This is a genomic window from Peribacillus sp. N1 (assembly GCF_054600815.1).
The window spans coordinates 1-57,671 of sequence record NZ_BAAHZO010000001.1 but is presented as its reverse complement, the minus strand read 5'-3'; the positions used below and the strand labels follow the sequence as shown (position 1 = coordinate 57,671).

Here is a 57,671-nt window from a genome sequence, read left to right as displayed (position 1 = left end):
ATCTCTAAATGACTTTGCATCTCTTTCAAAAACTTTTTCAAAGCTTTTTTCATACTCTTCGTAGGTTATCTGACCTTTTTCAATCAGTAATTCTACTATAGCTTTAACCCTTACTCTATTCGACACTAATTCATTCGTCATATTGGACAATAAAATACCGATTTTCTCATAATCATCATTCATTTTGTCATCCCCTTCGTTTAACCAATACGACAAAAGGAGAAGTTTTCCTGCAAATAATAAGCACTTAAATGTATGAGTGCTCTATTTTAATTAAATTCATAGCGATTATCATATGTTCTTTCTAATTTGCTCAAAACGCAGTATTCCTTTTTTAAAGTTTGCAACTGATTCTCCAACTCTGAATTTATGCCGTTTGCCATTTTCTCTATAATTTCTTTTTGGACTTTTTTATTGTCAAACAACTTTTTTAGCACTTTCGCATGTTCATCAAATATATCCACCTTTTCTCCCCCTTAGTTTTCATACTATTTATATTCAACTAAAAGGCAAGGATTCCTAATTGTTTGTTCTCTCTAAAATAGGTACAAGACATTACTATCACTTTATTTGTTGTAGATCATGTATTTCTGAATGCCTAGTTTACAAGAAACATAAAAAACGCCTACCCGATGGATAGACGGTTATGATATATATTCAACAAAAGAGGGAATACGTAGCAAACATCTTTGAATGAATCATTGACCAGCGCATATTTAACTCGTGTGAAAGAGTCCGCAATCAATAAATCTTCGGTATCCGACTGGATAACCAAACACTCATTGTCATAGATCAGCTTATGGACCAAAATCTGCCAAAATCGGCTGGCTGACATGTTCGGATTCGGTCTGACATTTAATCGGTAATACATTTCGTCCTTCACAATCTTTTTGTCCTTCTTCACATAAAATTCTGATTGGCTGATGGTGCGGCCAATCATATTGATACAGGTCTGTATTGCCAATTGCTTCATGTAAATTTTTTTGGAAGTTTCTTCGATTAAATCAAAATCAATCATGAATTCCAGTTCCTTATTTCTGCTTTTTATCAGATCTAGAAATCCCAAAATCTCACCTCCTTATCTCGCAATTTAATCGGACTGTTGCATAGTATAATATTTACACAAACTATAATTATTGTTAAAATTCGGTAGATACCGATTTTTATAATTTAATTCATAAAGGGGCAAGTGTAGTGCAAAAAACCTTAGGGCTTATATCTATTCTAATTCCAACAGTTTTAACTATATTAATTATTAACTTTTTATTTGATATCGTATCCTTGAAAATTCAAGGGATGCCGCTCGTATTTCCGTTTTTAGTATGCCCAATAGGAGCGATCATTGGTTTTGTAGGATATAAAATGAATCGTAATAAACTTCCGTTAGTTGGACTAGTTTTTAACATTATTTTATTCGTATTCCCAATCTTATATAACATCGTCGTTATTCTTACACAAGGTGCATAACCTGTAGCGCAAAGGGGTTGGATTATTCCAATCCTTTTTATTTATACTTATCTGTTTTATTAGATAAAACACACAGTTTGTGTCTACTCTTAAAAATCTATATCATCCAAGAAAAAGTCCATCTCTTCTTCCAATACATCATCCGCTTTGAACAAGGCATGAATAAATGCCTGGAAGCCATCTGTTTTCCTTCTGAATTCATCCTTTTTCAGATACTCCTTGTTTCCATCCTTTTTAATGTGAACATAGACATTATTCGTATACCAGCGCATTAACGGATTGTCACCAAAAATAATATTGTGGTTTGCAAATGCTGTTTCCACTCTTGGAGCGAGCAATGAATGAATTGCTTTAGGATTGCGAATAAATTCTAGTTCGAACCCCTCAGTTGCTAGAGCTGTTTTAACTAAATTCATCCGAAAGGTATGTTCTACATAACCCAGAAGTTTACGTTACCACATATCGTTTACTCAATTTGTTCAGATTTTCGCAATTTGCATTAATCCATATTCCAGAAAGGAACGTTGACAGAACTGGTTGCTGTTGACCTAGCTCCTTTGGATGTATTGCACTTTTCACAAAGTAACTGAAAATTTGAAGCATCATTGCTGCCGAAAAGCTTCAAGGGAACAATATGGTCAATATGAATTGTGTTTTGAGGTCTAATTAACTTTGTAAGATCACAACGACATTCTGGCTTTGAGCAAGTTCCTTTGTCCCTGTGAAAGACAGCGTCCGTCAGCCATTTGGGGAATCTTTGTCTCTTAATACGGTTCTTTTCCGTCACATAGTCTGGGTGAGATGTTTTTATATCGTCAATGTAGTCCTCAATAAAATCAGCAAGCTCCAAATGAAAATCATGTAAAAACTTTCTATCTAGGAAAATAACTTGAAACGCTGAATGAATAATCAATTCGTCAAACTCACCATTATTTTCGTCAACAAACTTCTCCCACATTTCAACTATTTCATTGCAACTACAATCATTTTCATGCCATTCGTCGGAACAGTTATCAAAGTCTGGTATCGGAAGGTCTGGTTTCAAGTTTACCTGATCCAGTGTTCGAGAGATAAAGTTAAAAAGATATTCTTTTTCGTGAACATTGCCTTTTATTTTAGAAATTTCTTCAGAAATATCTTGGAAGTATGCCAAATACCCATGAACTGCCGTTGTTTTATTTGGTTTGACAATAACGTCAATTAATTCTTCTCTGAAAGTTTCAAAAGCGTTTCGTCCAGCTTCATATAAATAATTGATAGCCAATCCAGCCAAACCCCTGCTTCTTCTCCTGGCGACCAAGGGGCTCGGAGAGTCCCGCAGCGTGAATGCTGTGTTATATGACGTACCCGACTTCTTCGAGTTACTTTCACACTGCTTTTCTGTTTCAATTTTTACTTCAGTAATGTATATTTCAGTAAAGGCTTTTTATAAAACGTCACTTACTTATTTGTTACCGAGTTGTTCCGCCAAACCGATTAGAAGTCCTTCGGTTCCACGAATGTAGCAGAGCCGATACGAGTCCTCGTACTGAACCACTTCGCCAACGAGCTGAGCACCATACTTAGTGAGTCTGGATACCATTTCGTCAATGTCTTCAACGGTGAACATGACGCGTAGATAACCGAGGGCATTTACAGGAGCAGTCCGGTGATCTGATATAGTAGGTGGGGTGAGAAATCGCGAAAGTTCAAGTCGGCTGTGGCCATCTGGGGTAACCATCATAGCAATCTCTACGCACTGAGAACCCAATCCGGTTACGCGACCAGCCCATTCACCTTCGACAGTGGCTCGCCCTTCGAGCTTCAAGCCAATCTCCTCGAAGAAAGAGATTGCGTCATCAAGGGATTCTACAACGATGCCGACATTGTCCATTCTTAGTAATTTGTTTTTTTCCATAGTTTTATCTCCTTATGTGTAAAAATTTATTATCTGATCATCTTCATAATTATTCTATTAAAAAGTTACAAATTCCTTCCAAAAAAAAACACCTTGTCACAGTTCATGATAACAAAGAAAAGTCACAGTATAGGAAAATGTGAAATTAGGTTTTCGGTATGTCATATAACATCTTGTTAACGAACAACACTTCGTAAACCCTCTACTATTGGAATATTCGCGAACCTTATTTCGTAATACCTTTTTTGTATTTTTCATAAGTTAAGTTTACCATAACCTTCTTTCACTAACCTGCCCCTTTAGATTAAGAAAAAGCTGCCCTAAGGCAGCTCCGATTTCAGCTAACGTTAAATTGAATACAAGCTTAAAATCCCAATTATCATAGCGATTATAAGAATTGATACTAAACCAATAAGTATTTTCATCCAAGTTTTCATATAATCACCTACTTGTTGGGTTTTGTGACATAAAAAAGACGGTTTTACCGTCTAATAGATTGCACTAGTTTTCTTAGTAAAAACAAAACTAATATTGCGAAAAGAGAAGATAGAATTAATCCTGGAATATTTATAGTAGTTAACAAATTCACACCGCCAAATTATATAATTAACTAAATTTTAGGTGTTATTACAAAAGTAGTCAATAATCAAGGTTCGAATAAGCTACGCTTCTAGAACTTACCTGCCCCTTTAGTTCCATAAGAAAAGAGCTGCCTTAAAGACAGCTCCAATCTTCAGCTAACGCACCCGTTAGTTAATTAAGAAAAAGGTTGCTTCAGCAACCTCCCTTATTGAAGTATTTAATCCATCAATCTATAAAACAAAAAAGGTTAGCTCATAGCTAATCTTTTTTGTTCTTAATGATAAATTCCCCTAATTTCCCCAATAAATGTAATGTGTAAATAATCATTAAGGCTCTGGCTACTACAAAACCATCTATAGCTAAGTCATATCCGCCTCGTAATAAGGCTGAATCCGAAAACCAAAAATAAATTGATATTGCCAGAGGTATTAAGAGAAAAATCAAAGCTAGTTGAGTTTTTTTATCCATAAGATCCCGCCTTATTATATGTATTTTACAAATAATAGCATTATTTCTTGAAAGAAAAAACTAAAAAGTGGAAATGATTCACTACTTAAATGGCTCTGTAAGGCATTTAAGTAAGAGGTAATATAAATACGTCAGAGGATATAATTCCGTCCACCAATGCACATCGTTTTTGGCATTTTACGATAGGTCTTATAATAGCACTCCTTATGGAAAGTTCCATAAGGAGAAGCTGCCTTAAAGACAGCTCCGATCTTCAGCTAACGCACCCGTTAGTTCTATAAGACTTATCGCAGAGTTGACACAGACTGTGAATAAAAACATTTAAAGAAAACAGGAGAATCAACTGCCATTTTTGAATATAATCTTTGAACTAAAATAAGTAGGGAGACGGTGTAGTGAGCGATATAGACAAACGAAACAGATTAAGTGAAGAACCATTTACTTATCGAATAACGAAAAAAGAAACAGTAGTAATCAATTACAAAGGTAAACAAATTAAATTTTTAAAGGATAGGGAGGCTCTGCGTCTTATAGAAAGAATCAATGAAGTTGAAAATAATATAACAGAACTACAGTTATTGTTAGCTAAAATTACGGGTAACTTTAAACGGGGTAACGAGAAGTTGGGTAAAAATAAATAAACTAAGCCTTCGTAGTTCGAGTACACAACGCTTATGGAACTAACCTGCCCCGATAGTTGCATAAGAAAAAAAGCTGCCTTAAAGACAGCTTTGATCTTCTACTAAGCACCCGTTAGTTCAACAAGGGACCAACCAACATATGTTTTCGCACCTGCATTTATTTTCGAAATTGGAACAAAAAAGCCAAGATCAAGATATGTTGACTTGTACAGTTAATATTTTTGTGTTCTTTGCAAATTGTGATCATAATAACAAAAAATTAATCATCATCCTCAGGATAAGTATGTTTGCTATTAATTAGTGTCTGTAAATCTCCTCTATAGATTGAATCTTTCAATTCCTGTATCCTAAACGGAATCAAAGGCGAAAGATAGGGAACACCTAAAGATTTAAGGCTTACCATATAAATTATTTGAATTGTTGCAGCGATGATTAATCCGTTAAATCCAAAAAAATTAGCAGTAATCAAAAAAAGCAGTCTCAAAGTGCTTTCAGCAGCAAGCATTCCTCTATTAGCGAGTAGAAAACTAGAAATAGTTGTTATACCTACTATTATGAGACTAAGTGGATGAATTAGTTTTGCCGTAACAGCTGTTTCGCCTACTACAATTGTTCCGATTAAGGAAAGCAAAATCACTGAAGTTTTTGGAATACGATATGAAGCATCTAATAATATTCTTATGATAAATAAAAGAAGTGCAATTTCCCAAAAGGTTGGTAATAACTCATTTTTAGATATAAGTGCCTTTGAAATTTTGCTAGTTAAATCTTCTTTATGAAAATTTGCTATCGCAATATAAACACCAGGTAAGTATACAGCTAAGAAAAAGCAAATCATTCTTATTATTCGATTTGAAAACCGCCCCATTTTTAAGTGATATTCATCTGGTGCCTGTAATAAATCCATAAAAAGTGTGGGTGTAATGATAGCAGTAGGGAAACCATCTACTATTATTATTACTTTTCCTTCATATAATGAGGATACAACTCCATCAATTCGTCCTGAAGTTCTTGCTAAATTGAAAATTGATCTTGGTTTTCCTTCCAATACATCTTCCACAACTTTTGAATTTAGTACATACTTTATTTTTAGACTTTTTAGCCTCTTTCGTACTTCTATTAAAATTCCTTTATCAACAATACCTTCTATAAATAATATTGAAACTGCTGTTTTGGAGATTGTCCCAAATTCCATTGCTTCTACACAGAAATCGGGAGTTTTTATTGTATTTCTTAACAAATTAATATTTGTTTTCATTTGTTCTGTTAGCCCAATAGCTGGTCCCATTGGTGACCGTTCTCCTAGTGATTCTTCAAGGCTTCTTTCCTTCCAATTGGCTGATGGTATGATAATTCCTTTTCTATAGCCATTAATCAATATAATGGTATTTCCTTGTACGATAGCTTCTATTAACTCTTTGTACTGAGTCGAGTTTTTCACATCAGCTGTTTCAATCATTCTCTCGATAATTTGATCAATAAGTGATTCATTAAACTTTACAGTCTTGAACGGCTCTAATAATGGTTTGACAACATATTCCTGTATGCGGTCTGTATCAATAATTCCATCCAAATAGACAATATTGATTTCAAAAGAACCTTTGAAGCCTGTTTTTATTTTTCTAACAATAAGGTCAGATGTATGATGAAATGTATTCTTTATATTGCTAATATTTTCTTGAGAACATTCCTGCAATTCTTTTTTAATCATTCTATTTCACCCTTAAAGTGTATTCACTTTAGTTTGAGGAAATATCTAAAATTTTATCCGTATTCAACTATCCTGCCCCGTAAGTTCCATAAGAAAAAGCTGCCTTAAAGACAGCTCCGTTCTACAGCTAACGCACCCGTTAGTTGATTAAGGATATTTTATTTTTTTAACTGTTTATTTAAAAATTCAAGACATACTCTTTGAGATTTTTCCCTTTTTATAATTCTTTTTACACGCATTGTACTTTGTAAATACTGCCTAACATTTCTATTTACAAAAAACAATCGATGATATTTTTCATCTTCGTATATACCTTTAAACCAAGTATGATTCTTCTTCTTAGCTTAATGGTGATGGGATTACAACAGAATTTAGCGGATAACATGCGTTAATCATGAAAGTCACCACGCCCGACTTCTATTGATTTTATTCCTTTACTAAATGTTCTATTATCGCTTGACAAGCATTTGTCTCCTTTGAACTAGGAGACAGATAAGAAGATAATTTTACAATCACTGTATCAGCTTTTGGTGCAATGCATATTCGCTGATCAAACTTCCCACGGGCTGAATATCCACCGAATTGATCATGGCTAACCCACCATTTATTATGATAAGAGAATCCTGATAGATGACTATGATTACTTTCCGCAAGATATTTTCGGTTACCACCTTTTTTAATTTCCCTTATAATATGTTCCGGAATAATTTGTTGGCCATTATAGTAACCATCGTTAAACATCATTTCACCAAATCGTGCCAAATCACGCAACGTAGCCCGCATACCGCCGCTGGCCATATCTGTACCAATTAGATCCAGTTGCATTAATGCGTTTTCTTCTGCCCCAAGTTTAGACCATATTATTTCTTGGATTAATTCTGCTATGTTTTTCCCTGTCAAGCGTTTGACAATCCATCCCAATGTTTCTGTTTGTCCGTTTTCATAATAAAATGCAGTACCAGGTATTTTATCTTTTTTGCTCGACAACATAAAATCATAAAGATTTTCTGGTCCATTGTAGTTTTCTGGTTTTGGCATTGAACCTGTTGCAATAAAAATGGGTGTCCCCCGACCTATTCCAAATGGCGTGTCGGCTTTCAGATATTTCACAGGAACTTGCATATCAAGCAATTGCTGAACTGTTCCATCACCAAGTCCTGTTCCTTCTAACTCAGGAATATAGAAGGAAGATTTTTTATTAATATCTAATAATCCTTCATCAGCAAGAACACTAACTATCAAGCCTACAAAAGATTTTGTAGCAGAGTTCAGTGCATGAGTCTCATAAGATCTATATCCATTAAAATACTTCTCATACACAACTTTTCCTTTATGCATCACTAAAAAAGCATCTGTGTCAGTTCTCTCAAGATAGGCTAAAACACTTTCACCATTCTTATCGTTTATTTTTTCTAGATCTAATTGGTCTTTTGCATATGATAATTGGGTAGGCTTTTGGTTTCCTCTCCATATAATACGACTGGGGCTCAGTTCACCACTATGACAATAGCGTTGCAAATTTTTTTGTGAAGTAAACCAATTATCCTTCGTAACAATATCTTCTTTAAACGGCGGAAAAATCTTCATTTCATTCTTTGTAATAGACTGCATTACAATCCCTCCTATTTTTTATTTTAGTTTAAAAAGCTCGTTATTTATTTGCATATTTTTTTCCGGAGATTATAGATAGACCCAAAATGCACATACTATCCCTATAATACTAATGCTGAAAAACATCCATCTCCACCCAAGGGAAACACCAATACCCCCTATTGTGATTGAACCCAGCGCACCACCAAACGTTTGTTCAGAAAGAAAGAACTTGCTCTACCCCTTTAAGAAAATACTTATTATAAAGCCTGATTAAAAGAGTTAAACTGTAGGTCTTTTAATCGGAATAATAGCTACTTTCATCGCCTTCCCTTAAACTTTCTTCATTCTAGATTTGTACTATATTCTGCATACTTTACTCCTTTCATGGAGTCGAAAACGCTTACACCTGTTTTTTTAAGTGATTGCAACAATTATTCTATTTATAGATTAAATAATTTTAATATTCTAAATACATTTTATATATAGTTATAAGTAATGTAAAATAGCTATATATCATATTTGTTTGAATGAAATTCATATAAAGGAGTAAAAGTTATGCATATTGAACAATTAAAATATATTGTTGAAGTGACTAAAACACGTTCTATTTCCATCGCTGCACAAAACCTTCATGTATCTCAGTCTACAATAAGTAAGGCTATTACCAATTTAGAAAAAGAATTAGGAATTAATTTGTTTACACGTTCACGTTTAGGCGCCATACCGACGGCTGAAGGCAAAAACATCATTAAAAAAGCGTATGAAATTGTTGTTAAACTTCATGAAATACAAGAAGAAGCGCAAGAACAAACTTCCTTAATAAATGGAGAAATAAATCTATCAGCCAGCGCCAGCTTCTTCACGCCAATTTTACTCAAATCATTATCAAACTTCAAAAAAGACTATCCCAACTTCCGTATTGTCATGACGGAAAAAAAATCACCAAATATTATTGAAGCTGTTTTACAAGGTAAGATTGACTTTGGATTAGCCATGATCGATGAAATTGATTGGGATGCTCATGAAGAGTTAGTTTTCGAAACACTATTAGATGGGGAAATAATGGTATGTGTTAATAAACATTCTCCATTGGCATTCAGTGACTATTTAACTCCTGAGGAATTAATCAACGAAACAGTAGTGATGTATGATGGGGAAATGTGGAAAGATTCAATTTCTCTATTTATGAATAGATACGGCCCCATGAATATTTTATTTACTTCGAACAATACTGAAGTCATCAAACAATCTGTTTCAGAAGGATTGGCGATTAGCTTTTTGATGGATATAGCACTAAAAGATGATCATTATGTAAAAAGTGGAGAAATTATCCCATTACCCTTAATAAATTTCGAATCCAACCACTCCTACCACCGATCCTTCGGATTGGTACGTTCAAAGAAAAAACATTTTTCTTTTGCAACCAGAGAGTTTTTAAAATGCATTAAATTACATTTCTCCAAATTAGAATGAGGTACCAGCCACAGATCGTTAATCGCCTGTTTAAATTGCATTAAAATTCCAAGAACAACAATCTTCTGCGAACCTTTCCTCTAGGAGACGAAAAATGGAATTCAACAAAAAGCCCTTGAGTTGCCATAAAGCAACTGCAAGGACAACACTTTTTTAACAGGCTTTAGGGAGCTATTGGCTACTCATGGCAGGCTTGACTCTCTGTGGGATTGGACAGACGTAACTAGCGCCATCTAATCTTTCCTTTAGTTCGGCTTTTGCTTGGTCAATCACTTCCGGGCGAAGCAACAATTCGACAGCGGTAGCTGCCATCACTTTGCCGGCATGAAGCATACCTTTGTGCCCAATGGATGTTCCTCCCTGCGCCACAATCTGCCAAGTATGAGGCTGCGTCCCCATTGCAAAGCAATTAGTCGCGCATTGCACAGTGGGTACAATCCAACTGACGTCTCCCACATCGGTTGAACCAGACATGTTAAATGTTTTGTTAACGAAAGGCAGGAGAACGGTGGAAAGTTCTTGTTCTTTCATCTGCTGTACTAAATCCTTGTCTGTATTAAGCTGTAGCTTATCCAGCATATGCAAAATACTTTGCTTCTCCGATTCCGGTAATGTGGTGCGTATATGACGAGCAAATTCTTTTTCTTCCTCGTCAAATTCTGGGACACCCAGCTGGCGGAAATTATTGTACATGACAGGTAGCAGAGTTTGGTTGGAAATCACATTGGAGCATCCCTTGTCAAAAATGATGTCAACTTCCGTTTCCGTCATCAAGGCTGCACCGCGGGCAATCTTGCATACCCGCTGATAAATCTCTTCCACCTGCGGCGTTTTTGGAGCACGAACCATATAGAGTACTTCCGCTTCCGCCTGCACGACATTGGGGGAAAAACCACCTGGATTAGTAATTGCGTAATGGATACGAGCTTCCGGAATGATGTGTTCACGGAGGAAGTTGGCCCCGATGTTCATCATTTCTACAGCATCTAGTGCGCTACGTCCAAGGTGAGGAGTGGAAGAGGCATGGGCTGCTTTTCCCTTAAACTTGAAATAAACCTGATAGTTGGCAAGATTAGTTGTTGCTGCGACTGCATTAAAGGGGTACGGATGCCAGCAGATGGCGGTGTCTACATCATCGAACAAGCCTTCGCGGACCATGATCGTTTTTCCTGAACCCCCTTCTTCGGCTGGACAGCCGTAGTAGCGGACCGTTCCTTTGATATGGTTTTCTTCCATATAGTGACGAACGGCGACTGCAGCAGCCAATGAACCCGTACCCAGCAAATTATGCCCGCAGCCATGACCATTGCCGACCTGCTGAATCGGCTGATGCATAGCTATTCCTCGTTCTTGGCTTAATCCAGAAAGAGCATCATATTCCCCAAGGATGGCAATGATGGGGCCGCCGCTTCCATAACTACCAATGAATGCAGTTTCCAGGCCGCCCACTCCTCGTTCTACTCTAAATCCTTCTTCTTCCAGTGTCTTGCAAAGCAAATCTGCAGAACGGAACTCTTCAAACCGGGTTTCGGCATAGTCCCAGATACAGTCACTCACATGGATAAATGTTTCCCTTTTTTGTTCAATGATTTCTGCAATTCTTTGACGGTTAAACATGAAGAACACCTCTTTTTTTTAATGGATGGAAAACCAGCTACTCCGCTTTGGAGTTTAGCTTTATATCTAGCTCATTTATTACGTCAGAATGGGTTCGTAGCGTCATCCCAACCAAAAGTGAAATGCCAAGCGCGGCGATTAAAAACCAAAACCCTGCACCATAGGAACCGTTAAACTGTTGTATCATGAATCCCATCGCGGTTGGGGCGATGACACCAGCTACTTGCCCACCCAAATACACCATTCCGGTAGCCGTTCCCATTGAAGATGAAGCTATATATTTCAGCGGCATCGTAAGCGTTGCGGTCAAGGCGAAGCAAACACCGATGTTGGCCAATGTCCCAAACAGTACAACGTAAGTAATGGAAGGAGCTTGAATAAAGAAATACAGTGAGATAATCCCAATTACAGAACCAATAACGATTAAATATTTTTCGCGTCCAACCATGTATTTGTCCAATAGCCAACCGCTGACTAGAATAGCAATAAGGCCGAAAACTTTCGGAATAACTTCCAAAGCACCCATCGAAAGTAAGTCTAGGTGGCGTACTTTAACCAAATAGGATGGCATCCATGACTGCGAGCCCCAACTCACGATAGAAATACCGAAATAGATCACGGTAAGCTGCCATAACATTGGAATCTTAAGGGCCTGTTTAAACGATATTTTTTCTCTATGTTCCTTTTTTGGAACCATTTGTTTTCCCGCAGGATGGAAATATTTCCAGTAAAAGATTGCAAGGATCAAACCGGCAAAGCCAAGGATGACAAACATGAGGTGCCAATTAAATTGACTGATTAAGGTGGCAATAACCAGTGTACCTAACACGCCTCCTACCTTCCCGGCAGCAAGAAGAAGTGATTTAGCACGTGCGCGCTCTTTCTGTGGAAAGGTTTCCGCGAGTGAGACTTGGCTTGCGGCAGGAAAACTTCCTTCTCCAATACCGAATATAAAACGGAAGGTAATTAGAGAAAGAAATGACCAGGCCATCCCAGTTATGATGGTAAAGATCGACCAAGCAATTATGGAAAATAAGATTACTTTCCGTGAACCAAACCTGTCTGCCAGACTGCCTCCAATCGGCTGCATGATAGCATAGCTTAGAAAAAAACTGCTAATTATAAGACCTACCTGTGTTTCCGTTAATCCGAACTCTTTAGAGATCGGAATGACAGCTATGTTGATGGCTATCCTGTCAAAAGTGTTGATAAACCAACCAAAACAGAGAAGTACAAGTATCAAGGTTTTGTGTTTACGGTATGCAGCAGGTGTGTCCATCAATCAACCCCCTTTTTGAAACCGTTTTCATTTAAGTTGAGAAAATCTTGAAGAAAGACATCCTTAGTTATTAAAACAAATACTCCTTTTTAGCTTCCAAATAGTATTTTTAGTTATTTGTAGACATTATGAGGACAATGATCAGACATATGAGGCAAGTGTCTTGACTTAAATTCATCTAGACCGAATAAATGCAATCTCCCTCATATTCTCTTTCAAAAATCCTAGCCCCACCAGAAGTTTAAAAGAAGTTTTTGAAGGTTGGTTTCGACTTCAACTGACTTTCTACAAATTGATAAAAAACTTCGACAGCTAATTCCTTATGAAAATCTAACGTAATACATTTTTTATTTGGATTTTCACGTGTTAGTTTCCCAGTTATGGATTTTATTTCCTTTTTCAGGTTGTTCAATATTAGTCACTTATGTTCCTAAGTAACCTAATAGATTTGAAACAAGCGTTGCTGCTTAATACAGATGATACATTTAACTCTGTTTCCCTTCTAAAATCGAATTCAAGTCATGTAGCTTCACCCTTTCAAAAGAAAATTGTTAGAAAATAATTAATTTTCATAATTTATTTTATAATTGATTTTAAAGCATGTAAAATGTCTTTTTTTCATATCTACTTGAATGAAATTCATATAAAAGAACTTTCAATGAAAATGAGCAATTAGAACATGTTATAAAAATTGTGAAAATGAAGAGCGTGTTTTGAAAAAAAGATTGATCAAAACACGCTCTTAATATATTCGGTTGAATCATTCTTTTAGGGTACCGCCACATACCCATCAAGCGAAGTTAAAAGCATACCCTCAAAATGAAAAAACACTTTGCTTATCGTAAGAAGTTTACGAGAAGGAATGGCGTTTTTGGCGAATCCAATCATTTCAAATGAACTAAATTTTCTCGACCAAGAGATACATTATCTCCGGTAGTCTTACAAGACATGTCTAAACAAGTTAGCTTTATACAGCGATTTATTGCTAGCGATTTCCTGACTGAACCATACGCAAAGGGCAATGAGTTCGTTTGCTTGATACTTAGCTTTCTTGAAGAAGCGCTTTGCAGCCTTTTTGTCTCTTGTTTTACTGAAATGTTCAAGAAGAAGAGCGAACTTGTATATAGACTTTCCAAAAACTAACCGATAGTGGATTCCAAAGGAAACACGATTGATTAACCTGCCCCGATAGTTTATTAAGAACACAAAATAAAAAGGACCCTTGGTCCCTTAAAAATCCTTTCTATACAAGTCTCTCCGCATTGCACCACTTAGATTTGCATAAATTTTGTGGTTTCACTTTTTTCATGACCCATTAAATTTTGAATCACTTCTAAAGACGCTCCATTATTCAATAAATTTGTGGCGTAACTATGTCTAAGCTGGTGGGGATGAATGCTCTTTTTAATGTCCGTTCTCTTTGCTACAAGATTTATAATGTTTCTCGCATGAGAAATACTCATTCGATGGGGTGCACGCGTTGTCACAAATAGTGCTTCCTCATGATCTTTTCGCTCACTTAAATATAGCTTCAACCATATTTCACAACGAGTATTGAAATATACTTCTCGTTCTTTATGTCCTTTACCTAATAAGATTGCTGATTGATTAGATAAATTGATTGAGGTCCTATCTAGAGTTATTGCTTCACCAATTCTGCATCCAGTTGAATACATAAACTCAAATAAAGCATTTTCGAATGTTGTTTGACAAGCTTCCCGCAAATGTTCAATTTCCTCTTCAGACAAGTATTTTGGAACCCTTAATTCTAATTTTGATTCCTTGATTTTGGAAGCAGGATTTCCATTAATTAAATTTTCATCCTGAGCCCCTCTAAATAAAGATTTAATAAATCGAATTCTGTGACCCAGACTGGATGGCTTAAGCTTTTCCCAGATAAACTTTAGGAGAATTAGTTGAAAGTTCTTGAATGGATATATTTCCAAAACTATTCACCAACAAGTTAAATTGGACATAATGGGCTTTTAATGTTTGTTGAGAATATCCTTGGATTTGCTTATCTGCCTTATATAAACCCCACACATCAGTTAAGATCATATTTAAGCAAAAGTTGCAGTACCAAAATACTTGCTTTATTATTTAGGGTATAGTATATTAATTGATGCATCAACTATTGAGCTATCAATTATTTTGTCTAACGTATGAAAAGAGGGTGTTTCTTGACGAATTCATGGTCTAATGAATCTTTTATTTTATATAAAATGAACTGCCTTAACAAACAGATAAGTTCAAAATTTGAAAGTTGTATGGGCATTAGTCAATCAAGACATGATATCTTATATCAGCTTTATCAAGTTGATGAAATTAGTCAAACAGCACTTCAAAAAGAGGTTAACATTGACAGTGCAGCGATTACCCGGCATTTAAAACAACTTGAAGCGGCTGGGATGATTTTAAGACGCAAAGATCCGGAGGATAATCGATTTACTCTTGTCTGTCTTTCAGATTATGGTCGCAAACAGATTATTCTCTACCAAGCTGAAAAGGCTCGTTTTGTCACTTTAATGCTTAAAGATTTTAAAGAAGAAGAACGTCAAGAGTTAACAGATATGCTGACACGCATTCAAAAAAATATAAGCCAAGTCTAACACTTGCTTAAATTAAACTACTAAAGTTAAAAAGAGGAGACTATCAACTATGACTACTACAGCACAATTAACAAATGATTTCAAAGAAATTGTCACAGGACGCCGCTCCATAAAGAATTACGACAAATCCGTAAAAATCAGTAGGGAAGAAATGGAGGAAATACTTACCTTAGCGACACTTGCTCCTTCTTCAGTTAATATGCAACCATGGCGCTTCCTTGTAATTGATAGTCCTGAGGGAAAAGCAACACTTGCACCTCTTGCTCGCTTTAACCAAAATCAAGTCGAAACATCTTCCGCAGTAATTGCCGTATTTGGTGATATGAACAATTTTGATAACGGCGAAGAAATCTACGGTAAAGCTGTAGATTTAGGGCTTATGCCTTTAGAAGTAAAAGAAAACATATTAGCCTCATTTGCTGGATATTTCGAAAAAATCACTAGTGAAGAGATGAAAGAGGTCGTTCTAGTTGATGGTGGTCTTGTATCCATGCAACTAATGCTTGCGGCTCGTGCTTATGGCTATGATACAAATCCAATCGGTGGCTATGAAAAAGACCAGATTGCAGAAGCTTTTGGATTAGATAAAGATCGATACGTACCAGTTATGCTAATTTCAATCGGTAAAGCAGCAGATAATGGCCATCAATCAGTTCGTCTTCCAATTGATAAAGTCGCACAATGGAAGTAATGTAATAAAGAATCCATTCATTAAATTTTTTATGCTTAACAAAAGAGAGGATGACGTTTAATGATTATCATTCATGCCGTATTCAATATTAAACCAGCAAAACAAGATGCATTTCTAGAGGAGATTCAACCGCTAATCGCAGCTTCAAGAGCGGAAAGTGGAAATGTTTCTTACAATCTTCACAAAGCTACAGAAAAAGACAATGAATTTACAATGGTTGAAGTTTGGCAAGACCATCTAGCGGTTGCAAGCCATAATTCAAGTGAGCACTTCACTTCGTTTGTTGGTAAAGCTAAAGAATTCCTCTCTTCACCTTTAAATGTTAACGCATTTGAAGGACAACCATTAAAATAATGAGTTAAAATGTATGGGATTTCCTATATCCCATCTTATAAAACAAAGAGTTGCTGCTTCGGTAAAACAAGCTGCAACTCTTGTTTATTTCTATTCTATTTTCTCAAACATCACGCGCTTATTTGGCGTACATAATCTGTGTGACAATTTCTATGGAAAGAGGAATGCAAATAGTTCCATTTATTTATCGAATTTCATTTTTACCTTTACGCTAATGTATGCGAAACACTAAATGAATTAAAAGATTTAGGCCATGATTTATTTATCGCAAGTAACGGCTAAATGCATTATTTAGAAGCCATATGTGAATATTTTAATATTACTCATCTTTTCAAAGATATATATGATGCAGATAAATTTAGTGTTACATCAAAAACAGAACTAGTTACTAAGCTAATTCAAGATCATAATATAAAAGATGGATATTTGGCCGGCGACAGAAAATCTGATTTTATTGCTGGAACAAATAATAACCTATTTACCATTGCGTGTACATACGGATATGGGACGTCCGATGAATATTCACTTGCAAATAATAGTATTAATAACATAAACGAAATAGTTTCTATAGTAATTTAGTTGATTTTCTATAGTGGCTTTAGCCACTTTTTTTATTAATCATACCGTAACAGTTTGTGTCTACACTTCCTAAGGTTTTATGAAAGAATGCCCGAAATAAAAAACCCCTGACACCAGAGGTGTCAGGGGTTTGAGTTATTAATACATTGACATATATTGTTCGCGTTCCCATGGGTGAACTTGTGTACGGAGCATACTTCTTAGCATAATCAGACATCATAAAACATCACAAATGCCTGTTTAATAGCATTTCCAAAAATACATTTTGCATTAGAAAGAATAAAATATCATGAGTTGGTGGGCAAATTGGTGGGCAAAATAAACGCACTTATTTTGAGCAACTTGATATAAAATATATGTATAAATTACTAAGATAAACCGAAAAGAGCAAAAAGGATGAACATTAATATCAAAGTCTACTTACATTCAAAAGGTACTAATTTCATGCAGAGTGGAAGCTTCCCCGTCTTAGCGTCTGACTTAAAAAAAGACCCAGATTGGACAGCTGCAGTAACAGCATATGAATGGATTCAGCAGATTAAATCTAATTTTGCAGCTAGCAAGGATTTTCGAATAGATCAAGTGGTTTATAATGATGATATTGATATAACTGAGTTAGTTAACAAGGTCTAGAATCTCTTTCTAAACAAAAACATGCCCCACTCTATTAAGAGAAGGGCTTTTCTTCATGGAACAAAAAAATTGTGTAAGAAGAAATCAGGTTGTCCAGGAACTTTACCCAAATAGTTATGCATATAACTCATAGGAGCTTCTGAGAAAAAAATGACTGATATTGTTTCCTTGGATGACGATACCCCATTTATGCATCCATGCAGGTTGCCATTTTAACTTTCCACGATCCTTAAGTATACAGAGTATCCTCTCCCTCTATAAGTTTACCTCAGTATCGAATATTTTTAGCCTTCCACTTTACGAATATTAACCACCCTTCACAAAATGAAAATCTTGAGGTTTTATTAATCTTCTTAAAATCCTCTTTGATTTTACATAAGAAATCATTTACTTTTTTCAAACAAAAGGATTTCACATATGCAAACTTAATCAATAGTACAAAACTATTAATTATATACCATTTTTTTGTTTATTTTGCATATTATTCTTCAATTATTAAAATTATTACAACTTTGTTAAAAAATGTTGCTTATTTTTTTAATATAGCGATAATAGAAAAGGTTGGATGAAAATGTCATAAGGAGGAGTAATATTGAGGAAGTTTACAAGTTTATTAATTGCTTTAGTTTTACTATTTACAACTTTTCCATACCATGTTTTTGGAGAGGAAAATGTACATCAAAATCAACCAAGTAATGATGAAGGTATCGCAATTGGATCAGAAATTAAAGAGGAAAGAACAGAGTATTCAAAAACTTATGTTGCAGATGATGGACAATATGAGAAGAAACTTTACATTGAGCCGATTCATGTAGAAGAAGATGGACAATGGAAAGAAATCTCAACTGAGTTAATATCTAAAGATGATAAAGTTACTACAGAAAGAACAAAATTAAAAACCACGTTTTCTGATATGGCAAATGAAAAACCATTCGCAACTTATGAAACAGAAAATGATACAATTAATTTTACAATTTTAGGAGCAGTGGGGATTTCAGAAGAAATAGCACCAACAAATTCAACTTCAAAAGTTGAAGGAAACCAAATTATTTATCCCAATGTATTTCCTAATGTGGATTTACGTCACATTTCCTTGAATAATGAGGTTAAAGAAGATTGGATCTTACAGGAATATACGGGAGTAAATACATTTAAATATAAAATAAACACTACTTTAAACCCTGTTTTAGAGGATAATGGTTCACTTAGTTTCTATAAAGATGGAAATGATAAACCATTAATGTCACTCCCTAAGCCAAGTATGATGGATTCTAATATTGATGAACACTCAGGCTTATCTGAACGTTCTGATGATATAGAATATAAAATTACAAAAGTTGATGAAAATACCTATGATTTTGAACTTGTTGCTAGTATCGAATGGCTAAAATCACCAGAAAGAGTATATCCGGTTTACATTGATCCATCTGTTACAATTCCAGCCCTAGGTGACACATATGCTTCTAGTGCGACTCCTACTAGTAATTTAAATAAGGAATGGAATTCAACCCTTGGTGAATATGTTCTACGAGTAGGGGAATATGATGATTCAACAGGAACAAATGAAGCCTTTTTAAAATTTTCTGTAGTTGGAGATTTTAAAGGAGCAATAATAGATAAGGCAGTGTTATCTACGTATGTAACTCATGCTTATTATGTATCTGAAAAAACAGGATTATGGGTAGATAGAGTTGATGATAAATGGTATGCTGATGAATTGACATGGAATAACAAACCCAAGTCAAGTCCTATTACAAGTACATCCGTAGCAAGGGATGAATGGGCAAAGTTTGATGTAAAAAACACTATCCAATCATGGGTAAATGGATCCAAGGATAACTTTGGTTTCAAATTACATGCTAACGGAAATGGGAAAACCCATTGGAAAAAGATTACTGCTGCAGAGAGCGCCAATGAGGCAAATCTCTCAATTACATATCACTACCCTGATTTAGAAGCTCCAAAAGTAACAGCACATTCACTTGAAACGAATATCGGGTATTTAGATGTATCATGGGAACCAGTATATGGAGCAAACGGGTATAAAGTTGCTATATTTAATGGATTCGAATATGAAACCTTCGATGTAGGTAATGTGACTAAATGGTCTACAAAAGGAAAAGGTATTTGGCCTAACGATAATCAAATAGAAAATGAAGATTACACCCTAAAACATAACGAGACAGGTGGAACAGAACTTGCCTGGGATCCAACGCCAGTTTACAAAAGAGCTTATGAAGAAGATAGTGAATATAGCGACTATGGTAATAACTATTCATACTATGTCCGTATAATAGCTGATTTTCCAAAAGGAAGTAGTCCGTTATCGAAACATGCAAGAGCAACATTTCCTATTCAGCAACCTGGTTCTGCCTTAGCAACCGCTCATACGCTAACCTCTTCAAGTGGATTCGTTGAACTAGATTGGGAACCTGTACCTTTTGCAGATGGGTATAAAGTTAGTATATTTAATGGTAAGGACTATCAAGAGTTTGATGTAGGGGCTGATACTGCTTGGTCGACTAAAGAAAAAGGAATTTGGCCAACTGTTGAAGAAATAGAAGCAGGAAAATTTCAATTACACAATGATGGATTGGGAACAGAATTAGCAAATGATCCTACTCCTGTTTATAAAAATGCTAATAAAAGTAATACTGAATCAAATTATTCTTTTAAAGTTAGCGCATATAATAAACTAGGTAGTTCTTCATCTTATTCAGATAAAACTAATATTCAAATTCCTAAAGATCAAATGTATAAAGAAGATATAGAGAAAAGTGTAGATGAAATTCCAGTTGATCACCCTGAACTAACTGATAATGATGTTTCAGGGTTAGAGAAAATTGAAACTGATGGTGAAAATACTAATGGTGGATATCAACAGCTGGGAAAAGTGAAGATATTAATAAATGCTACCAGAGTTATATGGAAAGGTGTTAAATCTTATACAAAGAAAAAAGAAGTAGAAGTAGAAAATGCTATTGAAAAAAAGTATGGAGTATCCCTAAGTAAAAATTCAGATCTTCGTAAATTCAAACTGGAAGGATACAAGAGAAAGCTTGTTTTAGAACACGGTACTCAATCTTGGGGCATGGAACATATTCTTTCAAAACATCACCCGAAATACTATACTGGAATAGGGTATGCTAGTAAATCCTATAATACTATGCTTCCACGTGAATTTACAATGAGTGATATAGAGAATATTATTATTACAATAGCTAATTACAAGGGGAATGAAAAAAAGATCATTGATAAATATAATAAGAACGAAAATGTTGTATTAGACGGTTATTATTTAAATAAAAAATATCGGTTAGTTGTAAAGAAAGGGTCCGTTACTACTCTATATCCAAAAGGATGGAATTCAGTTGATTATGACTAATTTCTTAAAAAAGGATGAACTAATTTAATGTTAAAAATTGAGACTTATATACCAAAACCTGAAGTCTTGGTTCAAAATTATTTAATAGAAAAATTAAAGTCTGGTTATTCCGGCAATATTTATAAAGATTATCCTGAATTATGTTATATCCCATTGGACGATTCAGAAAAAATAAAAGAGTTAATACAAAATGATGAAATAGAATCTTCATATATTCAAACTTGTATTGTGATAAAAAAAGGAAATGATATTCTACTTGGTTTTGAATTAAACGGATTAAATTTGTGGGATGAAATTATATTTTCGCTTAGAAATCTTGTTGAAGAGGCTGAAAGTGAACGTTTATTAGGAATTGACCCAATAATATTAAAAATGAAAATCAATAATGAGCATATAGAATGGAAAATATACGATGAAGAGCCTCCTTATAAAGTATATTATCAATCAAAAGTAAATCGCATTGAATTTATCGAAGAAATAATGGATGCAGGAAAAAACTATTATGAAACAATGACAAAATATTTCCCTAAAGAAAAAAGCTTTAAAGAACACAAGAAAATGCTTAGTAAAATTGGAAAAAAGCTTTTGAAGCTAGGAAGTAAATAGGAGCTCCAATATAACAATTATCGTTTTGTTAATAGTTTTTTACTTTATTAGAAAAACGAAAAGCCCCTCTCATTACGAGAAGGGCTTTTAATAAATATGGAGGAATCACCACTTGGGAGAATTTAAATAGTATAGTATTAGTCTCCACGTAATTTCTTTTTATTCATCCTCTTGTTATGCAGTAAACAATTCATTGAAAGTATCTTTACCTGCTTTCTTATCCGCAGATATCCCCCGTGCCTTTTGGAGCTTATATAAAGCTGATTCGGTACTTTTTCCAAAGATAGAATCAAGTGAACCAGGGCTAAAACCTTCCATATAAAGTACACTCTTTAGAATCCATGTAATATGCCCTTTTGCGCCTTTTTTAATAGTAACGGCTGCAGCCTTAGACTTTGGTCCCCACATACCGTCAACAACTAACTTTTTATTAAATTGCTTATTAAGTTCTATTTGCAAAGCTTTGATAAGAGCTGATTTAGTCTTAGGGCCTGGAATTCCGTCCACGATTAGATTAAATCCATATCTGTTTTTCAATGTCTTTTGAATAGAAACGACAATACTATCTCCTTTGTTCTTGGATGGATCCTTACTAACATTGAGAGCACCCTCTTTTTTAGGTGGCTCAGTAACAAAACCTTCAGAATCCAGTTTAAATTTCAGGCTAAGAGTAGGTTTTTTGCCTGCATGTAACTGTGAATAGGATAAGCCACCTGTCATCTCCAAGTGAGGATAGTCCTTAAAACCTGACCAATCTCCACCCCATTTAAATCCTAGTTCTTTCCCGATTGCAGCTACACGGTTCCATTTTGTATTTACCGTCCATAATGCTGTTTTTCCATCATCACTCACAAGGAAATAATCAATGGCATATCCATAATTGTGAATAGATTGTCCTGGCTTAGCATTTGTCACTTTTGGCTTGGCTAAATTGCTATAATCCCTTCCTTTATAACTATAAAAACGGCTTTGACCATATAGTGCTGCTTGTTCTTCCATGGAACGATAACCTGCGCTTATTTGGACTTAAATCCCTTCATTGTATGCCCTTCTAATCATCTCAAATGCCGAGGCCTTCACAACAGGATTAATCCCTACTCCCATTTTTTCCACTGATCTATCCCACAATAACTCTCGAGGATTTTTGACTTTTCCTAAACCACTAGAGAATACCCGCACCACTTCATTTGTTTCGTATTGATGTATTTCATCATAAATGACGCAGCCATCACGCAAACCATCCTTAGTTGATGCGTTGGACGTACGATATTTTACAATGCTTTTTGTTGCATTATTTTTGATTTCCACTTTTGTTTTATAGAACATTCCTTCTAAAACCTTATGTTCTTCAATGGTTTCGTACATTTCCATAAAGGAGGTTTTTGCCTGGTCTTCCGAGTTTGCAACAATGGAAACATTGTACTTTGGGATACCATGCAATTCACTTATGAAAAAATTTGTTAATACAGTGATTAAACCGTTCTTACCACCACCCCGACCCATCATTATCAGGAATTCACGAAAGTAATTTCTCCCTTTATCTTTGTAAAACAAAAAAACAAATGCTGCTATGAACATTTGAAAAGGTTCTAAGGGGAAATACCATTTCTCGGTAAAACTCTTAAAATTATTTATTTGTTCTTCATCGAAATATAGATCATCTCGGGATAAAACATGTTTTTTCAAATACCCTATCAGCAGGACACGTTCTTTATTAAACTTTATGTTTCCTGATTCATACAACTTAATATATTCATCAACGTATTTATTAGAAATCATATAAGGTCACTAGCGCTATGCTTGGGCTCCTTTTCATCCTCAAAACCGAATGACTTTTCTATACTCAATAAAGAAGCATTAATCTTATTCCGTTCACCAATTAGGGGGTGGGCTTTAGTAAAAGTCTGGGATCCATTTTTCGTTGTAACGGATTCGCCCTCTTTATTGATGATCTTATTAACTCTTCTAAAAGACTTGATCAAATCAATATATCTTTCCACTTTCTCAACCTGAATCAAATCATCCAAATTTATTTTGTTCATTAGCTGTTCTTTAAGTTCCGTGATCTTTACCGCCATGTACCCACCCCCTAACGTGAAAAACTGTTGATAAATCTGGAGAATCGAGCCCCCACCCGGTCCCCGTTTTTTTCAAAATTGATCAAAGTTAATGACCGGGGGTACTACCATTTCTCATCGTCCCATTTTTTCTGCTTTGTCACTCCAAATACTCTGTTGTGTAGCTTATTGTGGCAGTTTAAGCAAACCATTACGAGGTTATCTAATACCAAAGCTAATTTTGGATAGTGTTCTATCTCATACTTATGATGGACATTGAGCTCTACACTCTTACGTTCTCCTTCGACCTTATTGGAGTCTACATGCACTTTACCCTCAAGCTTACACTGTTGGCACTCATAGTTGTCTCTTTCCAATGCTTCGAGCCTTAACTTGCTCCATTCACCAGTCCTATAGAACTTCTTCTTTTGTCCCTCTGTCTTGTACTCTATCAATGTTAGCAACTCCTTAAACAATCACCTACCATAACAGCTGCTCTTTATCAAGACTAATAAGTTACTTTACATCGTAATCAATATAACTAACATCCCATTGTATTTCAGGGTTCCAACAATAAAAAAAGCCTTACACTAAGTAAGGCTTAAAAATAGGATTTAGATAGGTTAACTTCGATATGACCAACCTTAAAATTTTTAAAATTTTTCTTTAAGTATTTCTCTATGTCCATTACAGTATCTAACAAATTCTCATTATTAGTTGCATCACTAAGTTTATAACTAAAATGTCTTACTTGGCCCTCCATTAAAAGATCATCACCACTCCAGTTTGCTGCGTCGACATTCAATCCAAAATCTCTTATAACAGATGATATATCATTATTTATTTTCATTGAATTAATTTCATTAATGGCTTCTACATCTACAGTTATATCAACCCTTGAGCCTACCTTTATATTATTTTTATTTTTATATCTCGTAGGTGTACTATTTAGATTGCTTACAACTTGTTCAATTGAATCTAAACGCTCAATAAGATATTTATTAACATCTATTTCAGTTGGGGAACTTTGCTGAATAATCATCTGGGATTCTATTGCCCTATATATCGGGTTATCTGGTGTATCATCCTTCAGTGATTCCACTATATATTTTTTTAGCCCTTCACCTAAATCTATTACACCTTGCATATCATTGGAATAAAAAATAGTTCTTTCATCAACAATGTCAAATGGAAGCTTCGTACCATTTTCACATATTTGTATAACTGGTTTTCTAATAGCATGTCTTATTGCTAATTCATACATTACATTTGGATTAAGGTTAGTTAAATTAGCTATTACCAAATCATCCTCAATAATTCTTGTAATCAACTGTTTATTAATCGATCCCGCTGTAGATATCCGGTGGGCGACCGAGATATTTTTCTCATTAAAACCTGATTCTTTTAATCTTGGAATAATTACAGCATCAATTACACCTTCTGCAGCTCTTCGAATATCTGTATTATCTCCACCGATTGGTGTAACGATAAAAACTTTTTTTTCGCTATTATCCATTTCCATTTGATGATCTCCTATCAGAAGTAAATTATTCACTTTAAAGTATATGTTAATAATACTTTTATTTGCAATCTTTTCCTTACTTAGTAAAAAACAGATTGTACTTTATTATCTTTATTTCTTCCTCCTTATAGGACCACTAACTCTTTTGTTAGTATCACGATGCACACCCATAATATGTTCCCAATCTTGATTGCTAATATTTTCTTTCCTTTTAGGCTTGAATTGAGGTTTACTCTGCTTGCTGCCTCTTCTAAGTTGATTGAATTTCTGAATATCCGATTTAGATAAATGGTCAGCAAACTTCACTTCCTCACCTTCCTTCTCCAATAGAAAAAGACACCCTAATTGAGTGTCTTGTTTAAATCCTCTTTAATTCCATCTATAAATAAAACAGCTATATCGATTACTTTTTCGTTTATATCATTATTTAAATCTTTCCATGTTTCATGATTAGTGTCACGATCATGAATAATCTTACTTACTGTATATTTCCAACCTGTTTTTTCCTTTAAGAAAGACATTAAAATGTCATACAAATTTCCTCCCTCTACTGTACGACACCTTGTTCCATAAATTACAAAGAAGTCTCCTTCATTATCATAAATTAAGTAACATTTCTCTCTATATCGATTTTTAACTATATCACTTATTATTTTTTTAATAGTTAACACTTCCTCTCATGTTAATTATCGGTTAAAAAGAGGTTAATCGACAATCCCTATCGTTCACCAAATTATGACATAAAAAGACGACACTCTATTAAGTACCACTCCTTTTATCTCTATGTTATAAACTTAAATGATTCCTTCAGAGGGTTTTCTTTATATATTTTCTTTAAAGATTTTCTTTAGGATTTCTGCTCTAATGAAGGAAAAAAATTTAGAGTACTGCGATTCAAGTACGCTAATCACCGTACTGCAATCCGAGTACAGAACATTTGTTTGTATAATTATTGGCACAACAAAACAGCTAAAGGTGCTTAGACAGAAAGCTGTTCAGGCTTCCCCTTTGAACACTTGCCCTTCCGGCTGGGCCAATAACTGCTTTGTTGGAGCAATAAAAAACATAGTGCACACGGAACTTTTTTTACTATTATTAATACTATAATTACGTAGACCCCCATTTTTAGTTGAAATGGGGAATCAAAATGACATTAATAATTGCTAATATTTTTGTATGTGTTGTAATTGAAATAACTGTAAGTCTATTTAATAACTGGCTTAACAAAAGAAATAATAAGTAATTGCGAAGGGGTCTGCTGTTCACCCGAAAGGGTTGATCACACCCCTTGAGTTGTCTTTTTACAACTTTTGTTGTAATTCTTTAATTTTGTTAATTATTGTGTTCATCCCGAAATAAAAGACACCTTACAATTAAGGCGCCTTGGAATATTAATCTATTTGATAAAGCATTTCTTTATGAAGTAAATCTTGGTCAAAGTAAACCCATCTACCTGTAGGTAACTTCAAAAATTCGTCCCCATCTCCGTGCTCTTCTTCCTCTTCAACAAATGTAATCAACTCCCAATCATCCATCGAAAGAGTCATAAGGAAGTGTTCTTCAATTGCATCTATTTCGGAATCAACAAAACCTAAATCTTTTATTTCAAACTCATTCACTGGTATCAGCTCCTTTTTCTAACTCTCATTTGAATGAGTGCTTTAGCCATTTTATTTATTTGTCATATAGCCTTTACAAATTTCAATCATTTCATTATCCAAAACTGTTTCATTTAATAGTATCCACGGGGTTTTTAAATTCCTAGACCGCTCTATGGCCATACCCTTATATACATTTTCATGTTGAGCTATAGATATTTCCCATGACCATATTTCAGTCATTCTACCCATGGTGCCCATAGGTCGTACATCATCAATCTCAACTAAGTATTGACTACAGATATTAAATTTACGCACTGACTCCAAAACTTATCACCACCTTTTGCCCAATATATTCGACAAAAAGAGATAATTACCTTCTATATCCATAAAAAGACGACACTCAATTAAGTACCGCTCCTTTTCTTTTATCTCTATGTTATAAACTTAAATGAATCCTTCAGAGGGTTTTCTTTATATATTTTCTTTAAAGATTTTCTTTAGAATTCTGCTCTAATGAAGAACTTCCGGCTGGGACAGTAGCTGCTTTGTTGAAGTAAAAAAAACACCCTTTTATTCGGATGTCTTACTTTCCCTTCTTAAATTTGCCCAACATTTGAAGTAATCATTTTATATAAATGTTCTTCCATTTTTCATAGGCATCAAAATAATTAGGTATTTCTCAATAATACAAAGCACCTTATAAAGTTTTTCTAAATGGTGCTAAATCAATCATCTGACTTTTTATCATTTTTAAGAATAAAATATTTCAACAATAAAATTCTAATACAAGTTCCTAGGAGCATTATTGAATAAATAATTGAAAATACCACAAAATAACTTAAAACTATAGACCAGGGTATAAACAAATACCATTCAAATGGTATTTGAAGGCTAGTTACTACACTGGTGAGTATAGCTAGTATTACAGTAAGACCTGTAACTGCTCCACTAAAGTAAAAGTTAAAAATTATGCTCATAAGTTCTTTCAATTGATTTTTATCAATTATTTTTGTTAATAGTTCTACACTTATAGTACCAGTGATTATTGCAAGGCCTCCGATTATAAAACCCAAAATCCCAAATAGACCGCCTATTATAATAGGATAGAGAGTGTTTAAAACCGGTATAATAGAGTTCGTCCCTTTCACTGGATTATTTGTAATACCTAAATATGCTAAGAGTAAAGTTAATGTAATACTAAAAAACAAGCTAACGAAAGCTTCTTTACTCCACAATAAATCTTTTAATTTTCCTGTATTAAATAAAAGGTCAAAAAACCTATTATTCCTATAATAATGATCAATATTGTTTGTATCCTCATTTTTTGGGGTTTTCTTCATCCTCAATCTTCCTTAATAATTCTAATTTTAAGTTTTTTTGTTCCTCTATCAATTTCTCTTTAGCGATAGCTTTCATTGAAGCTAAAGATATAATTCCAGCTCTCGTTTTTTCAGCAATTTCCGGAATACTATCTTTGTTAACATCTGCTATTCCCCTTGTATATAAGGCTTGCTCCTGGCTATTTACACTAATTGGTTCTTCAGAAGAATTTTTACCTGACGCTTTCAATTTACCATAACCAATAATTACTCCGTTAACTAAATTTTTAATGTAAGTAGATGCTATATCCAACCCTTTTTTTGTAGTCCCCTTTATACTAAAAGTGAATTTATTTCCTCCTGTTTCGCTTAATTTATCAGAATTTATTCCATAGAGTGCTTCAAAAAGCTTTTTATCATTATTTGGTGGTATCAAATCTATAGTGATTTCGTCAACATGCTTTAATTTATTTAATTTTTCATTCAGTTTTTGTTTATCTGTTTCTAATATAATTTCAACTTCTCCTATTTCCGGGACCAAAGCTTCGACTAAGTCTTTAAAACGATCAACAAATTGTTTTCTTCCAAAATCATTTTTAGGTACAAATCCAACTGTTTCTCTTCTTACATCAAAACTAAATGTCACGTAAGTTGCTTTTTTATTATCTTCTGTTTCAATTACGTCGTCTGTTTCCTCATCATATGAAACATGTACACCAGGAGCATATGCAACTAGCCTACCGTTAACAATAAAATTATCTATATCCTTATTTAAAGTAATAAATTTGTAATTAGTAGTTTTTTTCTTTTTTATTTCTTTCATTTCAATTTCAGTTTTCAGACCTAAAAACACTTTTTCTAACAAATCATCTAAAGATAACTTCCCTTCATATACTTCATATATTTTTTCATTGATATTAAATTTTGCAAAATTAACTGTTGACAATTTCTTCTCCTCCAAATAATGAAAATTGATTAAAATCAACTATATCATTATTAGGCTGTCGAATTTTGTCAATTTATGCACTTTAAATAAGAAAATAACATCATGCCTTATTACCTATGTTTTATTAATTGTAGTTGTAATCTGGTTATATGCGTTTTAAAGTTCTTATATCTCAATTAATTATATCCTTAAATTAGTAAAAGAATTCTATTTTATTTATACAATTTCATTTTCCTTTTCCTTTTCCTAATATTCATTAAAACCTTTCATTTACCTTTCTGATGAAAAATATGATTAAAATACCCCTTTGAATTAGTTATAATCCAGATTGTCTATAATTCACACTTACCCATCTACCCTTACAGTCACAAAGGATTTCATTGTCTTCATAAATGAATTGAACAACCGACAGGTTGAACCGAATTAAAAAGAGCAAAAAAAATAAAAGAACGCACAAAAAGGAAATCACCAATCAATTATCCCCTGCATTTTGTTGAGCTCATCTTGTTTAATTCCAATATAAATTAAGGTTTCCCGTTGGTCTGTATGATTGAGAATCTGTTGAAGGGCTACAAAATCGTTGAATTTTTTGTAATGATTATACCCATAAGTCTTTCGAAGGGAATGAGTCCCGATTCGTTCGAGTCCAAATTCTTCTGCCAACTGGCTCAAAATTACATAGGCCATTCCTCTTGTAACCGGTTTGTTTTTACCATTCCGACTTTTGATTAAAAACTCGCTCTTGGGCTTGTCTTTTACATAGCTCCTAATAGCTCGTTTTAATTCGTTGGACATCTTCACTTCCTTATGTTTACCCGTCCTTTTCTCCTTTAAGACAATGTCCCATCCTAATACATCCCTCACACGCAAACGAAGTATATCAGAGATACGCAATCCAGTATGGATCCCTAGCAGAAATAGGATGTAATTTCTTTCATTATTCTTTTTAAGAAAGTCCTTCATTTCCTGAAGTAAGACCTTATCACGAATGGGTTGTACAATATTCACCTTTCCTCACCTACTCTAATCTTCTTTTGAGAAAAAAGAAAAAGCACTCCTAGGAATGCCCTTAGAATTACCACCTCATTATGCTAATTGCTTAAAAAGATTTTCCCGTTCTAATCAATCTCCCGGGAGAATGGCTGGGATTGCAGTAACGGTCGCTGCACAAAATGACAGTCTGTCTTTACAAAGGAATTTCACACTTTGTAGCCCCGTAGCTATCGTTCGCAATACAGCTAGACTCCAGTTGTTCCCCCTTATTAGCCGGCAACCTTCTCAGTCATTCGATACACTCGAGTACACCATTGATATGGGAAAGATGCGTCTCCCAAGAATTTCTTCTTGAGATAATCTTATTAAAAAGGAATGAAAAAAAAGGCCACAAGTTTAGCAGCCTTTTTCTCCACATTTTATCCCTATTTTTGTCCCTGAATTTTATGCGCGTCTATTTCTAGAAGAATTATTTTGACTGATCTTAATTACTGGTTGTATTGATGAATTTACATATCTTAAAGTGTTAGGACTTAAATCTAAGAGTTCATCAACCTTTTCTTTTGGTAATTCCAACTTATCTAGAATTTCTTTTGGTGTTAATATATTATTAGTTATCAGTAATTTAATAGCTTTTTCTAGAATACTTGGAGTTGGTATACTAATTAAATCATCTAGGGGTTCTGCTTTCCTATAACCCTTAGTACTCATCTGTCTCATTAAGTTTTGGTATTGATTATAATTAATTACCTGTAAGTGATATGCGCGAACAATCATTGCGCCTATGGATACTCTCCACTTCTTCTTAAGCTCAATATAGAAGTCTAATTTATTTGGATAATGTAGATCTGAAGTAAAACTTTGTCTCGGTAATAAAAGTGAGGCTGCAAAATAATCTGCTTGTTTTTCAATCTCACGATATTGCCCCTTTGAAAGTTCCTCTATGTCCGAAATCCACCCATGCATCAACAAATGCCCCAATTCATGAGCTGCATTAAATTGTCTACGTGCTGCGGATTTCTTATCATTTCCTAGCACTATATAATATCGCTCATCACCATTCACAATTTGCTTTTGACTAAAAGCGTCAACCTTTTCTTCCCCTGTAGATAATGAAGTTATGAATATGCCGTTTTTTTCAAGTACATGAACAATGTTCTGGATGGGGCCATCACCTAATTCCCAACATTGACGGCACAAATCGGCTAATTTTTCAATATCACTTTCTTGAAAATTATCTTTATCCATTTCTCTAGTTGGCAAGTTCAAAGGTGGGAAATCTATATATTCCTCTAAGAATGAATGTATTTTAGAAAAGAAAATCATTTTTTGAATTTGTGACAAATAACTTTTTTTATTCGTAGTAGAAGAAGACCTAAAATAGGTACTTCCGATTTCTATGTCATCATCATCCTTTCCAAAAAAATAATCCCTTGGGAAATTTAAAACCCTCATCAAGTCAAATAAGGTCTCTAAACTTGGTTGACTTTTTCCGTGTTCAAACTGTGATATCGCCTGTTTAGAAACACTTGTTAAGTTGGATAAATCCGTAATAGTAAAACCTTCATATAAACGAGCACTTTTTAATCTAGAAGGATTAAAACGATTTATTTTATTCATTATCTAATTACTCCTCCTAAGAGAAGTTATTCGGTTTTACTGTCCATATTTCTTTTGTCTTTTTTTAGTGGCAGTTCAACTGAATCTTTCTCCAAAATATGTTTTTTAATCCCAATTTTGATTTCATTATTTTCGGTATCATCTGTGTTTGAATTTCCACTCTCTGTAAATTCGACCGGAATGTATTTTGTCCAATCTTCAGAATAATAATACGGATCTGCCAATTCCATTCTTGGAATATGAGCTCTAATGTCAACCAGCTTATCTTCTTTGAAGAGTATAGGTATAAGTACAAAACACTCGATATCAATTTGACCAATTAACTTAAAAAGATTTTCTTTTTTTCTATTGTATAGTTCCCCAACAACTTTTAATTCACTCTCTTTATTTGAAAAACCAAAAGGGAAAGACATTTGTTCATATTCATTCTCTTTTAAGATACTAAATACAAGGGATTCTCCAAACTTTTCATTTAATAGGCAGTATGTTTCAAAATAATGCGGACTTTTATCTATCTCATTATTTAAACGGACTGTATTTACTCTTTCATCTTTGGCAATGACGTACAAAGTTTTAGTTTCTGTATCAATAATCTGAAGGTGTTTTTGCCAATTACCAGAGGTGATGGGTCTTGTAATGTGTCTATTGTCTGAAAACGTCTGAATTAAATTTTCATAAACAAAATCCATTCGATTATAAGGACTTCCATTCTTAATGGTAGTCTTTTTAGAATCGATAAATTCTTTATAATCGTAATAACTTCCATAATGCACACTCTGCACTAGTTGCGTTTTAAATTCCTCTGTCGATTGAATAAAAACTGTACTCACTGCCTTCAACTCTCTTTCAGATTATTTGTAAATATTCTTACATTATAATCCAAAAACGTCAAGTAAATTCCAACTAATTTTATTTTTTGTATACTAAAATTACAAATTATATTATACCTAATGTTTTAGCAATCATAAAGATAGCTGTTTTCTTTTTCTCATAATAAGGCTTTTTCTGTAGACCTAATTCCATGTATATGTTAATGTCATTTTGCCTTTCTGAACCTAGATATTTCATTTCTATAATTTTTCGCTCAATACTGTCCAAGCTGTTTTGTAATGCTCTTTCCATATGAATAACCTTGAATTCATTTTCATTTTCATTGTCATTGTCTAAAAGCTTAGGAAATATTGAGAAAGAAATACCATTTTCAGTTAACTCTTGCTTGTTTTGCTGTCTGATTTTAAGAGCCTTGTAATGCTTAAGTTCTCTTGCTATCGTCTTCCGTACTTCTTTTTCATTGACATCTTCAAACAGGGATAATTGTTTTGTTTGTATAAAGGACTCAGTTTTACTTGATAAGCTGGCAGCTTCTTTCATTGAGATTCCTCCTATGCTAAAATAAAGATAAGATCTGCATAGAGAAATCTCGAATCCCCCGTCTGCAAACAGGGATTTTTTTTTTCTATAGTTTTTGCAAAGCAACTAAGATGACAAATTCCTCCTAAAACAACTTATTAGCGTCATTTGTTGCATCGATTTCTCTATATGCAGCTAAAACTAACTCATATTTCAATTCATCATAATCCAGTAATTCAATGGGCTGCCCTTGTTGGGACCGCGCCACTTCAAGTTCTTTTAACCTTCCCAAGACAAAATTCCGTTTCATTTGATTTTGAGATTGTACAGCATCATATAGCCGACCCATAAATCCTCCTCTGATATTCCTTCAACAACTCATTCATTCTCGTCCTATTATTCTCTTTAATGTAGAGATCGAGTACTGATTCATCATCAGTAAAGTTCACAGTGTTTTTCTCGTATACCAAAAACTCAATCAACAACCGGAGTGACGTATGCTTGTGTTTAACGGACTCTTGATAAAGTTCTCTAACCTTCATGTCTGCGCTCCAGATTGAGGAACAACCCATACTCTTTGATGAATGCTAGTGATGTGGTTCCAATGGGGCCATTTCGTTGTTTACCAATGATGATTTCGATAATGTTTTTACGCTCCGATTGCTTATCGTAATAATCATCCCGATAAAGAAATCCAATCACATCAGCGTCTTGTTCTATTTGGCCTGATTCACGTATATCTGACATCATAGGCCGTTTATCTTGCCTTTGTTCAACCGCCCTTGATAGCTGACTTAAGGCAATGACACATACATCCAATTCCCTTGCCATATGTTTTAGCATCCGACTGATTTCACTAATTTCTTGCATCCGATTTCCTTTATGTTTGGCTGATCCTGTAATGAGCTGCAGGTAATCAATAATGACCAGAATGTCTTTGTCTTCGTAATCCCGTTTCATCTTGCGGACCTTCGCCCAGATTTGATTAACAGTAACGCCAGGATTATCAAAGATTCTTAGATTCAGGTTGCTAACATCCCCCATGGCACCTGTTAGCTTTCCCCAATCCTTATCAACAAGGTTGCTTGTTCGGATATGCTGGGCATTAATTCTACCGTTGCTAGATAACATTCTTTTTAATAATTGTTTCCTGCCCATTTCCAGTGAGAAGATTCCCACTGCATATTGCTTCTGTTTGGCAACCCCCTCTGCAATGTTCAATGCAAAAGCTGTTTTCCCTACAGATGGCCGGGTGGCGATGACAATTAGCTCTTGTTTTTGTAAACCTGCTGTCATTCGATCTAATTCTGTAAAACCTGTCGAGATACCGGTAATTTCTCCTTTTGATGTCTCCAAATCATCATATACCTCAACTAAATCATCCTTTATGGATCCATCATCATCGTCTGAAGAGTTATCTTCCAAGCGCATCAAGTCATTAATTCCTGTCTGAATGACCACTGCAGGATCTCCAGTAAGAGCAGATTCCTTAATTTGATTCGCGACTGTGATCGCTTCTCGCCTTTGCCAGTATTCGTGAAGTATTTTCTCGTAGTATGTAAAACTGGCTGTGGATGGTACCGATGCTGCCAAGTCACCTAAATAATCTGGCCCACCAATTTTCTTAATGTTTTTCCTTCCGACTCGTTCCATAACTGAAACCAGATCAATGGGAACCCCTTTCTCGTCTAAATCCTGTAACGTCCATAAGACATTAAAATTCTTCCCTGAAGAGAGTTGATTAGGTTTTATTTTTCCGTCCTTAGGTCCTGAACCACGAACTTCCCTGGATAACTAGATTGGATTGAATCTAGTAATTCTGCAATTTGCCTTCGCTCCATGAGTCACCCTCCCTTTTCTACAAGAGCTAAAAAGCTATTTTGTTTTTTGTGCGCACTTATATTCAATGGCGAAAATGGTTTTGTTAACCTACCCGCTGCCTCTTCTGCTGTCGTGTTTCGAATAATTCCATTGGTGTAATTCTCCTTCTTGGAATGGTATGCAGGATTTTCCGTATGCGTTTTTAAGCCATACTCCACACAAATCGTTGGATGCTTGTCCCATTCTCGATACATTCCTAAAATTACAGAAGGAGAAATCTTCGCACTTACTCTTGTATGCCGTATCATTTCTAGGTAATCATCAATAATCTTTAAGATGATTGGAATACCTGAGACGCAAATTTTCAATTTGTTCGGGAATATTGTTTTTATTACTTTCCTTTACTTTCCTTTCCTTTACTTTCCTTTGGGGATTAATGTCACCATTTACTAGGGTTGATGTAGCCTTAATGCAGACATTTACGTCTTTATTGTCTGCATTAACTAGAGAAATGGAGATTTTACTAGAGCCAATATGTTCTCTATAATCTATAAGCAAAAATTCTTCGTGTAGAGTAACAGACTTCCTGCGAACAATCGCCTCTATATACCGTGATTGTATCCCCTTTGATGTTAAAACCTCATATTTATCAAATATTTCTCGATCAAATAGTCCCCAGTTAATGCAATCAATAACTATCTCTAGAACCGTGTTAATGTTGACATTTATTCGGCTTGAAAAGAGTAATTGTTCTCTTTCAGTCCATCGATAAAAGTACCCCTCTTTATAGATTTTCATGAGAAGTTTCAGTGTAATTCCAAATCCAGTTACACCATGTTTTGCTTCAATCAAAGCGATTTTATCGTCTTGGTCCATATCAACATCCAATGGAAAATAATCTAAACCTTCTTTTTTAGGTCTGGCCATCAACTCGCCTCCTATTTCAAAAATTGTTGTTGATAACGATTTTAAATTGCTAAATAAAGAACGAATGTTTGCGGCTCCATTTATAATCTGTTAAAATAAAAATATCGAAATATTGAGTAGTTGAGTCGGTAGCTCACTGCTCTTTTTTTATGTGGTTTTTTAATAGATCTTGTTTCTGGATTAGAGACAATTTCAACCATACTCCTGCGATAATCTTCATTTTACTTCCTCCAATCATTTTTCATAAAACATGGATAGTTATTTAAAAAATCAATCCCCCGATCATCGGTAATAGTTGATGAATGATATTTATGCCGTCCATACCATAAAGGAAAGCTACTGCCACTTCAGGGGCATTAGTTATTTGAACCCATTGCATGAACGTCCCTATGTCAGGAACTTTTCGGTCTTTCTCAAATTTTGAAATACAGGACTGGGACCTGCTCAGTTGGTGAGCTAACTCTTCTTGTGATAGGCCGGCCCGCTCCCTACATGCTTGCAGAACAGATCCGAACTTCATTATTTTCACCACCTTTATATGCCAAATTGGAATACTCCGCCTTGGCCATACTTGTTAAGATGAAGGTGAACAGTAATACAAAATGCGCCAAACTGGTTTTTGTCGATACAGTTTTTTAAATAGCTCGGCAGCTTCTTTCATATCATCTTTGATTTCATAGACTAGGCATGTTTCACTTTTTTTGATGTCGCCTTAGTGCACCAGAGTCATTAAACAATTGATTTTGTTGAATCACATCAGCCAAAGCATTTTTGATTTCTTGCCTTAACATTTCTCGAAAATTATCATCGGCAAAATCAAGATTTACTTGTATCATATTAGTGCTCCCTTCTTTAAAGTTTGTCGATGTTCTTATTGATCATAGTTGAATTTAGGTTCTGCAATGGATTCCTTATGCAGAATTTACATTAGTTCTCGTTATGTGAACTACTTGAGTAAAAAAAAGCGAATTTATATCTACTCCTAAAACATTGGCAACTAAAGGTAACTTATTAGCACTTAACCCTTTCTTACCAGACTCAATCTCACTGATGATTGAAGGATGTTTGTAACCAATCCTCTTAGCAAAATCAACTTGCGTCAGGCCCTGTTTAATACGCAATTCTTTAATACGAATACCTAGATCTTCTTTCAATTTGTTTCACCGCCTAACTTCTCATTTCGTGAACCTTATATATTTTAAAGTATATAATCTCGTATTGTGAATGTAAAGTAATTAATTCTCAATTCGTGAATATATTTTCTCAAATAGAGAAATGGTGATAAAATGGTTATAGTAAAAAAGGAAGTAGGGTTACTCATGGACTTTGGCGATAGATTGAAATGGTTGCGTGAAAGGTCTGGACTTACTCAAAAATTTGCAGCAGAAAAAATTGGGGTTAAAAATAATACTCTATCCAGCTATGAGTCAGCTAAAAGGCAACCAGATTATACGACTTTAAAAAAACTTGCGGATTTATATGACGTTACAATCGACTACATTATCACAGGAAATGAAAATAGCAATTCACCTGATGAAATGTGGAAGGAATTTTTAAATCCCAGAACACAAATATTCTTTAAGGATCTGAAAGATGCTCCAGAGGAAAAAATTGAAGAATTAATTCGATTTTGGGAGTTCATTAAAGAGAGAGATAAAAATTAGTAATAATTTGGGCACCCAAGACTCTTATGGGGTGTTCTAAATAAAACTCTCAACATAGTGATTTTTACTCATTTCTTTTTTACTATATTTAAAATGTTTCATTTGTTTAGTTGCAAATTTTTTTACTATTAATTTCAGGAGGGTTTAACGTTGTATAAAGAAAAATGGTATCACTCATCATGGTTTATTGGACTTTTATTTGCTGGATGGTTTTTCATCCTACCTCTAGTACCAGCCATTATATTGATCATTCAACGTAATAATGAATTAAAAAAAGCACACAGGTATTGGAAAGACAACGAGTTTGATAAAATAGCAAACACTAGAGATGAGCTTAAGAGATTATCAGATGAATGCCATATACTCAACAGCACTAAAGAAAAAATCGCAATTGAATTGGAAGAATTTAAACCACTTACAGATTTAAACATAACTAAAATACAAATTAGAGAAACAATTAGCAATTTGGAAAAAGAAAAGGAAAACCTTGTTAAAAAACTAGATGATATTACATCTATAGTCGATATTAGTGAATCGAAACAACGAATTACAATTGAAATCGATGATTTAACCACAAAGAAGCAAGAAATAGTAAATGAAATAATGAAACTACAAGACAATATTATTGAATTAAATGAAGAACTTCTAATGCAGTCTTTTGGATTCTTTGAATCAAAGTATAACTTTGAATCTTCTGAAGCGTATCAAGGAAAACTGAATGAAATTAGAAATGAACAAAAGCAACTTGTCAAAGATAAAAGAGCAACAGACCATAGTTTAGAATGGACCATTGGTTCCGATTCCAAAAAAGGGCGAGAGTTTATTCTAGACACAATTAAATTAACCATAAGAGCTTTTAATAACGAATGTGACAATGTTATCTTAAAAGTTAAATTTAATAATCTTGAGTCTAGTGAAAAGCGTATCAACAAAGTATATGAAGATCTTAATAAACTTACTGATATGCAGAATGTTTCCATTACAAAGCAATACTTAAACTTAAAAATAGCAGAACTTTATTTGAAGTTTGAATACGAACAGAAAAAGCAAGAAGAAAAAGAAGAACAATTGGCTATCAAAGAACAAATGCGAGAAGAAGCTAAAGCTTTGAAAGAACTAGAAAAGGCTAAAGAAAAAGTTGAAAAAGAAGAAAAGCACTTTGAACAAGCTATTGAAACATTGAAGCAACAACTAACAGAAACAAATGAAAACAAACAAGCAAAATTACTTGCTAAACTTAAAGAACTAGAAACACAGCTTGAGGAAACTAAGAAGAATAAAGAAGATGTGTTATACCGTGTTCAACATACTAGAGCAGGATATGTTTATATTATTTCTAATATCGGATCTTTTGGTGAAAATGTCTTTAAAATTGGTATGACTAGACGATTAGAGCCTATGGATCGTGTTAAAGAATTAGGCGATGCTTCAGTCCCTTTCACTTTTGATGTTCATGGAATGATTTTTAGTGAAGATGCACCAAGTCTTGAAAATGCATTACACAAAGCATTTGCTGATAAAAAAGTTAACAAAGTTAACGAACGTAAAGAGTTTTTCAAAGTGGAATTAGATGATATTGAGGACGTCGTTAAGAAAAATCACAACAAGACTGTAGTATTCACTAAATTAGCAGAAGCTGAGGACTATAGGAAATCACTACAATTACAAAAAGAATTTCAAACTATATCTTAAAAAGAACATGCCCAGTCGGGCTTTTCTTTTAACTGAAATTAGAACGTATATTCTGTAAGAAAGGAGAGATAAATATGCAATACACCACTTCATTGTTAGAGGACTGGATTAAAGATTTTTACTACTCCATTGACATCTTTCATGCTCACCAACTAGATTTTTTAGATGTTGCAGCACGTTTAGGACTTGTGGTTTCTTTCGCGGAAATGTCTAGCAGGAATTATGATGGTGAAATCATTATTGAGGATCGGTTATCTTCCCAGGAGCAGTGGCAGGATTTTGCCCATGAGTTATGCCATGTTCTCAGACACGATGGAAATCAAATCTTTATGCCTAAACCGTTTTTAGAATTACAGGAAAATCAGGCAAATTATTTTGCTTACCATTTTTGCATTCCTACTTTCATGCTTTTAAAACTGGAAATGCCTTACCATTGTAATCAAGCAATTTATTATTTAGCTAATACGTTTAATGTCACAAATGAATTTGCTGCACAAAGATTTGAGCGATATCACAGTCAAATTTACACTTCTCATTTGGTTGCTGAGAATTCAAAAGTGTATACGTTCTAATTCTTAGGCAATGATTACTTAAAAATTAAAGGATGTGAATTATTATGGCTTACTTTCAAAAAGTCCCTGCTAAAAATAAACAGGGCTATAAATGGAAGTGTACTGAAGAAGGCCCTCTTAATCCAGCTACTGGCAAAAGAACTCAAATTACTCGGCGTGCGGACACAAAAAAGGAAGCTTCTTTTAAGGTAGAAGAAGCTCTTAAAGAAATTAGAATTTATAATGGACAAGCTTATAACAAAGATATTCTTTTTAATGACTACTTACCTGATTGGTTAGCCACTTACAAAAAAAACGCAGTGAAAGAAAATACTTATAAGCTTCATGAGCGTAATGTCCAAAAAAAAATCCTTCCGTTAATTGGTCATATGAAGATAAAAGATTTAACCCCAACACATTATCAAAAAATCATTAATAAACTCGCTGATCAAGAAAAAAGTAAAAGAACAGTAGAAATCATCCACACTACTCTTTCCAATGCGATAAATAAAGCAGTTTCTCTTGAAATGTTATCTAAAAACCCTTGTTCTGGAGTGACTATCCCTAATAAGGCAATAAACCAGATAAAAGAAGATGAAGATTTAGAGTATCTAAGCAAAGATGAAGTGTTTAGATTTTTAGATGCTGCTCTAAAAGAAAATTGGAACTATTTTATTTTATTTAAAACACTAATCGATACTGGTTTAAGAAAAGGCGAAGCTTTAGCTCTCCAGATTCTCGATTTAGACTTTACCGAAAATAAAATTAAAGTATACAAAACTTTAAATTATGATGCATTGGATATTGATAAAATGTTTGGACCACCTAAAACTGAAACATCGTATAGAAAAATTTTAATCGATGAAAGCCTTGCCGCCCTGTTAACACGTCATGTCTTTAAGCAAAAGGAAATAAGGTTGAAATTGGCAGATAGATATCATAGAGAAACAACTCTTGTTTTCGAACGAGGGAATGGCCTCCCCTATTCAAAATCCACCTTACACAGAGCATTTAATCGCATCTGTAGAAAAGCAGGAATTACAAAACATATAACCATCCACGGTTTACGACATACCCACGCCGTTTTACTTCTTGAATCTGGAGCCAGTTTAAAAGATGTGCAGGAACGTTTAGGACATAAATCCATTCAAACAACAGCAGATGTCTATGCTCACGTGTCAAAAAAACTCGAAGAAAAAAGTGTGGACGGATATTCAAATTACATGGATTATGCCCAGTTGAATATGAAATAGTTTGAAATGTGGTCAAAATGTGGTCAGCCAGCCCGTTCCCTTTCATTTTATAAAAATAAAAAAAGCCTTGGCAACTGATAAACTCAGTAATACCAAGGCTTTAAAGCTATTAATACATTGACATATATTGTTCGCGTTCCCATGGGTGAACTTGTGTACGGAACATATCCCACTCGATTTCTTTTGCTTCAACGAAGTGTTCAAGTAAATGTTCACCTAATGCTTCTTTGATGACTTCATCAGATTTTAATGTTTCCAATGCAGCATATAAAGTAGCTGGTAGATCAACGATACCTACTTCTTCACGCTCTTCTTTATTCATAACATAGATGTTGCGGTCGACTGGAGCCGGTGGAGTCAAGTCGTTCTTGATACCGTCAAGACCAGCTTTTAGTAGAACTGCAAGTGCCAAATATGGGTTTGCTGCTGGATCGACACTACGTACCTCTACGCGAGTACTCACTCCGCGTGATGCTGGGATACGGATTAATGGGCTACGGTTTTTAGCGGACCATGCAACATAACAAGGAGCTTCGTAACCAGGAACTAGACGTTTGTATGAGTTAACAGTTGGGTTTGTTACCGCAGTGAAGCTTGGAGCATGCTTAATGATACCTGCGATAAATTGCTCAGCTGTTTTGCTTAATTCCAATTTACCTTCTTTATCATAAAATGCGTTTTCGTTGCCTTTGAATAAAGAAACGTTACAGTGCATACCAGATCCGTTAACACCGAACAATGGTTTTGGCATGAATGTCGCGTGTAAACCATGTTTGCGGGCAATCGTCTTAACAACCAATTTAAATGTTTGGATGTTATCACAAGCTGAGATTGCATCTGCATATTTAAAGTCAATTTCATGTTGTCCTGGAGCTACTTCATGGTGGGATGCTTCGATTTCAAATCCCATTTCTTCAAGCTCAAGAACGATATCACGACGGCAGTTTTCTCCTAGGTCAGTAGGCGCAAGGTCAAAGTATCCGCCTTTATCGTTCAATTCCAGAGTCGGCTCTCCGTTTGCATCCAGTTTGAATAGGAAGAATTCAGGTTCAGGTCCAAGATTGAAATCTGTGAAGCCCATTTCTCTTGCTTCTGCAAGAACACGTTTTAGGTTAGCACGTGGATCTCCATCAAAAGGTGTTCCATCTGTATTGTAAATATCACAGATCAAACGTGCCACTTTACCTTTTTCGGAAGTCCAAGGGAAGATAACCCATGTGTTTAAATCAGGATATAGGTACATATCAGACTCTTCAATACGAACGAAGCCTTCAATGGAAGATCCGTCAAACATCATTTTATTATCAAGTGCTTTTTCTAATTGACTGACTGGGATTTCAACGTTTTTAATTGTCCCTAAAATGTCAGTAAACTGTAAACGGATGTACTTAACATTTTCTTCTTTCGCTAAACGAGTGATGTCTTCACGTGTGAACTTTGCCAATTTCTATTCCCCCTAATAATTCATAAATCATATTTTTTATTGGAAAAAACGGGACATATCCCCTTGTCTTAGAGATGTTCGATGCTTGCTTCCTTGTAAAAGCTCGGAACGCAGAAGCTTGCGAAGCTCCTCGTCACTAAGGTCATGCCTTATTTTTTCCGCTTGTTCTAATTCTTGAGTTTTAGGTAAATTCTGTTCCTTTACAGTGAAAATCTTTTTAATGCCGGCCAGATTGACTCCTTGTTCGATTAAATCTTTAATCTCAAGCAGCCGATCTATATCATTTAATGAAAAAACCCGACGATTTCCATCTGTTCTCATAGGAGTAATAAGTTGATGCTCTTCGTAATACCGAATTTGGCGTGCAGACAACTCAGTTAACTGCATGACGATTCCGATGGAAAAAAGAGGCATCGAACGCCGAATGTTGTTGCCGCTCATTCTTAGCATCCTCCTTTTGTTTATCTTAAAGTAATCTTATATCATGTTATTAAACTTGTCAATATGATGTTACATTTTATAACGTGAATTTTTTCAGAAAAATTAAATGATTTGTTACTACACAAATATTTTGACTATTGTTTTTACTGGAATCCAATTGTATCTGGATTCCCATTACATACTTAATTTAAATTCATTTACAATTGAATCAGTTTTTTGTCCATTAGCGCATTCACAGCAGTCAATACAGCTATTTTAACATGGGCGTATGTCAATCCGCCTTGAACGTAGGCAACATATGGAGCCCTTGTCGGACCATCTGCCGTCAGTTCAATGCTGGCCCCCTGTATAAAGGTGCCTGCAGCCATGATTACATCGTCCTCATATCCCGGCATATAGGCAGGATATGGTGTCACATGTGAATTGATTGGTGATGCATATTGGATGGCCTGACAGAAGGCAACCATCTTATCCCGGTCATCGAATTGGACGGATTGAATCAAGTCAGTTCGCTTCGCATCCCATTTTGGGGATGTATTCATACCGAGCTTTTCTAAAAAGGCAGCTGTGAACATGGCTCCCTTAACAGCTTGTCCCACGACATGCGGTGCAAGGAAGAATCCTTGGTACATTTCCTGCAGACTATAAAGCGACGCACCTGCTTCAGCCCCTATTCCAGGTGATGTTAACCGATAAGAGCAAGCTTCAACCAGGTCCTTTTTACCAACAATGTATCCACCGGTTTTCACTATCCCGCCGCCCGGATTTTTAATGAGTGAACCAGCCATTAAATCCGCTCCGACATGACATGGTTCTTGTGTCTCAACAAACTCTCCATAACAATTATCCACGAACACGACGATTTCCGGGTTAATGTCTTTGATAAAGGAAATCATTTCCTTTATTTCATCGATCGTAAAGGACGGACGTGTAGCATACCCTTTTGACCGTTGTATACCGACCATCTTCGTGTTTGGTTGAATGGCTTGTTTGACGGCTTCGAAATCAACGGTTCCAGTTTCCGCTAACGGAACGGCTTTATAGCTGATCTGAAAATCACGTAAAGATCCGATACCCGTTCCCCGGATACCGACGATTTCTTCCAAAGTATCATACGGCTTTCCAGTTATGTATAACAATTCATCTCCTGGGCGCAATATGCCGAAAAGAGCAGTGGAGATGGCGTGTGTGCCTGATATAATTTGGGGGCGCACCAATCCAGCTTCCGCACCAAAAACATCTGCATATATCAATTCGAGCGTATCGCGGCCCATATCATCGTATCCATACCCTGTAGTCGGGATGAAATGGGAATCACTCACTTTATGTGCTTGATAACTTTGTAATACACGAAATTGATTTTCTTCAATTCGTTCGTCCACTTGCTTATGTAATGGAGAAATCATTGCTTCCACTTCCTGGGCAATGTTTTTCAACACTTCTCCATTTGTTAACTGCTGATACATCAAAATTCCCCTTTATTATGAATATTTCTCCAGCTGCCCGGTTATTGGATGATCAGCTAGACAAAAACCTTTGCATTCATATCTTTCCGATTCTTCATTAAAGGAGAGAGTGCGCAATATGGTTTCATTTTTCAGCTGTGATAATAGTTTACCCTCACTCGATGGCAGGAAAACATGATACGGGATCATTTCTTCAATCACGTACTTTTCAATTTCTTCCATGATTTCATTCAGATCCGATTGTTCATAGGCACTGATCATTAATGAAGCACGACTGGCTGATCTGACAAAATCAGCGTGAACCTTATCTTTCTTATTATACAACGTTAGCTGTGGAATGGAAGGGACATCTAAGTCATTTAGCAAATCCTGCACCGTTTTCTGATGATTAAAGTAATCTGTACTTGACGAATCCACCACATGGAGCAATAGATCCGCTTCTTTCACTTCTTCCAGGGTCGAGCGGAATGCGGCTATTAAAGACGTCGGCAAATCTTGAATGAAGCCAACCGTATCCGTCAGCAGCACGGTAAATCCGCTAGGAAGTATCGCCTTTCGTGTCATGGGATCAAGTGTAGCGAATAACTGGTTCTCTTCGTAAGAATCCGCCTCCGTCAAACGGTTGAACAGTGTTGATTTACCTGCATTCGTGTATCCCACAAGGGCTATTTGAAAGGTCTTATTACGCTTCCTTCTGTCACGATAGCGTTCGCGATGCTTCACTATGCCACTTAATTGTTGCTTGATTTCATCTATTTTCCCACGAATGTGGCGGCGGTCGCTTTCCAGCTTCGTTTCACCTGGTCCCCTGGTGCCGATTCCGCCGCCCAGCCTGGACATTGCCGTCCCCTGTCCGACCAAACGCGGCAATAAATATTGGAGCTGAGCAAGTTCGACCTGCAGCTTCCCTTCCCTGGATCTCGCCCGCTGAGCGAATATATCCAATATTAGCTGTGTCCGGTCAATGATCCTTGCCTCCAATTGCTTCGAAAGGTTCCGAATCTGGCTCGGGGAAAGTTCATCATTAAAGATAAATAAATCCGGCTCAAGCTCCTCTTCCAGATTCCGAAGTTCCTCCACTTTTCCTTTTCCTATATATGTAGCCGGATCGACGCTTTCCCTTTTCTGGGTGATGGTCATTAATACCTCACCATTCGCCGTCTTCGCCAATGAAGCCAGTTCATCAAGTGAATATTCAAAACGTTCAATAGTCTCAGTTGTTTGACACCCAACCAAAACGGCCGTTTCCTTTATTGCTTCTTCCAAATCACATGCACCACCTTCAGGTAGATTTCAGTTAATCATAACAAAAAAATTGAATATATAAAAATTTCCTGAAAACGTAGCTTTTAGCCGTTTTAAAAATTCCGATAACATGCTAAAATCAAATTTGGCTTTACCATCAAAATCAAAAAGACATAGAGGGACATTCATATGACATGGGAAGTATTAAGTTTCATAGGTACGATTGCATTCGCTATTAGCGGGACCATCATCGCCATGGAAGAAGAGTATGATATTTTAGGAGTTTATATTTTAGGAATAATAACTGCCTTTGGCGGAGGGGCAATCCGCAATCTGCTGATCGGTGTCCCCGTTTCAGCATTATGGGATCAAAGTTTCTATTTTGTCATCGCTTTAGTATCCATCACCATCGTTTTCGTTTTTCCTACAAACCTTTCAAAGCACTGGGATAGATGGGGAAACTTCAGTGATGCCATTGGCCTTTCAGCCTTTGCAATCCAAGGGGCGATGTATGCCGTGGAACTTAATCATCCAATAAGCGCCGTCATTGTATCAGCTGCATTAACCGGATGCGGCGGCGGGATACTCCGTGACGTACTGGCCGGAAGAAAGCCATTGGTCTTCAGAAAAGAAATCTACGCAGTATGGGCCATCATTGCAGGCTTGGCTTTAGGCAGTGGTGTATTATCCCAGTCATGGCAGCTTTATTCGCTCTTTGCCGTCATCACGATATTGCGCGTCCTTTCTTACACCAACAATTGGCATCTTCCTAATAAAAAATGGGTGCCTAAAACATAAATTTGAAAAGCCCGCCATCTTGGTGGGCTTTTCCATGTCATTCTTTTTCATCATCCTCGAAAACCAAATCTTGGCTGGTTAGCGTCAGTAAATCGGATTTTTCAAATGTATCCTCCAATAAAAGCCGCATTGCCTGGGCCCTAATTGACTTTTCAAGTACATTGCGGATATAACGTCCGTTAGAAAATGAAATAGGTCCCCGAAATGAACGCAATATGATTAAATGTTCTTTTAATTTCCTTTCCGCATCCCGATTCATTAGATATTCTTTTTCCTGAAGCATCCGATCGGCTATTTCCATTAATTGTTCAATTGTATAATCCGGAAAATCAATAACAAGCGGGAATCTGGAATGAAGTCCGGGATTAAGACTGAGGAAATAATCCATTTCCCTCGAATATCCAGCAAGGATCAAAATGAATTCGTGCTGCCGATCCTCCATATGCTTGACAAGGGTATCTATGGCTTCTTTGCCAAAATCCTTTTCGCCGCCTCTCCCCAAGGAATAGGCTTCATCAATAAATAAGATTCCGCCAATGGCCTTTTTAATTAAATCCCTTGTTTTTTGGGCAGTATGACCAATGTATTCCCCGACCAAATCTGCCCTCTCCGCTTCAATTAAATGCCCTTTCGATAGTACATTCATTTTTTGAAACAACTTACCGATTAAACGCGCAACTGTCGTTTTCCCAGTTCCAGGATTTCCTTTAAACATCATATGCAGTGCTTGCCTGCCAGTCTTCAGCCCTTTTGCCTCACGTTGTTTATTGATGTAAATCCAGGCATATATCTCTTTTATCATCTTTTTCATTTCTTCCATCCCGACCAGCGATTTCAGCTCATCTTCAATCTCTTTCAATGCCACATGCTGTTGGGGGATTTCCTGCACCAAAATTTCTTTTATCGGCAGTTCCTTTTGTAGCGCTTTTCTGTTTTCCGCATTAAACACAATATTGATTTGCCCGTTATTTTTCATACGGATCGGTTGTTCCAATGCATTCACCTCTCCATCTTGGACCCTTACTCTAATTCCACAAATTTTCATTCGATTTATGATAGTTACAACTAACCCATCGGAAAATTCGATTTTTTAAGCCGTATTCCCTTCCTGAAAAGCGACTTATTTTGACAGGATTCTTTCCTTTGAGGATATGTTACGACAATCTCCATTCCCATCCACCAATTTATTTGGGGGAATGTCATTTCCTGCGGTTTCCCGGAAAATAATCCGTCCCTTAATATATATTCAAAACAGGTACGTAAAATTATCGATTCTTTGAAAAAGAACAGCGAATTGCATGCAAAAAAAAAAAACAGGTCGCTATAAGCTAAACCTGTTTTTTACATACATATATATGATTATTCCTTCACTTCGTAATCAATCTGAACATTACGTTGTGGAGCAAATGTAGAAATCGCATGTTTATAAACTAATTGCTGTTTGCCCTCGGACTCAAATAAAACGGTAAAATTATCGAACCCTTTCACTTGTCCTCTAATCTGGAACCCGTTTAATAAAAATACCGTCACATACGTACCATCTTTCCGTAATTGATTAAGAAACTGATCTTGAATATTTACTGATTGTTTCATGAACTAGTCCTCCTCTTTTCTCTCTAAATTTATGTATTCGCCTTCACTGAAAAGCTTTCCTGCTATAAATCCAGATATTTCATGTATTTTTTTTGGAAAACCCTCGAGATCGGTCATATCAAACCAATTTACATCCATTTTATTCCGAAACCAGGTCAATTGCCTTTTTGCATAACGACGGGAGTTTTGCTTCAATGTCTCAACCGCTTCAGCCAATGAAGCCACTCCATCAAAATAATCATAGATTTCTTTATAGCCTATAGCCTGGATTGATTGACAATCCCTCAAACCTTTTTCATGAAATGACTCAACTTCTTGAATCAGCCCTTCTTCCACCATGACATCAACACGTTGATCGATGCGTTGATATAACTTTTCACGGTCCATTGTCAACCCAATGATGCACGTATCATATTTCAATTCTGTAGGCTGTTCATTCAGCTGTTCACTCATCGTTTTACCGGTACAATGAAAAATCTCAAGTGCCCTGATCACCCTTCTTACATTATTGGGATGAATCCGATTCGCGCTTTCCGGGTCAACGCTGCGTAATTGTTCAAAAACGGGATCAATCCCTGACTCCCTTACCTGTTTTTCGAGTCCCTCCCTATAAACAGGGTCGGATGGCGCCTCCGAAAATTGATAATCATAAATGACCGATTGTATGTATAATCCTGTTCCACCGACGATAATGGGGAGTTTACCTCTGCTTTGGATATCCTCAATACAAGCATTAGCTCGCTCTTGGAACTCTGCCGCACTAAATGGTTCATCCGGGTCTTTAATATCAAGTAAATAATGAGGAATTCCTTCTGTTTCTTCCCTCTTGATTTTTGCAGTCCCAATATCCATCCCTTTATAAACCTGCATGGAGTCTCCGCTAATAATTTCACCATTAAATAACTTTGCCATCTCAATGCTCATCTTTGTCTTCCCAACAGCAGTCGGTCCAATGATCACGAGAAGTTTTCCTTTTTGTTGTTTCACAATCTCACTGCCTTAATTGATTTTTTCCCTATCTTATCATAATCTCGAAGAAAGCAGCTAAACATCTACCCATTATGTCCAATTCAGGTACTTTTATTCAACTTTTCATCTTTATAACTCTTAGATAGTCAGAGTGTAAAATACCGAAAATGCATTTGAAGCGCATAGCTCCATTTGCGGCACTTGGGGAAAATGAATCCCCTTCTCCTGACAGCAAGGTATTCTACTCCCGATAATAGAATCATAAAATAGGCATGATTCCTTCTGTATATGAGGAATCATGCCTTTTTATCAATTTTCAATTTAGCCCAATTTTCCATTTACGGGTATGATCATCGTAACGGCCGTTTCTTTTTCCGAAGATTGTACATGAATCTCTCCATCATATCTGTTCACCAAGTCTTTAACGATGAATAATCCTTGTCCGCGAACTTTGCCCTTTTGTGCCTTTTTGGTTGAAAATCCGCTGGCGAATATTTTCTCCAAATCTAATTCCGAAATCATTGGTCCGGAGTTCGTTACCATAAACGTATACTTTTCATCATCAGCTTTGCATGCAATATTCATTCGGCGTTCTTGCTCTGGCAATTCAATTGTTGCCTCAATAGCATTGTCGATGACATTTGATAATAATTTTATCAAATCGGTTGTTTTGATCCGATTGAAGGATTCGGGTGAAACATCGATTTCAATATCGATGTTATAATTCTGGGCCGAGAGCCTTTTCGTCTCTAACAGGACAGATAAGCCCGGATGACTCACATCCAATTTCATCGATTCAATCGAATGCACTTCTTTTGAAAGACCTGTTAAGTATTCGAGTGCTTTTGCGTTTTCCTCTAATTTAAGCAGTCCATGTATCACCTGTATATGATTGGAGAAATCATGCCTTAATGAGCGGACTGAAGCAATGAGCGATTGAAATTCCGATTGATACGTATCTTCCGTATCCCCCACTTCACGTGTCAGTTCCTTTTGATACCATTTTTGAATGACAAAAAAGGTAACCAGCAGCATGATAACAAATCCACCATTATAAACAAGAATGGCAATGCTGCTTTTCAATACCTTGCCGTTAATGGCATTAATATCTTCTGTGCTCATATCAATGCCCAAAAAACCAATAATGTCGCCATCTTGATTTTTCATTGGCACTCCCACTGTCAAATACTCGCCATATTCCGGATCTTCCAGAATCCCGGTAATAAAGCTTTTCCCTTCATACGCCTGTTTGACCTGCTCCGGCGGAACAGTACATACACCACCAATAGGAAAATCCCCTTTATGATCTTTAGAAAATCCAGTAATCATAGCTTTAGATACTCGCGGATTATCAATCATGATGGTATAAACATATAATGCTCCTATTTTTTCACGGGCATCCTCTAAGTAAGCTTTTATATCCCTATATTCCCGGCTCTTTACTTGGTTATTAAGAAAACGCTGATAGGCTTCTATATCCATCGAGTCGGCGATAGATCTAGCAGCTACCAAGTTTTGATTTGCAACGGATTTTTGTACAGAATTTTTAATGCTTAAATATGTTGAAAACATATTTAGAAGAATGAAAACAATCAATAAAAGAATGGTCAAATAAAGAAATGCCCTTAACTTTTTATTTTTCATGGGATTAAACTTACCTCATCTCTAGCAGCTAAAAGTTAACGAACCTATTCTGAGTTTACTATATAAAGTGACAAAGAAATAGAGAAAAATCTAATATTCTCTGTAATTCCAGGCATATAATACTATAATTAATCAAGTAATTAACAGTTTACCCACCATTTTTTAATCATCTAACTTTTTATATTTTAATCTACACCACTTTAACTATTAATATTTTCTAATAAATCATTTTATTTCCATACAAAAAATCACATCAGTATAATTCTGTATGTGAAAATGGAAAAAATTAATGATGTGGAGTTCGATATTTTCGCTTCAAATGAATAATTTTACCCTTTATATGAAAATATTACAAGAATCTAGAGGATTCACCTGTAAAATCACACCATAATTCATATAATTTGTGCAAAATAGCGAATCACTCCTCTTTCAATAGTACATATTAACTAATTTCTCATTAATGAAAACGCCATTTCAATGAGAAGATCTCCTGAATAAAAAAATGGAATCAGAGCCTGACCCCCTGATTCCATTTACATATGATAGCTTTTATTTAATCGAATTTATGACTGCCCGCTCATACATCTTTTTAGTTACTTGATAATAGAGCAGTTGAAAAAGAAAATACGTTGCGATGACGAGGGCCGAATAGACAAACAAATTGGATCCCAATAAATCGCTTAATGCCACGTAGGCGACTATGGCATGAATCGTTCCTATCAGAAAAGGAGCGAAAAAGAGAATCCGTATTTCCGCACTTAAAATTTGCCGTATTTCTTTTTTTGTCAGGCCCAATCGATGAAGGGCGTGAATTTGGATTTTTTTATCTTCTAAATTCGTAAAAACTCGCAGATACATCATGCTTCCTTGGACGATAAAGAATAATAAACTGACAAACAAGCCGATAAAAAGTATCAAAATGCTTCCCTGTTTCATTTCTTGATAAATCGGAGCTCTTGTTTGCAATTGATTATGGTCAGGATTATTAGACATTTTTTCGATTTTAGCAGCTGTTTCCATTGATTCTTCCCAATCCTTAACTTCATACCCTCGTACTCTTACCTTCTCTTTTAAAGGTACATCAGCAGTGATCTCATGATACAGCTGATCATCGACCACCATCAGGGTCGTTGCTGATTTTATTGGAGCGACTATCGATTGATTGCGCTGACCAATCATTGTTACCTGTATGGTTTGTTTACCATAGTAAAGCTCCTTTTGCTCACCCTTTTGGACGAATTGATAGTCGAGTCCTCCATAAGGAAAAATGTATAACGCTTCTTTTCCAGATAGCTTTGCTGGATCAATTTTTCGCAATGCCGCCGCATTGTTATAATCACTTTCCGAGATTAATAATGACCAATTTTCATTGGATTCTCCCGTTCTCATATGGGGTAACATGTGGGAAATGGGCACACCTGTCATATTAACTTCGTAAAGGATCTTGAATCCATCTTCCTTTAATGTTTTCTCCACTGCGGATGGTTCAATAACGGAATAAATGGAAGCGTCATTTTCAACCCAGCCAATTGATTGCGGAATGTTATCGATCCCTTGCTTTTTTAAATCTGCACTGAACATGAAAAGTGTTCCTGCAGCTGTCAAAATCACAGCTGTAATGATCGAGGTCAAAAAGAATAACCTGGAATAGTCCTTAATATTAAATATCAGGTTTGTTTGCGTAATTAAATTCGTTCCACCATATAAGCTTTTCTTCTTCCGATAAAGCCTGCTGCATAGAGCGACAATGCTTTGGCTGAATAAAAAATAGGTGCCGATCAGTACGAAGAATAAAATGGGCATCACTCGAATATAAGAATTGTTCAACGACATCGTGGCTGCCAAGTAATAAGAAATGCTTAAGCAAACGGCTGATATTGCAATTAACCACTTTGAAACGAGGGGCGCCTTTTTTGGTTTTTGTTTATCTTTTAATAAATCGACTACCTCCGCATTTCCAATCTGGAATAATGAAAGAAGCGATAATAGCTGAAATAGCAAGATGAAACCGACAATCGTATAAACAAAGGCCTCAGGGACAAAGACAAAGGATATTGGTTGCTCTACAGCCAATAACCAAGAAACGGCCATTAAAAATAACTTTGAGAACAAAAACCCCACCCCCACTCCTATAAGGATAGATATGAGGGAAACCATCGTTTGCTCGAGGTAAATCAGTTTTCTTAATTGGGATTTGGACATTCCAAGCAGTGTCAGCAGCCCAAACTCTTTTTTTCGCGGCTGTATAAATGCGGCATTCGAATAAGCGATAAAGAAAACTGAAAATATGATGATCACTATCTCAGCTGCAATGAGTCCTTTACTAATTAACTGGCCCCCAGGGATATTCGCATGGACCACATCTGGATGAAAGATAAATGATGCGTAAATAAAAAAGATTGAGACCGAAAGGACAATACTGAAAAAATAAGCTAGATAACGTTGTGCATTTCCTTGGATATTTCTCTTAGCGAGAAGTCGGATGTTCATGATAGACTCCTCCCAAAACGCTTAACGTATCTAAAATCCTTTGATGGAAGCTCTGTCTTTCCCCTCCGCTGTGAACCTCCGAAAAGAACTTACCATCCTTTATGAATAGAATCCGGTCACAGAAGCTGGCGGCGGTCGGGTCATGAGTGACCATGAGAATGGTTGCCCCCTTTTTCTCCTGAAGAGTAGTGAGGGTATCCATTACCTGCTTGGCAGATTTGGAATCCAAATTACCAGTAGGTTCATCCGCTAAAATAATGGAAGGCTCATGAATCATCGCTCTTGCACAAGCCGTTCGTTGCTGCTGACCTCCGGAAATTTCAAAAGTCCGCTTTTCTAAAATTCCTTCAATACCAAGAAGGTTCGCCAACTGATTTACCCTATTTTCCATTTCCTTCAGTTTATAATGATCTAACGCTAAAGGAAGGAGGATATTTTCACGAACGGTAAGTGTATCAAGAAGGTTGAAGTCCTGAAAAACAAATCCAATTTCCCTCCTGCGAAATAATGCAAGGTCCTGATTTTTTAATTCATTAGGATTTTGATCATTTAGAATGACTTTACCTGTTGTGGGCTTATCAATCGTGGCCATTAAGTTAAGCAAAGTGGTTTTCCCGCTGCCTGATGGACCCATCACGCCGACAAATTCCCCTTTCTGTACATTCATGGTGAAATTATGTAGTGCTTTATGAAATAAATTCCCCTGCTTTTGAAAATAAGTTTTGGATAATTGTTCCGCTTTTAAAATTGACATCCGAAAATACCTCCCTTTCTTACCGTAAGTATAATGAATAAAGAGGGAGGCTCCCATCGAAGTTTATTACATATTCGTTTAACACCCTTACAATTCTGTCACCTTTCAAGTAAGGTATTTGTCTTAAAGAAAAATTCCACTGTAGTCCCTTCGGATACAGTCGATTGAACCGTAACGCCATGCCCAAGTCTGTTAACGATTTGCTTTACTAGATATAGTCCCATTCCAGTTGACTCTTGTTGGACTCGCCCGTTCTCTCCAGTAAAAAATGGATCAAACACTCTCTTTACATCATGCGGGACAATTCCAATTCCCTGATCTGTTATCCTTAGGAATATCTCCGACTCTTTTTCAACAATGTTGAACGTTATGCTGTCATGCTTTTCCTGCCTTGAATACTTCAGCGCATTAAAGACCACCTGACTAATGGCGAAGTGGAGCCACTTACGATCCGAATGCACATATACATTCTCAAGCTCCGTTTCAAGCCTGGGATAAATGAACCGTTTGATGAACTGTTTCTTTTCCTCGTTAATCACTTGCTTGACTAAATTAATTAAGTCAACCCGCTCCGATTTTACATCCTCCGAAAAACGCTGAAGCCTTGCTCCATGCAATATAATTTCCAGCCCTCTGCGAAATCGATCATTTTCTTCTTCTATCTCTTTTAGATAAGCCTTCATCGGCTCATCCGAAAATGTCCTGTTGCCTTCTTGAACCAGTAAGGAAATGACTGAAACAGGAGTCTTCATTTGATGAACCCAATGATGAATCAACAGTTCATATTGCTCCTTCTGTTTGATTTTTTCTTGTAATTGTCCAATTGTTACGTGGTTCATTTGTTGAAAAAGATCCATCCACAACTTTTGTTCATTTGACAGGGGGTCCCTAAAGGCTTCGACATACTCAAATGATAAGCTCGGTTCTTGCTTCATCCTTGTTAAATGACTAAGAAAACGGTAATGCCTTATATAATCGCCCGCTAAAAATAAAAGCAGCATAAACAACGCCAGAATAATTAAATAGATGTTATTTGAAACCGATATGTGATTACCCGCTTCCAGAACGGCTAGTGCATAAGCAATAATAAGCAGGCTTACCAATAGAACGGTATAAAATATAAAATAAAGACGGTCTTTGATAAAGGATTTTAGCTTCACTTTTCTTCACCTTGCATTACTTTTAGCCGATATCCTTTTCCCCTGCTGGTTGTTATGGCATGCTTGACGCCGATATCCTCAAGTTTTTTCCTAACCCTTGTAACATTGACGGTCAATGTATTGTCATCAACAAATGAATCATCATTCCATAATGCTTCAAGCAAATCTTCACGCGAGACAATGGTGTCGTACTGTCGTAGTAAACAACTCAATAATTTCAACTCATTTTGGGTTAACGTTACCTGATTGTCTTGGTATTCGATCATCGCTTTTTCCGTATAAAGCGATAATCCATCTATTTCCTTTATTTGTTGGTGGAATGAAGATATTTCCGCATATTCACCGTAAACCCTACGTAGGACACTCTTTATTTTCGCCAGAACCACTTCCAAATGAAACGGTTTCGTTAAATAATCATCTCCCCCATATTCAATGGCCATGACTTGGTTCATTTCATCTGTCCTTGCAGAGATGAAAATGATGGGAATCTTTGAAACCGTCCTTATTAGCCGGCACCAATGGAAACCATCATAATAGGGCAGATTAATATCCAATAAAACTAAATCAGGCTTTATCTCTTGGAACTCCGCAAAGACTTGGTCCAGTTGCTTCACTTCAAAAACCTCATACCCATACCTTTTTAAGTAATTGACCAAGATACCAGCTATTTTGGAATCGTCTTCAACCAATAATATTTTATACATCTTTTTCTCCTCATTAACATGACAATAAAAAACCTTGAATGGTATGAGCCAATCAAGGGGATTACAATAAAATTAGATTTCCTCCGGGATTTTCAATCCCTCAATGAAGGATTTAAAACTCGATGCAACTTTATAAATATTTTCATCCTGGCTTGATGGATCCGAATACCAACCCTGATCCCAGAAGTAAACTCCCTTTTCCTCTTCGTTATTTATCAGCAAGATTTTACCTGCACATGTATCATTACCTATTATAATGCAATTCTTATGTAAGTCATCTCTGTTTTCTTCATGCCATTTTTGTAAATTCAGTTCTTTATCTTGAAGTTCTAATCCATAAAGTACATTTAAGCAAACGAGTGTGTCTAATCCATCTACATAAAACTTACAGTTTTGGACCGCTGTTGTTCCGCCATTATGCTTAAGGAGAAATTGTTGATAATCTGCAGGGATTTCAAAACCCACAAATTCCTGAAAATTATTCACTGCTTCTTGTGTTGCTTTGCCATATCCGGTAATATTAACCATTGTATCGACTCCATTTCATTTAATTGATAATTTTATTCTATAAGGCTATTTCACTTGCTAATCGCTGCTTATAAAATGGCCAGCTCCTACACTCCATTTATGGAGATCCTTTAAAAATAGATTATTCATTTTTATTAGAAAATAATACTTTTTTTAAATATATTAACATAATTTTACTATTCTTTTCAGTATTTTCTGATATTTTTTTTGACAATTTCGTTTCTTTTCATAAAAAGTTAGCTTATTTATGTCGAAAAATCGATAAATCGTATAATTCGTAGATAAATCAGGAGTTTTCGATGATATATCTCCATTTCCGAAGATATATTCTCGATATCGCAAATAAAAATATTATTCTATAAAAAAGGCGCCCACTTCCTCTTCAAGGTTGGCGCCTTTTACAACTCAGATAATTTTATAGTCATCATAAGTAATTAATAACCTGCTCATAGAAACTGTCTCAGCACGTAGCTTATTCTTATCACGACAATAAGCAATGATGGAACTATTGGGAATTTTAGCTGTACAATTCCATTTACTATATTTTTCATTGTACCTAGAGGATATTTCAATATTCTCACCACGGATCTTTAACATCCTGCGTTCTACCAAAGGCATCATCTCCAATTCCGATAATATTATTTACCCAAAATCAGATAAAATATTCTTGGGTCTCATTCAAGCATGGCATATTCAAAAATTATAGACATTATAGTGTTCTATATTATAGGAAATGAGAAAAAAGGTATTATCATCAGAATAATCTTAATATTTTCTCGGAATATTAAGATAAATCTTCAAACCCACCTAATAACTCTTAATTATAACTATTAAAATTATATTCGTATCACAAAAGAAATATTTGAAATTAAGAGATTAGAGTCGTATGATTAGTAGTATCGGCGGAAAACACATAAATCAAAATAAATAAGTTTAAAGGGGAATTAGATATGGTAGATGTAGTCACAAAACCTGAACATGAAACACTTAATATTTCTGCAAACCAAGAACAATTGGATATCCTAGATCAGCTTTTAAAGCCTGAGGTTCAGGAATCATTGAACACTTTAGTTGAGCAGTTACCAAAACTGACTGAGTTAGTGAATATTTTAACAAAGTCTTATGATTTCGCTCAATCGGTTGCGACTGATGATGTCTTGAAAAATGATACGGTCAGCGCCATTTCGGAGATCGCTACACCTGTAGTGGGTTCAGTGAAAGGTCTTGCGGCTAATGCCATCGAAGCTAAGGATCGTGCAGAAGCGAATACTGATGTGATCGGTCTTTTTGGTCTGTTAAAAATGATGAAAGACCCGCAAGCACAAAAGCTTTTCCGTTTCGCCCAAGCTTTTCTTGAAGTCTCTTCAGAACGTAAAAACCAAAAATAATTTGATTAACTTTCAATCAGTAAGAACGGGGGATTAACTATGTCAAAACAAATCGTCATCTTAGGTGCGGGTTACGCTGGATTGCTATCTGCCTTATCCGTACGTGAATATTACAAAAGAGATGAAGTGCAGGTTACAGTGGTGAA

At 35.6% G+C, this 57,671-nt stretch carries 60 protein-coding genes and 2 pseudogenes (1 of these 62 running past the window's edge); 15 read left to right on the top strand and 47 right to left on the bottom strand.

Features of this window, described 5'->3' with window-relative positions; genetic code table 11:
• The 3 genes from ACYP5M_RS00310 to ACYP5M_RS00300 form a co-directional block, all read right to left on the bottom strand.
• A protein-coding gene (locus ACYP5M_RS00310; RefSeq protein WP_434169156.1) for a hypothetical protein crosses the window boundary here: on the bottom strand, positions 1–183 show its 5' portion. The gene continues 33 nt to the left of window position 1, outside the view; the window shows 183 of its 216 coding nt (coding positions 1–183); its start codon is at positions 181–183; the stop codon falls past the left edge of the window.
• Positions 184–269: 86 nt separating this feature from the next.
• Positions 270–464 carry a hypothetical protein gene (locus ACYP5M_RS00305; RefSeq protein ID WP_434169155.1) on the bottom strand — a complete coding sequence of 65 codons (195 nt, stop codon included), beginning with the start codon at positions 462–464 and terminating at the stop codon, positions 270–272.
• A gap of 161 nt (positions 465–625) precedes the next feature.
• Positions 626–1,066 carry a phage portal protein gene (locus ACYP5M_RS00300; protein ID WP_434169154.1) on the bottom strand — a complete coding sequence of 147 codons (441 nt, stop codon included), beginning with the start codon at positions 1,064–1,066 and terminating at the stop codon, positions 626–628.
• Positions 1,067–1,194: 128 nt separating this feature from the next.
• Here ACYP5M_RS00300 and ACYP5M_RS00295 point away from each other — a divergent pair, with 128 nt between their 5' ends.
• Positions 1,195–1,467: a hypothetical protein gene (locus ACYP5M_RS00295; protein WP_434169153.1), complete on the top strand. Its 273-nt coding sequence runs from the start codon at positions 1,195–1,197 to the stop codon at positions 1,465–1,467.
• Positions 1,468–1,556: 89 nt separating this feature from the next.
• On the opposite strand, the pseudogene ACYP5M_RS00290 reads toward ACYP5M_RS00295, so the two are convergent.
• From ACYP5M_RS00290 to ACYP5M_RS00275, 4 genes and pseudogenes are all read right to left on the bottom strand, one after another.
• Positions 1,557–1,901, bottom strand: a pseudogene (locus ACYP5M_RS00290) (terminase large subunit); the annotation flags it as partial.
• Positions 1,902–1,966: 65 nt separating this feature from the next.
• Positions 1,967–2,731 (bottom strand): HNH endonuclease, encoded by a 765-nt coding sequence (locus ACYP5M_RS00285; protein ID WP_459734453.1) that lies wholly within the window; start codon positions 2,729–2,731, stop codon positions 1,967–1,969.
• A 180-nt stretch (positions 2,732–2,911) separates the two neighbouring features.
• Positions 2,912–3,364 carry a VOC family protein gene (locus ACYP5M_RS00280; RefSeq protein ID WP_434169151.1) on the bottom strand — a complete coding sequence of 151 codons (453 nt, stop codon included), beginning with the start codon at positions 3,362–3,364 and terminating at the stop codon, positions 2,912–2,914.
• Positions 3,365–4,204: 840 nt separating this feature from the next.
• Entirely contained in the window at positions 4,205–4,414 is a 210-nt protein-coding gene (locus ACYP5M_RS00275; protein WP_063589940.1) for a hypothetical protein, read from the bottom strand.
• 395 nt (positions 4,415–4,809) lie between these two features.
• Here ACYP5M_RS00275 and ACYP5M_RS00270 point away from each other — a divergent pair, with 395 nt between their 5' ends.
• Positions 4,810–5,055, top strand: coding sequence for a hypothetical protein (locus ACYP5M_RS00270; protein ID WP_434169150.1), 246 nt, complete (start codon positions 4,810–4,812; stop codon positions 5,053–5,055).
• Between the two features lie 259 nt (positions 5,056–5,314).
• On the opposite strand, the gene ACYP5M_RS00265 is transcribed toward ACYP5M_RS00270, so the two are convergent.
• Together ACYP5M_RS00265 and ACYP5M_RS00260 are read right to left on the bottom strand one after the other, a co-directional pair.
• The gene (locus ACYP5M_RS00265) at positions 5,315–6,766 is read right to left on the bottom strand and encodes a spore germination protein (protein ID WP_459734452.1); all 1,452 of its coding nucleotides are present in this window, start codon (positions 6,764–6,766) and stop codon (positions 5,315–5,317) included.
• 426 nt (positions 6,767–7,192) lie between these two features.
• A complete protein-coding gene (locus tag ACYP5M_RS00260; protein ID WP_459734451.1) occupies positions 7,193–8,377 on the bottom strand; it encodes a serine hydrolase domain-containing protein in 1,185 nt (394 codons plus the stop codon).
• Positions 8,378–8,914: 537 nt separating this feature from the next.
• Between ACYP5M_RS00260 and ACYP5M_RS00255 the strand changes: the two genes are divergently transcribed.
• A complete protein-coding gene (locus ACYP5M_RS00255) occupies positions 8,915–9,832 on the top strand; it encodes a LysR family transcriptional regulator (RefSeq protein WP_434169147.1) in 918 nt (305 codons plus the stop codon).
• A gap of 171 nt (positions 9,833–10,003) precedes the next feature.
• Here ACYP5M_RS00255 and ACYP5M_RS00250 read toward each other — a convergent pair whose 3' ends face one another.
• The 3 genes from ACYP5M_RS00250 to ACYP5M_RS00240 form a co-directional block, all read right to left on the bottom strand.
• On the bottom strand, positions 10,004–11,449 hold the full coding sequence (locus ACYP5M_RS00250) for a M20 family metallopeptidase (RefSeq protein ID WP_459734450.1): 1,446 nt from the start codon (positions 11,447–11,449) through the stop codon (positions 10,004–10,006).
• Positions 11,450–11,486: 37 nt separating this feature from the next.
• Positions 11,487–12,728 carry an MFS transporter gene (locus ACYP5M_RS00245; RefSeq protein ID WP_459734449.1) on the bottom strand — a complete coding sequence of 414 codons (1,242 nt, stop codon included), beginning with the start codon at positions 12,726–12,728 and terminating at the stop codon, positions 11,487–11,489.
• A 1,271-nt stretch (positions 12,729–13,999) separates the two neighbouring features.
• Entirely contained in the window at positions 14,000–14,674 is a 675-nt protein-coding gene (locus ACYP5M_RS00240) for a tyrosine-type recombinase/integrase (RefSeq protein WP_434169144.1), read from the bottom strand.
• A 234-nt stretch (positions 14,675–14,908) separates the two neighbouring features.
• On the opposite strand from ACYP5M_RS00240, the gene ACYP5M_RS00235 reads away from it, so the two are divergent.
• The 6 genes from ACYP5M_RS00235 to ACYP5M_RS00210 all read left to right on the top strand — a co-directional run bounded on the left by ACYP5M_RS00235 (position 14,909) and on the right by ACYP5M_RS00210 (position 21,585).
• Positions 14,909–15,337, top strand: coding sequence for a MarR family winged helix-turn-helix transcriptional regulator (locus ACYP5M_RS00235; RefSeq protein WP_434169143.1), 429 nt, complete (start codon positions 14,909–14,911; stop codon positions 15,335–15,337).
• 49 nt (positions 15,338–15,386) lie between these two features.
• The gene (locus ACYP5M_RS00230) at positions 15,387–16,028 is read left to right on the top strand and encodes a nitroreductase family protein (protein WP_056529677.1); all 642 of its coding nucleotides are present in this window, start codon (positions 15,387–15,389) and stop codon (positions 16,026–16,028) included.
• 60 nt (positions 16,029–16,088) lie between these two features.
• Positions 16,089–16,382 carry a putative quinol monooxygenase gene (locus ACYP5M_RS00225; RefSeq protein WP_148358663.1) on the top strand — a complete coding sequence of 98 codons (294 nt, stop codon included), beginning with the start codon at positions 16,089–16,091 and terminating at the stop codon, positions 16,380–16,382.
• A gap of 975 nt (positions 16,383–17,357) precedes the next feature.
• Positions 17,358–17,594, top strand: a complete 237-nt coding sequence (locus ACYP5M_RS00220) for a hypothetical protein (RefSeq protein ID WP_434169141.1) — start codon at positions 17,358–17,360, stop codon at positions 17,592–17,594.
• A gap of 592 nt (positions 17,595–18,186) precedes the next feature.
• Positions 18,187–20,979 carry a DNRLRE domain-containing protein gene (locus ACYP5M_RS00215; RefSeq protein ID WP_434169140.1) on the top strand — a complete coding sequence of 931 codons (2,793 nt, stop codon included), beginning with the start codon at positions 18,187–18,189 and terminating at the stop codon, positions 20,977–20,979.
• Positions 20,980–21,006: 27 nt separating this feature from the next.
• Complete coding sequence (locus tag ACYP5M_RS00210; protein WP_459734448.1) at positions 21,007–21,585, top strand: hypothetical protein; 579 nt, start codon at positions 21,007–21,009, stop codon at positions 21,583–21,585.
• Positions 21,586–21,759: 174 nt separating this feature from the next.
• On the opposite strand, the gene ACYP5M_RS00205 is transcribed toward ACYP5M_RS00210, so the two are convergent.
• The 22 genes and pseudogenes from ACYP5M_RS00205 to ACYP5M_RS00100 all read right to left on the bottom strand — a co-directional run bounded on the left by ACYP5M_RS00205 (position 21,760) and on the right by ACYP5M_RS00100 (position 36,895).
• Positions 21,760–22,605: a M15 family metallopeptidase gene (locus ACYP5M_RS00205; RefSeq protein ID WP_459734887.1), complete on the bottom strand. Its 846-nt coding sequence runs from the start codon at positions 22,603–22,605 to the stop codon at positions 21,760–21,762.
• 111 nt (positions 22,606–22,716) lie between these two features.
• A pseudogene (locus ACYP5M_RS00200) lies at positions 22,717–23,364 on the bottom strand (terminase large subunit domain-containing protein); the annotation flags it as partial.
• Positions 23,361–23,663 carry a P27 family phage terminase small subunit gene (locus ACYP5M_RS00195; protein ID WP_459734447.1) on the bottom strand — a complete coding sequence of 101 codons (303 nt, stop codon included), beginning with the start codon at positions 23,661–23,663 and terminating at the stop codon, positions 23,361–23,363. The gene ACYP5M_RS00195 and the pseudogene ACYP5M_RS00200, both read right to left, overlap by 4 nt.
• Before the next feature lie 104 nt (positions 23,664–23,767).
• On the bottom strand, positions 23,768–24,097 hold the full coding sequence (locus ACYP5M_RS00190) for an HNH endonuclease (RefSeq protein ID WP_459734446.1): 330 nt from the start codon (positions 24,095–24,097) through the stop codon (positions 23,768–23,770).
• A 146-nt stretch (positions 24,098–24,243) separates the two neighbouring features.
• On the bottom strand, positions 24,244–25,164 hold the full coding sequence (locus ACYP5M_RS00185) for a hypothetical protein (RefSeq protein WP_459734445.1): 921 nt from the start codon (positions 25,162–25,164) through the stop codon (positions 24,244–24,246).
• Between the two features lie 111 nt (positions 25,165–25,275).
• Entirely contained in the window at positions 25,276–25,491 is a 216-nt protein-coding gene (locus ACYP5M_RS00180) for a hypothetical protein (protein ID WP_459734444.1), read from the bottom strand.
• Between the two features lie 14 nt (positions 25,492–25,505).
• A complete protein-coding gene (locus ACYP5M_RS00175) occupies positions 25,506–25,835 on the bottom strand; it encodes a hypothetical protein (protein WP_459734443.1) in 330 nt (109 codons plus the stop codon).
• 720 nt (positions 25,836–26,555) lie between these two features.
• Positions 26,556–26,783 carry a hypothetical protein gene (locus ACYP5M_RS00170; protein WP_459734442.1) on the bottom strand — a complete coding sequence of 76 codons (228 nt, stop codon included), beginning with the start codon at positions 26,781–26,783 and terminating at the stop codon, positions 26,556–26,558.
• Between the two features lie 51 nt (positions 26,784–26,834).
• Positions 26,835–27,089, bottom strand: a complete 255-nt coding sequence (locus ACYP5M_RS00165) for a hypothetical protein (protein WP_459734441.1) — start codon at positions 27,087–27,089, stop codon at positions 26,835–26,837.
• A gap of 401 nt (positions 27,090–27,490) precedes the next feature.
• The gene (locus ACYP5M_RS00160) at positions 27,491–28,105 is read right to left on the bottom strand and encodes a hypothetical protein (RefSeq protein WP_459734440.1); all 615 of its coding nucleotides are present in this window, start codon (positions 28,103–28,105) and stop codon (positions 27,491–27,493) included.
• Positions 28,083–29,030 carry a hypothetical protein gene (locus tag ACYP5M_RS00155; protein WP_459734439.1) on the bottom strand — a complete coding sequence of 316 codons (948 nt, stop codon included), beginning with the start codon at positions 29,028–29,030 and terminating at the stop codon, positions 28,083–28,085. Before ACYP5M_RS00155 ends, ACYP5M_RS00160 begins: the two co-directional genes overlap by 23 nt.
• Before the next feature lie 465 nt (positions 29,031–29,495).
• Positions 29,496–30,038 (bottom strand): tyrosine-type recombinase/integrase, encoded by a 543-nt coding sequence (locus ACYP5M_RS00150; RefSeq protein ID WP_459734438.1) that lies wholly within the window; start codon positions 30,036–30,038, stop codon positions 29,496–29,498.
• A 429-nt stretch (positions 30,039–30,467) separates the two neighbouring features.
• Positions 30,468–31,643 carry a helix-turn-helix domain-containing protein gene (locus ACYP5M_RS00145; protein ID WP_459734437.1) on the bottom strand — a complete coding sequence of 392 codons (1,176 nt, stop codon included), beginning with the start codon at positions 31,641–31,643 and terminating at the stop codon, positions 30,468–30,470.
• Between the two features lie 26 nt (positions 31,644–31,669).
• Complete coding sequence (locus ACYP5M_RS00140) at positions 31,670–32,473, bottom strand: DUF5986 family protein (protein ID WP_459734436.1); 804 nt, start codon at positions 32,471–32,473, stop codon at positions 31,670–31,672.
• A 106-nt stretch (positions 32,474–32,579) separates the two neighbouring features.
• Positions 32,580–33,014: an ArpU family phage packaging/lysis transcriptional regulator gene (locus tag ACYP5M_RS00135; protein WP_459734435.1), complete on the bottom strand. Its 435-nt coding sequence runs from the start codon at positions 33,012–33,014 to the stop codon at positions 32,580–32,582.
• Positions 33,015–33,138: 124 nt separating this feature from the next.
• Positions 33,139–33,342 (bottom strand): hypothetical protein, encoded by a 204-nt coding sequence (locus tag ACYP5M_RS00130; protein ID WP_459734434.1) that lies wholly within the window; start codon positions 33,340–33,342, stop codon positions 33,139–33,141.
• Between the two features lie 182 nt (positions 33,343–33,524).
• A complete protein-coding gene (gene dnaB, locus ACYP5M_RS00125; protein WP_459734886.1) occupies positions 33,525–34,745 on the bottom strand; it encodes a replicative DNA helicase in 1,221 nt (406 codons plus the stop codon).
• A 92-nt stretch (positions 34,746–34,837) separates the two neighbouring features.
• Positions 34,838–35,122, bottom strand: a complete 285-nt coding sequence (locus tag ACYP5M_RS00120) for a hypothetical protein (protein WP_459734433.1) — start codon at positions 35,120–35,122, stop codon at positions 34,838–34,840.
• 13 nt (positions 35,123–35,135) lie between these two features.
• Entirely contained in the window at positions 35,136–35,741 is a 606-nt protein-coding gene (locus ACYP5M_RS00115) for a DUF4373 domain-containing protein (RefSeq protein WP_459734432.1), read from the bottom strand.
• A 262-nt stretch (positions 35,742–36,003) separates the two neighbouring features.
• Positions 36,004–36,261: a helix-turn-helix domain-containing protein gene (locus ACYP5M_RS00110; RefSeq protein ID WP_459734431.1), complete on the bottom strand. Its 258-nt coding sequence runs from the start codon at positions 36,259–36,261 to the stop codon at positions 36,004–36,006.
• A 172-nt stretch (positions 36,262–36,433) separates the two neighbouring features.
• Entirely contained in the window at positions 36,434–36,577 is a 144-nt protein-coding gene (locus ACYP5M_RS00105) for a hypothetical protein (protein WP_459734430.1), read from the bottom strand.
• A gap of 75 nt (positions 36,578–36,652) precedes the next feature.
• Positions 36,653–36,895, bottom strand: a complete 243-nt coding sequence (locus tag ACYP5M_RS00100) for a helix-turn-helix domain-containing protein (protein ID WP_459734429.1) — start codon at positions 36,893–36,895, stop codon at positions 36,653–36,655.
• Between the two features lie 132 nt (positions 36,896–37,027).
• On the opposite strand from ACYP5M_RS00100, the gene ACYP5M_RS00095 reads away from it, so the two are divergent.
• The 4 genes from ACYP5M_RS00095 to ACYP5M_RS00080 all read left to right on the top strand — a co-directional run bounded on the left by ACYP5M_RS00095 (position 37,028) and on the right by ACYP5M_RS00080 (position 40,901).
• On the top strand, positions 37,028–37,405 hold the full coding sequence (locus ACYP5M_RS00095) for a helix-turn-helix domain-containing protein (RefSeq protein ID WP_459734428.1): 378 nt from the start codon (positions 37,028–37,030) through the stop codon (positions 37,403–37,405).
• Between the two features lie 150 nt (positions 37,406–37,555).
• Positions 37,556–39,097: a DUF4041 domain-containing protein gene (locus ACYP5M_RS00090; protein WP_459734427.1), complete on the top strand. Its 1,542-nt coding sequence runs from the start codon at positions 37,556–37,558 to the stop codon at positions 39,095–39,097.
• 74 nt (positions 39,098–39,171) lie between these two features.
• The gene (locus ACYP5M_RS00085; protein WP_459734426.1) at positions 39,172–39,669 is read left to right on the top strand and encodes an ImmA/IrrE family metallo-endopeptidase; all 498 of its coding nucleotides are present in this window, start codon (positions 39,172–39,174) and stop codon (positions 39,667–39,669) included.
• 44 nt (positions 39,670–39,713) lie between these two features.
• Complete coding sequence (locus ACYP5M_RS00080; RefSeq protein WP_459734425.1) at positions 39,714–40,901, top strand: tyrosine-type recombinase/integrase; 1,188 nt, start codon at positions 39,714–39,716, stop codon at positions 40,899–40,901.
• Positions 40,902–41,010: 109 nt separating this feature from the next.
• Here ACYP5M_RS00080 and glnA read toward each other — a convergent pair whose 3' ends face one another.
• From glnA to hflX, 4 genes are all read right to left on the bottom strand, one after another.
• Positions 41,011–42,345 (bottom strand): type I glutamate--ammonia ligase, encoded by a 1,335-nt coding sequence (gene glnA, locus ACYP5M_RS00075; RefSeq protein WP_434169119.1) that lies wholly within the window; start codon positions 42,343–42,345, stop codon positions 41,011–41,013.
• A 36-nt stretch (positions 42,346–42,381) separates the two neighbouring features.
• The gene (locus ACYP5M_RS00070; RefSeq protein WP_101226049.1) at positions 42,382–42,786 is read right to left on the bottom strand and encodes a MerR family transcriptional regulator; all 405 of its coding nucleotides are present in this window, start codon (positions 42,784–42,786) and stop codon (positions 42,382–42,384) included.
• Positions 42,787–42,983: 197 nt separating this feature from the next.
• Positions 42,984–44,252: a methionine gamma-lyase family protein gene (locus ACYP5M_RS00065; protein WP_260357147.1), complete on the bottom strand. Its 1,269-nt coding sequence runs from the start codon at positions 44,250–44,252 to the stop codon at positions 42,984–42,986.
• A gap of 15 nt (positions 44,253–44,267) precedes the next feature.
• A complete protein-coding gene (gene hflX, locus ACYP5M_RS00060) occupies positions 44,268–45,518 on the bottom strand; it encodes a GTPase HflX (protein WP_101226047.1) in 1,251 nt (416 codons plus the stop codon).
• Positions 45,519–45,686: 168 nt separating this feature from the next.
• On the opposite strand from hflX, the gene ACYP5M_RS00055 reads away from it, so the two are divergent.
• Positions 45,687–46,295 carry a trimeric intracellular cation channel family protein gene (locus ACYP5M_RS00055; RefSeq protein WP_101226046.1) on the top strand — a complete coding sequence of 203 codons (609 nt, stop codon included), beginning with the start codon at positions 45,687–45,689 and terminating at the stop codon, positions 46,293–46,295.
• Positions 46,296–46,332: 37 nt separating this feature from the next.
• Here ACYP5M_RS00055 and spoVK read toward each other — a convergent pair whose 3' ends face one another.
• The 9 genes from spoVK to ACYP5M_RS00010 all read right to left on the bottom strand — a co-directional run bounded on the left by spoVK (position 46,333) and on the right by ACYP5M_RS00010 (position 56,137).
• The gene (gene spoVK / locus ACYP5M_RS00050; protein ID WP_101226045.1) at positions 46,333–47,289 is read right to left on the bottom strand and encodes a stage V sporulation protein K; all 957 of its coding nucleotides are present in this window, start codon (positions 47,287–47,289) and stop codon (positions 46,333–46,335) included.
• Positions 47,290–47,654: 365 nt separating this feature from the next.
• Positions 47,655–47,888 carry an RNA chaperone Hfq gene (gene hfq / locus ACYP5M_RS00045; RefSeq protein WP_034313436.1) on the bottom strand — a complete coding sequence of 78 codons (234 nt, stop codon included), beginning with the start codon at positions 47,886–47,888 and terminating at the stop codon, positions 47,655–47,657.
• Positions 47,889–47,891: 3 nt separating this feature from the next.
• The gene (miaA, locus tag ACYP5M_RS00040; protein WP_434169640.1) at positions 47,892–48,812 is read right to left on the bottom strand and encodes a tRNA (adenosine(37)-N6)-dimethylallyltransferase MiaA; all 921 of its coding nucleotides are present in this window, start codon (positions 48,810–48,812) and stop codon (positions 47,892–47,894) included.
• 366 nt (positions 48,813–49,178) lie between these two features.
• Positions 49,179–50,501 carry a sensor histidine kinase gene (locus tag ACYP5M_RS00035; RefSeq protein ID WP_452445507.1) on the bottom strand — a complete coding sequence of 441 codons (1,323 nt, stop codon included), beginning with the start codon at positions 50,499–50,501 and terminating at the stop codon, positions 49,179–49,181.
• Positions 50,502–51,050: 549 nt separating this feature from the next.
• Entirely contained in the window at positions 51,051–52,991 is a 1,941-nt protein-coding gene (locus ACYP5M_RS00030) for an FtsX-like permease family protein (RefSeq protein ID WP_434169117.1), read from the bottom strand.
• A complete protein-coding gene (locus ACYP5M_RS00025) occupies positions 52,969–53,745 on the bottom strand; it encodes an ABC transporter ATP-binding protein (RefSeq protein WP_434169116.1) in 777 nt (258 codons plus the stop codon). Before ACYP5M_RS00025 ends, ACYP5M_RS00030 begins: the two co-directional genes overlap by 23 nt.
• 98 nt (positions 53,746–53,843) lie before the next feature.
• Positions 53,844–54,905, bottom strand: a complete 1,062-nt coding sequence (locus tag ACYP5M_RS00020; protein WP_459734424.1) for a sensor histidine kinase — start codon at positions 54,903–54,905, stop codon at positions 53,844–53,846.
• Positions 54,902–55,609, bottom strand: a complete 708-nt coding sequence (locus tag ACYP5M_RS00015) for a response regulator transcription factor (protein ID WP_434169114.1) — start codon at positions 55,607–55,609, stop codon at positions 54,902–54,904. The genes ACYP5M_RS00020 and ACYP5M_RS00015 overlap by 4 nt, the downstream gene beginning before the upstream one ends.
• A 72-nt stretch (positions 55,610–55,681) precedes the next feature.
• A complete protein-coding gene (locus tag ACYP5M_RS00010) occupies positions 55,682–56,137 on the bottom strand; it encodes an SMI1/KNR4 family protein (protein ID WP_101226038.1) in 456 nt (151 codons plus the stop codon).
• Positions 56,138–57,087: 950 nt separating this feature from the next.
• Between ACYP5M_RS00010 and ACYP5M_RS00005 the strand changes: the two genes are divergently transcribed.
• The gene (locus tag ACYP5M_RS00005) at positions 57,088–57,525 is read left to right on the top strand and encodes a helical membrane plugin domain-containing protein (RefSeq protein ID WP_101226037.1); all 438 of its coding nucleotides are present in this window, start codon (positions 57,088–57,090) and stop codon (positions 57,523–57,525) included.
• Positions 57,526–57,671: the final 146 nt, after the last annotated feature.

Bases quoted from the DNA above. Each gene is read 5' to 3' on its own strand.
- ACYP5M_RS00255 (WP_434169147.1), top strand. From the start codon at position 8,915: ATGCATATTGAACAATTAAAATATATTGTTGAAGTGACTAAAACACGT.
- ACYP5M_RS00085 (WP_459734426.1), top strand. From the start codon at position 39,172: ATGCAATACACCACTTCATTGTTAGAGGACTGGATTAAAGATTTTTAC.
- ACYP5M_RS00010 (WP_101226038.1), bottom strand. From the start codon at position 56,137: ATGGTTAATATTACCGGATATGGCAAAGCAACACAAGAAGCAGTGAAT.
- hfq (WP_034313436.1), bottom strand. From the start codon at position 47,888: ATGAAACAATCAGTAAATATTCAAGATCAGTTTCTTAATCAATTACGG.
- ACYP5M_RS00195 (WP_459734447.1), bottom strand. From the start codon at position 23,663: ATGGCGGTAAAGATCACGGAACTTAAAGAACAGCTAATGAACAAAATA.
- ACYP5M_RS00250 (WP_459734450.1), bottom strand. From the start codon at position 11,449: ATGTTTAACCGTCAAAGAATTGCAGAAATCATTGAACAAAAAAGGGAA.
- ACYP5M_RS00035 (WP_452445507.1), bottom strand. From the start codon at position 50,501: ATGAAAAATAAAAAGTTAAGGGCATTTCTTTATTTGACCATTCTTTTA.
- miaA (WP_434169640.1), bottom strand. From the start codon at position 48,812: ATGAGCATTGAGATGGCAAAGTTATTTAATGGTGAAATTATTAGCGGA.
- ACYP5M_RS00275 (WP_063589940.1), bottom strand. From the start codon at position 4,414: ATGGATAAAAAAACTCAACTAGCTTTGATTTTTCTCTTAATACCTCTG.
- ACYP5M_RS00160 (WP_459734440.1), bottom strand. From the start codon at position 28,105: ATGAAGAAAACCCCAAAAAATGAGGATACAAACAATATTGATCATTAT.
- ACYP5M_RS00230 (WP_056529677.1), top strand. From the start codon at position 15,387: ATGACTACTACAGCACAATTAACAAATGATTTCAAAGAAATTGTCACA.
- ACYP5M_RS00210 (WP_459734448.1), top strand. From the start codon at position 21,007: ATGTTAAAAATTGAGACTTATATACCAAAACCTGAAGTCTTGGTTCAA.
- ACYP5M_RS00080 (WP_459734425.1), top strand. From the start codon at position 39,714: ATGGCTTACTTTCAAAAAGTCCCTGCTAAAAATAAACAGGGCTATAAA.
- ACYP5M_RS00065 (WP_260357147.1), bottom strand. From the start codon at position 44,252: ATGTATCAGCAGTTAACAAATGGAGAAGTGTTGAAAAACATTGCCCAG.
- ACYP5M_RS00260 (WP_459734451.1), bottom strand. From the start codon at position 8,377: ATGCAGTCTATTACAAAGAATGAAATGAAGATTTTTCCGCCGTTTAAA.
- ACYP5M_RS00120 (WP_459734433.1), bottom strand. From the start codon at position 35,122: ATGATACGGCATACAAGAGTAAGTGCGAAGATTTCTCCTTCTGTAATT.
- ACYP5M_RS00280 (WP_434169151.1), bottom strand. From the start codon at position 3,364: ATGGAAAAAAACAAATTACTAAGAATGGACAATGTCGGCATCGTTGTA.
- ACYP5M_RS00115 (WP_459734432.1), bottom strand. From the start codon at position 35,741: ATGGCCAGACCTAAAAAAGAAGGTTTAGATTATTTTCCATTGGATGTT.
- ACYP5M_RS00245 (WP_459734449.1), bottom strand. From the start codon at position 12,728: ATGGACACACCTGCTGCATACCGTAAACACAAAACCTTGATACTTGTA.
- ACYP5M_RS00110 (WP_459734431.1), bottom strand. From the start codon at position 36,261: ATGAAGTTCGGATCTGTTCTGCAAGCATGTAGGGAGCGGGCCGGCCTA.
- ACYP5M_RS00105 (WP_459734430.1), bottom strand. From the start codon at position 36,577: ATGATACAAGTAAATCTTGATTTTGCCGATGATAATTTTCGAGAAATG.
- ACYP5M_RS00185 (WP_459734445.1), bottom strand. From the start codon at position 25,164: ATGGAAATGGATAATAGCGAAAAAAAAGTTTTTATCGTTACACCAATC.
- ACYP5M_RS00070 (WP_101226049.1), bottom strand. From the start codon at position 42,786: ATGAGCGGCAACAACATTCGGCGTTCGATGCCTCTTTTTTCCATCGGA.
- ACYP5M_RS00130 (WP_459734434.1), bottom strand. From the start codon at position 33,342: ATGGGTCGGCTATATGATGCTGTACAATCTCAAAATCAAATGAAACGG.
- ACYP5M_RS00005 (WP_101226037.1), top strand. From the start codon at position 57,088: ATGGTAGATGTAGTCACAAAACCTGAACATGAAACACTTAATATTTCT.
- ACYP5M_RS00025 (WP_434169116.1), bottom strand. From the start codon at position 53,745: ATGTCAATTTTAAAAGCGGAACAATTATCCAAAACTTATTTTCAAAAG.
- ACYP5M_RS00135 (WP_459734435.1), bottom strand. From the start codon at position 33,014: ATGAAAGAAGCTGCCAGCTTATCAAGTAAAACTGAGTCCTTTATACAA.
- ACYP5M_RS00265 (WP_459734452.1), bottom strand. From the start codon at position 6,766: ATGATTAAAAAAGAATTGCAGGAATGTTCTCAAGAAAATATTAGCAAT.
- ACYP5M_RS00220 (WP_434169141.1), top strand. From the start codon at position 17,358: ATGAACATTAATATCAAAGTCTACTTACATTCAAAAGGTACTAATTTC.
- ACYP5M_RS00030 (WP_434169117.1), bottom strand. From the start codon at position 52,991: ATGAACATCCGACTTCTCGCTAAGAGAAATATCCAAGGAAATGCACAA.
- ACYP5M_RS00095 (WP_459734428.1), top strand. From the start codon at position 37,028: ATGGTTATAGTAAAAAAGGAAGTAGGGTTACTCATGGACTTTGGCGAT.
- ACYP5M_RS00015 (WP_434169114.1), bottom strand. From the start codon at position 55,609: ATGTATAAAATATTATTGGTTGAAGACGATTCCAAAATAGCTGGTATC.
- ACYP5M_RS00225 (WP_148358663.1), top strand. From the start codon at position 16,089: ATGATTATCATTCATGCCGTATTCAATATTAAACCAGCAAAACAAGAT.
- ACYP5M_RS00145 (WP_459734437.1), bottom strand. From the start codon at position 31,643: ATGAATAAAATAAATCGTTTTAATCCTTCTAGATTAAAAAGTGCTCGT.
- ACYP5M_RS00055 (WP_101226046.1), top strand. From the start codon at position 45,687: ATGACATGGGAAGTATTAAGTTTCATAGGTACGATTGCATTCGCTATT.